Raw genomic sequence first — 55,991 nt, forward strand, 5'->3', positions numbered from 1 at the left:
GCGCTCATGTAACCGCGGGGCAGGCGGTGAAGCGGAACGGGACCGGGGCGCCTGCGCCCGGTCCCGGGAGGGGCTCAGCCCTTGGAGGCGGCCGAGGTTTCGATCCGGTTGAGGATCTCGTGCCGCTCTGCGGCCTCGGCAAGACTAGGTTCCATGCGCGATCCGGTGCGGATGTCCTGCGCCACCAGCGCGTACAGGTTGGCGATGTTCCGGGCGCCGGAAAAGTTAAGCTGGCCTTCGTAGACTGGCGCGCACGCAGGGCACATGTTCCGTCGGACAACGATATTGAATCCTCCGATGGAAACGGGTCGGATGGGCTCGCTCTACACGCGTCTCCCGCAATCATCAGAGGACAGGGTGCATGATCGGATTGGATGCGGATCGTTTGAAGTCGCTGATCCTGGGCATCTCGGCCGCGGGCCTGATTTCCGGGCTTACCCTGCACTTTGCGGGACTCCCGGGAGCGGCCGATTGGGTCTGGTTCGCAGGCGTCATCCCCGCGCTGCTGATGTTGATCATCGATATCGTGCGCAGCATCGGGCGGGGCGAGATCGGTCTCGATATCGTGGCAGCCCTCTCCATGACGGCTGCCCTGATCTTCGATGAAACTCTGGCGGCCGCCGTGGTTGCGGTGATGTATTCGGGCGGAACCTTTCTCGAGAGCTACGCCGAGGGAAGAGCCAGCCGCGAGATGCAGGCCCTCCTGTCCCACGTGCCGCGCACAGCGATCCGGCACCGCAATGGCGGGTTGGAAGAGGTCCCGTTGGATGAGATTGCACCCGACGACCGCTTGCTGATCCGGCAAGGTGACGTTGTTCCGGTCGATGGCACCATCGCCTCCAAAGCCGCCTTTCTCGACACCGCTGCCCTGACCGGTGAGTCCTTGCCGGCACGATTGTCCCTTGGTGATCAGGTGATGAGCGGCTCAACCAACGCGGGCGAGGCGTTCGACCTCACTGCGACACATGTCGCGGCGGAAAGCACCTATGCAGGCATCATCAGGCTGGTCGAGGAAGCGCAGCGCTCCAAGGCGCCGATGTCTCGGCTGGCCGACCGCTGGTCGCTCGGCTTTCTGCTTGTGACCCTTGCCATCGCGACGGGCGCCTGGTGGTTCACAGGCGATCCGGTCCGCGCGGTCGCGGTTCTGGTTGTGGCCACCCCATGCCCATTGATCCTCGCCGTGCCGGTCGCGCTTGTCGCGGGTATGTCGCGGGCGGCGCACTTCGGGGTGCTCGTCAAGGGGGCGAAGCCTCTCGAGACCATGGCTGGTGTCCGCACGCTGATCCTCGACAAGACGGGCACGCTGACGGACGGTCGGCCGCAAATCGTGTCCGTCGCGACCTATGGAGGCATGTCTGGGGAGGAGATCCTCCTGTTCGCCGCAGCACTCGATCAGGCCTCGAAGCACCCGGTCGCGCAGGCCCTCGTCGCGGCGGCGCAGGCGGATGGCGCTGTCCTGCCGCTGCCTGCTGAGGTCGAGGAGATCCCGGGGGAAGGGCTGGTCGGCAGCGTCGATGGTCACCGGGTTGTCGTCGGAGGCTATGCCTTCGTCGCCCGCCAGGCCGGCCATCCGGCGGAGAGGCACTCCGATCTGGATGCGGGCTCCGTTCTGGTTGCGGTTGCGATCGACGGAGCCATGGCCGGGCATCTCGTTATGTCCGATCCGTTGCGCGCGGGGGCGGCCGAGATGATCGAAAGGCTGCGCCACAACGGGGTCGCCCGGATTCTTCTTGCAACCGGGGACCGCAAGGAAGTCGCGGACCGCGTGACCCGTGGCCTCGGCCTCGACGCAGTCCATGCCGAGTTGTCGCCAAACGGCAAGGTGTCGCTGGTGGATGGCGAACGTAAGCATGGCCTCGTCATGATGGTCGGTGATGGCGTCAATGATGCGCCGGCGCTCGCTGTCGCCGACGTGGGCGTCGCGATGGGCGGCAGGGGGGCCGCAGCCTCTGCGGAAGCAGCGGATGCGATATTACTGGTCGACGAAATTGGCCACCTGGGGGCGGGGATCGAGATTGCCCGAGGCGCTCGCCGGATAGCCATGCAGAGCGTTATCGCGGGCATCGGACTTTCGGTGATCGGCATGATCGCTGCTGCGCTCGGTCTTCTGACGCCCGTGCAGGGGGCGGTCCTTCAGGAGGTCATTGATGTCGCGGTGATCCTCAATGCCCTCCGCGCCCTGCGCATCCGTCCTGCCTCGACCCCGGAACGCGAAACCCGATAAGGGCGGTCCGCTGCTGAACGTCGCGCCGGGCGCCGATGCGCCGCAGGCGGGGGCTCCCCCCTCCTGACGGGCAAGGGCGCTGTCTCCCCTCGAGGGATCACAAGGCGCTGACCGACCCGTAGCTGCGCTTGTACCAAAGCAGCGGTTTGCGGCGTGGGGTGCGGATGATGTCGCGCACCTGCCCGATGAAGAGCTGGTGGCCCCCGGCCTCGAACTGGCCGGTCACGGTGCAGTCCATCGAGGCCACGCTGTCCACCAGCCTGGGGTGGCCCGAAGGCCAGTCCAGCCAGTCGCCATCGAAAAACCGCTGCTCCGGCGGCAGCTTGCCGGCGAAGGCATCCGCCACGTCGTCCAGACCCTCGGACAGCATGGCGAAAGAGAAGCCACCCGTGGCGTGGATCACGCGGGCCAGCTCTGATGTCGCCGCGATGGAGACGAGGATCGTGGGGGGCGCAACGCCCAGAGACAGGGCGGCGGTCACGGTGCGGCCCAGGCAGCGATCCCCGTCGCGCGCGGTCACAACGCAAACGGTGGCGGCCAGCGTCGCCATGGCGTCGCGGAAATCCCGAGCGTCGGCGCTTTCGGGGTCCACCGGGGGCTTGGGCTGGGCCATCATGCGCCGTGCCCCGGATTGGGTGAGAAGTGGGTGGAGAGCTTGTCGGGCACCCCGTCCATCTCTGCGGCATCTGCGGGCGGTGTGCCGCGCGCCACGATGACGGGCCATTTCTCGGCCCATTCGCGGTTGAAGGCGACCCATCGGTCCATGTCGGGATCGGTGTCCGGGCGGATCGCCTCGGCGGGGCATTCCGGCTCGCAGACGCCGCAGTCGATGCATTCGTCGGGGTGGATCACCAGCGTATTCTCGCCCTCGTAGAAGCAGTCCACCGGGCAGACTTCGACGCAATCCATGTATTTGCAGGCGATGCAATTGTCGGTGACAACGTAGGTCATTTTGGCTCCATCGGCCGGATCGGACGCGCCCCGGGGCAGGCGGGGCGCATCCTGGCAGGTCAGGCGAGGTTGGCTTCGGCGAACTCGTAGTTCGCGAGGTTGTCGAGGAAGTTGCTCACGTAGTCGGGCCGCTTGTTGCGGAAATCGACGTAGTAACTGTGTTCCCAGACGTCGAGGCCGATCAGCGCGGTGCCTTCCCCGGTCGCGAGCGGGTTGACCCCGTTCGGCGTGTTGGTGACGCCGAGGGTGCCGTCGGCCTTCTGGATCAGCCAGGCCCAGCCGGAGCCGAACTGCCCGGTCGCGGCGGTCTTGAAGGCGGCCTTGAAGGCCTCGACCGAGCCGAAGCCCTCGACCAGCTTTGCCTCCAGCGTGCCGGGGATGCCGCCGCCCGTGGGCGAGAGCGCGTTCCAGAAATGGATGTGGTTCCAGTGCTGCCCGGCCTGGTTGAAGACGCCCGCACGCGCCGGATCGCCGTAGGTCAGCGCGATGATTTCTTCGAGGGTCTTGCCCTGAAGATCGGCGTTCTCCGAGACGAAGTTGTTCAGCGCGGTGACATAGGCGAGGTGGTGCCGGTCGTGGTGCAGGGCGAGGGTTTCTTCGCTCATGCCACGCGAGGCGAGGGCGGCGTGATCATAGGGCAGGGCGGGGAGTTCGAAGGCCATATGCGTTTCCTTTTGCGCCGAGGTGCGTGAGTCGCGCGCGCCTCGGAGAATTAAACAAGTAATTGCTTTGAAAAATATTGACGGCAATATGTCAAGTGATGACTTGGAATAAGGCTGGGCGGCCGCGGGCCGCGAAGGCGGTGCCACGCGGTCGGACGTTGCGAGAGGGGGACGGGGGAGGAGCGCACTGGAACTGGCCTTGCGCGGGGAGCGCCGCGCAGGCGTAGGGCGCCGTTGGGAGTGGTGGCGGCGCGAGGGGCCCGGACGCGGGCTGCGGCGCTACTGTGCGGCGTGGGGCACGCCGTAGTCCCCGCAGAGCGAGACGAGCATGTTGTGCATCTCGAAGATCAGGTTCTTGCGGGAGGAGGTCGTCCGCTCCACCAGCCCGATCTGGCGCGAGATTTGCGGATTGCCGAAGGGGATCCTGAGCAGGTTGCGGCCCTCGGGGGCGTTGAGGGCGGCATGAGGCGCGACCGACACGCCCAGGCCCTGATGCACGCAGGTGACGATGGAGCCGATGGTGTCGATCTGCGCCACGTCCTTCGTTACCACGCCAAGCCGGGAGAGTTCGGTGTCGATCAGGTTGGCCAGCGGCACCGCGCTCTGGAACCGCACGTAGGGCATCGTGTTCAGCAGGTCGATGGCGCTGCGCTCAGGGGTGCCCGGCGGGGCGATCAGCCAGAGCGGCTCCTTCAGGAAGGGCGACCACCGCAGCGCATTGGGGAAACCGACGTGTTCGGCGACCACCGCCGCGTCGAGACGGCCCGCTGCCACATCCGCGATCAGCGTCGTGGAGAGCGAGACCCGCAGGTTCACCTTCAGCTTGGGATGCTTCGTGCGCATCTGGACCACCGCCTGCGGCAGCAGGTTGAGCGCGCTGGAGCGGACCGAGCCAAGCATCAGCGTGCCGGCGATCTGATCGCCGCGCAGGCTGGCCTTCGCGTCTTCTTCCCGCTGGAGAATATCCCGCGCCATATCAAGTACCTGCATTCCATGGGGGGTCAGCTTGGGCGGGCGGGAGCTGCGGTCGAAAAGGGTGATCGCCAGCTCCTGCTCCAGCGCGTGGATCTGCTGGCTGACGGCCGAGGGCGTCAGCCCCACGATCCCCGCCGCCCGGGCAAAGGTGCCATGGGAGTGGATGGCGACAAGGGTCCTGAGCTGGCGGATGTCCATCGATTGATCCAGTTTTTCTAAATGTGTGAAGCAATATTAATCGCTGTCGTGCAGAGTTTCTATCCCCTACACATGTTGGACACGGAGGAGGTGTTCCGCGCCAAGCTGGGAGGCTGGTCGGGGATCCCTGAGAAACGACAACCGCTGCACGCGTCCCGTCTCGCGGGACGTCACTGGAGACCTGCGCGATGAGCAAGACCATCCTTGTAACCGGCCCTGACCTTGCCCCGGCGGCACGGCAACTGGCCGAAGACCATGGCTACGCACTGGTGCATACCCCTCCCTACGCCGATGCGGCGGTGATCGCGGAGTGCATGGTCTCCTCGGGCGCGGTCGGCATCGTGTCGCGGATGGGGCGGATCGACGCCTCGGTCATGGATGCGGCGCCGCAGCTCAAGGTGATCTCGAAACACGGGGTGGGCGTCGACAACATCGACACTGCGGCCGCTGCGGAGCGGGGCATCCCGGTGCTGGTCGCCACGGGTGCGAACGCGGTCTCGGTCGCGGAACATGCCATCGCGCTGCTGCTTGCTGCGGTGAAGCGCGTGCTTCCGCTGGATGCCGGCCTGCGCGCGGGCCGCTGGGACAAGCCGGGCTTTCAGGGCCGGGAACTGGCGGGCAGCACCATCGGCCTGATGGGCATCGGGGCGATTGCCCGGGCCACGGGCCAGATGGCGGCGGGTCTGGGGATGGCGCGTATCGCCTATGATCCCTTTGCCCCCGACAGCGCCTTCGAGGCCGCAGGCGCACGGCGCTGCGCCAGCTTCGAGGAGCTGCTGGAGGGCTCTGACGTGCTGTCGCTGCATTGCCCGCTGACCGATGCCACGCGCCAGATCCTGAACGCCGAGGCGCTCGCCCGGATGCCCGCAGGCTCCTACGTGGTTAACACCGCGCGCGGCGGCCTGATCGACGAGGCGGCCCTGGTCTCGGCGGTCGAAAGCGGCCATATCGCGGGCGCGGGGCTTGATACCTTTGCCAGCGAACCGCCTGAACCAGATCACATTTTCTTTGCGCAGCCCAATATCGTCATGACCCCGCATATCGGTGGTGTCACGGTGCAGGCGAATGCCCGGGTCGGCACCGAGGCGCTGCGTGGCATCTTCCAGATCCTCGCCGGCACACCGGTTCCGCCCGAGCGCATCGTGAACCGTACCCTCATGGCCGCCGCTACGGCCCCCCTCACTTCCGTGGAGAAATAACCCATGCCCGCAGGCTTCCGCATCCTCAACCGCACCCAAGTCGCCTCCAAGGAGCTGGTCGCGGCCTACGCCAAGCTGCCGGTCGCCAACGTCTCCGACAGCATGTCGCGCATGACCGCCGCCGGTCCGACCCTGCGCCCGATGCACGCCTCGGGCGGCATGGCGGGCGTCGCGCTGACCGTGAAGTCGCGCCCCGGCGACAACCTGATGCTGCACAAGGCCATCGACATGGCCGTGCCGGGCGACGTGATCGTGGTGGATGCGGGCGGCGACCTGACCAACGCGCTGATGGGCGAGCTGATGCTGGCCTACGCGGTGAAGAAGGGCGTTGCGGGCTTCGTGCTGAACTGCGCGATCCGCGACCTCGACGCCTTCGTCGAGACCAACCTGCCGACCTACGCCGCCGGCGTCACCCATCGCGGGCCGTACAAGCACGGCCCCGGCGAGATTAACGTGCCGATCAGCCTGGGCGGTATGGTCATCCACCCCGGTGACATCATGATCGGCGACAGCGACGGCGTGCACTGCGTGCCCCTGGCCGAGGCCGAGGCGGTGCTGAAGAGCACGCAGGCCAAGTCCGCGGCCGAGATCGGCCAGATGAAGGCCATCGCCGAGGGCACCAACGACCGCAGCTGGGTCGACGCCGCGCTGAAGGAGCTCGGCTGCGAATTCCCGGCGGATTGAGACAAGACCACGAACAGAGCTACGCATGAACAGGAGGAGTAACATGCTGAAACTGATCCAGAAGGGCGCCCTTGCCGGCGCGATGATCCTCGCGGCCGGTGCCGCACTGGCGGAGTACCCCGAGAAGCCGATCGAGGTGGTCGTGGGCTATTCCGCCGGCGGCGGCACCGATGTGATGGCCCGCACCGCGGCGCCCTTCATCGAGAAGTACCTTGGCGGCGGGGCCAGCCTCGTGGTCAAGAACGTGCCGGGCGCCTCGGGCCAGATTGGGGTGACCGAGGTCGCGGGCGCCAAGCCCGACGGCTACACCATCGGCACGTTCAACCTGCCCGGCATGATGGCCCGCACCATCGACCGCGAGGCCGGCTATGACCGCGACAGCTTCACCTACCTCGCCAACGTGGTGAACGATCCCAACGTGATCGTCACCTCCAAGGACAGCGGCCTCGACACGATGGAGAAGCTGATCGCCGCGGCCAAGGCGGACCCGGGTGCGATCACCGTGGGCATGTCGAGCCTCGGCGGCGACGACCACTTCGCGCTGATCAAGCTCGAAGGGCTGACCGAGACCGAGTTCACCATCGTGCCCTTCAAGGGGTCGGCGCCCGCGCGGACCGCGCTGATGGGCGGCCACGTGGCCATGGGCATCCTGAACATCTCGGAAGTGGCCAGTTTCCAGGACGAGTTGAACCTGCTGGGGGTCGCCACCGAGGAACGATCGGACTTTGCGCCTGACCTGCCGACCTTCCGCGAGCAGGGCATCGACCTGATCAATGGCTCCATGCGCGGCTTCGTGGCGCCCGCGGGCCTGCCCGAGGACGTCGTGGCCAAGCTGGACGGCGCCTTCGAGCAGATGGCCGGCGACCCGGAGTTCCTCAAGGCCATGGCCGATACGGCGAACCCGGTCGAAGTGGTCACGGGCGACGACTTCAAGCAGCTCACCTCGGACCTCTACGACCTTGCCAACAAGGTCTGGCAGGAAACCCCCTGGAACTGAGCCTGACCTCCCACCGGCGGGCCCTGTGCCTGCCGGTGGTCCCTGACGCTGGGACATGCCGCCGGGGTATGCCGCTGCCGCGCCGCTGGCCGGCGACCGGCCCCCGCGCGTCCCGCCCTCTCTCACGGAGCTGACCCATGACCGAAGCGCGCCGGAACCGCCTGCTGAGGCCCGAAACCCTGACCGCCATCGGCCTGATCGTGGCCGCCACCGGTTTCCTGATCCCGACCTTCGACCTGCGCCCGATCTCGGCGCTTCTGCCGGCCGCCATGCTGATCGGCCTGATCGTGCTCTCCGCGCTGCTGCTGGTCTCCGATCAGCGCAAGGCCGCGGCAGGGGAGGTGGCCAAGCCGGTCTCGACCGCGCCGGGCCGGGTGATCGGCGCCTTCGCCCTGATCGTCGGCTACGCCGTGGCGACCGACCTGCTGGGCTTCTATCCCAGCACCATCGTCATCATCCCGCTGGTCTCCGCGATCTTCGGCTACCGCAGCCCGCTGGGCCTCGTGATCGCGACCGCGATCGTGGTGGGCTCGATCTGGCTGATCTTCGACTTCGGCATGTCGCAGGACTTCCCTGCCGGCCGGCTCTGGCAGGACTGAGGCACCATGTATTCCGATCTTCTCAACGCCCTGCCTGAGGTCTTCGGCCTCGCCAACTTCCTTGCCGTGATCATCGGCGTGATCGCGGGCATCGTGGTGGGGGCGATGCCGGGCCTGTCGGCCACCATGGCGATCTCCGTCCTCGTGCCCTTCACCTTCGGGCTGGAGCCTCTTGTGGCGCTCGGCCTGATGGCGGGCATCTACAACGGCGCCATGTACGGCGGTGCGATCCCGGCGGTGCTGCTGCGCATCCCCGGCACGCCTGCCGCCGTCGCCACCACCTTCGACGGCTATCCCATGGCCCAGAGGGGCGAGGGCGGCTTTGCCCTGCAGGTGGCGGTGGTCTCCTCCTCCATCGGGGGCATCGCTTCGGCCTTTGCGCTGATGCTGCTGGCGCCGCCGCTCTCCAAGGTGACGCTGCTCTTCGGCCCGGCCGAGGTGTTCTGGGTCGCCGTCTTCGGCCTCGCCTCGATCATCTTCCTGCTGGGCGGCAGCCCGGTGAAGGGCCTGATCAGCGCCTGTTTCGGGGTCTTCGTCTCGGTCATCGGGTCCGATCCGATCTTCGGCAGCGACCGCTTCACCTTCAACCAGCTGGAGCTGCTGGACGGCATCAGCATCGTGATCCTGCTGGTCGGTCTCTACGCCCTGCCGCCGGTGATCGACCTGCTGGAAACCCCGCTCAAGACCGGCGTCTCCGAGGACAAGCTGGGGACCGAACCGATCTGGAAGGCGCTGCCGCGCATGAAAGGGTTCTGGAAGACCTGGATCCGCGGCTCGCTGATCGGGATCTGGATCGGCATCCTGCCCGGCGCGGGCGGCTCCATGGCGGCCTTCATGTCCTACAACGAGGCGCGCCGTGCCTCGAAGCACCCCGAACGCTGGGGCGAGGGCGAGCCCGAGGGCGTCGCCGCCGCCGAGACCGCCAACAACGCCGACACCGCCTCGGCGTTGATCCCCGCGCTGACACTGGGCATTCCGGGCACCGCTGTTGCGGCGGTCATGCTGGGCGGGCTGCTGGTACACGGGCTGCAACCGGGGCCGATGCTCTTCCGGGACAACCCGGATGTGGTCTTCGGTTTCATGTGGCAGTTCCTTTTCGGGGCGATCCTGCTGGTCCTGCTGGGCGGTTCGCTGGCCACCAACAGCTTTGCCCGGCTGCTGAACCTGCCGCGCCCGCTGCTGGGGTCGATCATCATCGTGCTGATGCTGATCGGGGTCTATTCGATCCATGGCCGGATGTTCGATGTCTACCTCATGCTCGGCTTCGGCGCCGTGGGCTGGGTGATGGACAAGCTGAAGTTCCCGCTGCCGCCGGTGGTGCTGGGCCTGATCCTCGGCGCCTTCGCAGAGGAGAACCTGCGACTTGCCCTGCGGATCGGCCGCGGCGACTGGGGTGTGCTGTTCCGCAACACGACGAGCCTCGTGCTGGTAGCGCTGACCATCGCCGTCATCGTGGGGCCGGGGCTGAAGAAACGCATCCTCGACGCCCGCAAGGCCCGCACGGCGGACTGAGGCCCGGGGCCATGAACCGGCGGGGGGGCGGCGCGGTGCCGCCCTCCGGCTCCCGCCACAGGGCGGGCCACAGCAGACCCCCGATCCCCGGGCCAGCGGCGCGGGGCGGGCGACCCAAGACACAGACGACACCGGAGGAGACTTCCCATGAAACACGTTGTTCTGGCCACGACGGTGGCCCTCACTGCAACCACGACCCTCGCCCACGCCGACGACTGGACCGCCTATACCTATTCCTCGGTCTCGACCACGGCGGCGGTGAAGGGCATGACCCGCATCGCGGACCGCGTCGCGACCGAAACCAATGGCGACCTGAACATCACGCTGCACCTCGGCAAGACGCTGCAGATCGCCTCGGCGGACATCACGCAGGCGGTCGGCGACGGGATCGTCGAATTCGCGGCGGACTTCTTCTTCTCGGGCAATGTGCCGATCGCGCGGATCCTGAACCTGCCGATGCTGATCGAGAACGACGCGCAGTGGGCCAAGGCCTATGCCGCGATCGAGCCGACGCTGGTCGAGGCCTTCGCGGATCAGAACGTCGTCCTGCTGGGGGGCTACCGCTACCCGGAGCAGACCATCTTCACCACCTTCCCGGTGACCAGCCTGAGCGATCTCGAAGGCCACAAGATCCGCGTGACCTCGCCCGAGCAGGGCAAGTTCATCGAGGAGTTCGGCGGCGCGCCGATCACGCTCTCGGGCAGTGAAGTGCCCACCTCGCTGGAGCGCGGCGTGATCGAGGGCGTGCTGACCGCGAGCGCGGGCGGGGCGAAGAACTGGCACGAGTTCCTGCCCTATGACTACCGCTTTGCCGTGAACTACGGCAACTCGATGATCATCGCGAACGCCGATGCCTTCGATGCGCTGTCGGCCGAGACGCAGGAGAAACTGCGCAGCATCGTCGCCGAGGAAGGCGCGGCCACCACTGCCGACTTTATCGAGGACGAGAAGGTCCAGATGGCCTCGCAGGAAAAGGCCGGCATGACGATCACCGCCTCCAACGCGACCGAGGTCGCCATGGCGACCGAGACGCTCGCGCCCTACTGGGAAAGCTGGGCCGAGCAGAACGGCCCGGAATACGTCGAGGCCCTGAAGGTGGTGCGCGATGCCATCGGCAAGTGACATGAACGCCCTGGGGCCGGTTTCCGCCGGCCCCGTCTTCGATCTGGCCGAGACGCTGACGCGTTTCCTGACCGGGCTGGTGCTGTGCTTCCTCGTGCTGCTGGTCTGCGCCGAGGCGCTGCTGCGCGGCGGGTTCAACTACTCGCTGGGCTTCGCCGAGGAGCTGACCGGCTACTGCGTGGTCCTGCTGACTTTCCTCGGCGCCGCGCTCGCGCTGCGCCACGGCTCGCTCTTCCGGGTGCACTTCCTCTTCGACGCGCTCTCCCCCGCGGCGAAGACATGGATCGCACGGATCTTCGTGCTGGTCGCCCTCGTCATCTGCCTGACGCTGGCGTGGAAGACCAAGGACCTGATGCTCTCCTCCTTCTCGCGTGGCAAGTTCGCCCCGACGGTCCTGCGCACACCGTTGTGGATACCGCAGATGGTCCTGCCGGCGGGGTTCCTCGTCATCGGCTTCTTCCTGGTCGAGCAGCTGCTGCTCACCTTCCGCTCTTCCAACGAAAGCAACTGACATGGACGCTATCCTTGCTTTCGGCCTGCTCATCGGCCTCATCCTCGGGGGCATGTGGGTGCAATTCGCCGTCGCGGGCGCGGGGCTGTTCTACCTCTGGCTGCTCAAGGGCTTCGCGGGCTGGAAGGCGCTCGGCCTCGTCAGCTGGGGCGCGGCCAACAGCTTCACCCTTGCCGCGATTCCGCTCTTCGTGCTGATGGCCGAGATCCTGCTGGGCTCGGGCCTCGCTTCGCGGCTCTACAACGGTGTGGCGCCCTTCATGCGGCGCCTGCCGGGCGGGTTGCTGCATACCAATATCGTAGGCTCGGGCATCTTTGCCGCGATCTCGGGCGGCAGCGCGCCGACCGCCGCGGCCATGTCCACCGTGTCGCTGCCCGAACTGGGCAAGCGCGGCTATGACCGCCGCCTCGTGGCAGGCTCCCTGGCCGCGGGCGGCACGCTGGGCATCCTGATCCCACCCTCGATCACGATGATCATCTACGCCACCTTCACCGAGACCTCGATCGCGCGGCTCTTTGCCGCCGGGCTGATCCCGGGCATCGTTCTGGCGCTGCTCTACATGGGGTTCATCATGCTGCGGGCGCTGCGCAATCCAGCGCTCGCCCCCAAGGTCGAGACCAAGGCCACGCCGGCCGATCTAGGGCGTGCGCTGCTCGACATCTTGCCGTTCCTCCTGCTCATCGTTCTCGTTCTGGGCAGCATCTACGGCGGCTTTGCCACGCCGACCGAGGCCGGGGCCGTGGGCACCGTGGGGGCGCTGCTGATCTCTGCCCTCTACCGGCGCCTGTCCCTCGACCTGATCCGCAAGGCCCTCGTTCGGACCGCGACCATGAGCGGCAACATCCTCTTCATCGTCTTCACCTCGATGATCTTCGCCTATGCCACCGCGCTGTCGGGGGTGGGCGAGGACCTCGTGGCCAAGCTGGAAAGCGCCGAAGTCTCCAAGGTCGCCTTTCTGCTGATCATCATGGTGGTCTTCGCGATCCTCGGCTGCTTTATGGAAGGTCTGGGTATGATCGCGATCATCGTGCCGGTGATCTTCCCGGCGCTTCTGGCGCTGAACGTGGACCCGATCTGGTTCGGCGTCTTCGTGGTGATCCTCGTGGAACTGGGGCAGCTGACCCCACCGTTGGGGGTGATCCTCTTCGTGGTGGCAAGCTCGTCCTCCGAGGTGACGGTCGAGGACGTGATCCTCGGGACCTTGCCCTTCTTCGCGATCATCCTTCTCTTCATGCTGCTGATGATCGCATTCCCGCAGATCGCGCTCTTCCTGCCGGAGGTCACTTTCGGATGACGACCCATACCTATCCCGCCCCCGAGCCGGTGATCCTCGACGCCGAGGTCTTCACCGAACTGCCGCCGCAGCTGCGCCGTCCCGGCGTTCCCTCCTACTGGGCCGAACGCAACCGGCGCGGGCAGGCGGTGGACAGCTTCGTCGAGGGGCCGTCCTTCGACCGGGCGGGCAACCTCTACTTCGTCGACATCCCCTTTGGCCGGGTGTTCCGCGCCAGCCCCGGGGGCGAGGTCACGCAGGTGGCGGAATACGAGGGCCAGCCGAACGGGCTGAAGATCCACCGCGACGGGCGGATTTTCCTCGCCGACTACCAGAACGGCATCATGCTGCTGGACCCCGAGACGGGCGCGGTGACGCCCGCGCTTGCCGATTGCGACACCGAGGGCTTCAAGGGCTGCAACGATCTGCACTTCGGTCGTGACGGGACGCTGTTCTTCACCGACCAGGGCCAAACCGGGCTGCATGACCCCACGGGACGCGTCTATCGCTGGACGCCCGACAGCGGGCGGCTCGACTGCCTGATCAACACCGCTCCCAGCCCCAACGGGCTGGTGCTGGACCTGGCCGAACATGTGCTCTTCCTCGCGGTGACGCGGGCCAACGCGGTCTGGCGGCTGATGCTCTCGCCCTCGGGGCGGGTCAACAAGGCGGGGCTGTTCATCCAGTTCACGGGCGGGCGTGCCGGGCCTGACGGGCTGGCGCTGACGACGCAGGGCGGGGTGGTCGTCTGCCAGACGGGCATGGGGCTTGTCTGGGTGCACAATGCCCTCGGTCAACCGATCGCAGTGGTGCGCTCTCTGCGGGGGCTTGGGACGACGAACTGCGCCTTCGGTGGGCCTGAGGGGCGCAGCCTCTTCATAACCGAGAGCGATAGCGGCAGCATCCTCAAGGTCGATTTCCCCGAGGAACTGGGAATTTCCGGGGCGCCGATGTTCGCCCACGCAGACTGACCGGCGCGGGGGACGCCCGGGAATCCCGTCGCCAGTCATGGCTCCGGCGGCCCGCATGTCCCGCCCCTGGGCTTTTCGATCCATCACTGGCCGTGCAGGGGACGCTGCGCGGCCAGTATGCGTTTCGGCGCAGCACCTTGCGATCCGGGAGCGCCTCAGCTAATTTTATCAAGTATCTGCTTTGAAAATATGGGGCAAGGATGTCGTCTCGGGAGACGGAAACGCAAAGGTGGTCGCCGCGTGCCCCGGCCGAGCGTCTGTTGATGACGCTCAAGATGCACAGCGCACAGACTTCGGCCGAGGTGGGCCGCCGACATGGCATCACCGGCGAGGCGGCGCGTCAGCAACTCCAGCGCCTGCTCGAGGACGGGCTCGTGACCGAGGAGCGCCGCGCCGCGGGCCGGGGGCGGCCCGCAGTCTACTGGCAGCTTAGCGACAAGGGGCAGGCGCGCTTCCCCGATACTCACGCGGCGCTGACGGTCGAGATCCTGAGCAGCATCTCGGAGGTGCTGGGGCCCGACGCGCTCGACCGGATCATCGCGGAGCGCGAGACGGCGACGCTGGCGCGCTACCAAACCGCCATGGCAGACTGTCCCGACACCCGCGCCCGGCTCGAGAAGCTGGCGGAACTGCGAAGCGCCGAAGGCTATATGGCCTCGGTCGAGGAGGGGGAGGACGGCAGCTTGCGGCTGGTCGAGAACCATTGCCCGATCTGCGCCGCAGCGAGCTTATGCCAGGGGTTCTGCCGGGCCGAGAAGGCGGTGTTCCAGTCCGCCCTCGGCACGGGGACCCGGATCGAGCGCGACGAACATATCGTCAGCGGCGGCCGCCGCTGCACCTATGTCATCCGGGAGGCTGCGGAGTGAGCATGGTCGCGCGTTCCCCCGTGCGGTAGGGGCGGGATCAGGCCGCCGCCCGCATCGATACACTGCGCTCGCCCTTCACGGCATCCAGCGCCACATGAACACGCGCCAGCGACGCGCTGACGCAGTCTCCTCCTTGTCCGTCATCAGGCACTTGGGGACCCGGAATGCTCTGACGGGCAGGAGGGTCTGACCCACTCAGGTCGAGCCGCGCTGCCTGCCGTCACGCCTCTGCCCTCACGCAGGCGGTACTGGCAGCGATCAGGCCGAATTGCTCCGGATTTGGTGACAGCGATCCCAAGTCACTTTAGGCTGACCGAAGCATAACCATCCAGCGCAGCCATGTCCCTCCTTCGCACCCCAAACCTGCACGCGCAGGACATCCGTCATCTTCAGGTCTTCGTGGCCGTCGCCTCTTCCGGGGGGATGACTGCGGCGCAACCGGCGCTGAACATGACCCTGTCGAGCATCTCGACCAGCATCTCGACCTTCGAGAAACGCTTCGGGATTACCGTCTGCCACCGGGGCCGCGGCGGGTTCGAACTGACCGACGAGGGGCGCATCGTCTATGACATCGCCCGCGACCTGCTGAACCGCGTCAGCTCCGCCGCGAGCGAGATCGCCCTGCTGGGCGGCGTGCTGAGCGGCGAGTTGACCATCGCCGGCCATGGCGGCGACTACACCCACCCGGAATACCTGATCCCCGAGGCGGTGGACCGCTTCCTGTCGCGCCCCGACAACAGCGTGGCGCTCCGGATGGAGATCGGCTCCCAGACCTTCATCATCCAGGGCGTGCTGCGGGGCGATATCGACGTGGGCATCGGCAGCTTCCCCCTCGCCCGCGAGGGGGTGCGCCGGACACCGCTCTACGAAGAGAAGGCCAGCCTCTACTGCGGCAGCCGCCATCCTCTCTTCGGGGCGCAGACGGCCGATATGCCGCCCGAGGCCTTCTCGGACTATGACTTCGTCCTGCGGACCGAAACCGCGCCGATCCGCGACGTGGTGCCTGGCATGCGGGTGCGGGCCGTGGCTCCGACGCAGGAGGCGCGGGCGATGTTCATCCTCTCGGGCCAGATCATCGGCTTCCTGCCGGACCACGTGGCCCATCGCTGGGTCGCCCGGGGCCAGATGAAGCGGATCGGCGGGGCCGAGATGCGCTATGCCAGCCAGATGGAGCTGATCACCAAGGAGGACAGTCGCCGCAACCCGGTGGTGGAGGCCTTCGTGGCGGATTATGCCGCCGCCGTGCTGACGGCGACGGGCCGGGCGCTGCAATCGGCGGGCGCTCAGTAGCCGAGGTCGGCGGAAAGATAGGGCGGCGTGCCGCCCGTGGCCACCGCGCTCAGCCCCTCTGCCAGCCGGGGCCAGAGCGCCTCTTCCAAATCCAACCCGGACCAAGCGACATGGGGCGTGACCAGCACCTTAGGATGCGCCAGCAACGGATGGCCCTTGGGCAGGGGCTCTGGCACGGTCACGTCGAGCGTGGCATAGGAAAGCGTCCCGGTCTCCAGCGCGCCGATCAGCGCCTCCTGGTCCAGCAACTCCCCCCGCGCGATATTCACGAGGTGCAGCCCGGGCCGGCAGGCCATCAGCCGGGCGCGGCTGAGCAGGCCCCGGGTCGCCGCCGTCAGGGGCGCGGCGAGGACGAGGTGATCGGCCCAGCCGGTCAGCGCCTCGATCTCGGTGACGAAGGAGACCCCCGCCTCGGGCGCGGCCTCCCGCCGCCGCAGCACGCGGATCTCCATGCCGAAGGCCCGCGCCCGCGCGGCGATCTGGCCGCCGATGGCGCCATATCCCACCAGCCCCAGACGCGTGCCCGTCAGCGTGCCCAGCCGGTGCTGCCCCTCGTCGCCCCGGCGCAGTGCCACCGCGTCCAGCGGCTTGGCCCGGCGCAGCAGCGCGGCGATGACGTAGTCCGCGATCTGATGTGCCGTCAGACCACGCCCGGTGGAGACCGGACAGGCCCGCAGCAGCCAGTCGGGATAGAAGTCGAGCCCGGCGGACATGACTTGTATCCACTTCAGCCCGGCAAAGGCGGCGGGCGCTGCCTCCGGCGCCCTGGCCCAGGCGGGATTGCCCCGGGTGACCAGCACCTCCGTGCCCTCGGGCAGCTCCCACGGCGCTTCCGGCTCGGTCCGGGTGATGACGCGAGGGTGCGCGGGATGCGCCTCCAGCCGGGCGCCGGTGGCGGCGCTCAGCTGGTTGCAGACGAGAAGCCCCGCCGTGCTCATGCCGCTTGCCCAGCGAGGTCACGGGCCCGCCCGGGGATCGCCTCGATAAGCGAGCGGGTATAGGCCTGCTCCGGGGCGCTGAAGATCTGGTGTGCCGGGCCGATTTCGATGCAGGCGCCCTGTTGCATCACCATCACCCGGTCGCAGATCTGCGCCGCGACCCGCAGGTCGTGGGTGATGAAGATCAGCGACAGCCCGAGGTCACGCTTGATCTCGTCCAGCAGCTCCAGCACCTGCGCCTGAATGGACACGTCGAGCGCCGAGACCGCCTCGTCCGCCACGATCACCTCCGGCTCCAGCGCGAGCGCCCGGGCAATGCCGATCCGCTGCCGCTGTCCGCCCGAAAACTCGTGGGGGTAGCGGGTGGCGGCGGCGGCGTTGAGCCCCACCCGTTCCAGCAGGGCACGCGCCCGGTCCATGGCCTCCGCCCGGCTCATCCCGAAGGCGATCGGCCCGTCGGCAATGGTGCGCCCCACGGTGATCCGGGGGTTCAACGAGGAGAAGGGATCCTGAAAGATCATCTGCACCCGCCTGTGGAGCTGGCGCAGGTCCTCGCCCTTGAGGTCGAGGATTTCCCGCCCCTCCATGGTCACGCTGCCCGCATCCGCCGGTTGCAGCCGCACGAGGCAGCGCCCGAGGGACGACTTGCCCGAGCCGCTTTCGCCCACGATCCCCAATGTCTCGCCTTTGCCGAGGGTGAAGGACACGTCGCGCACCGCATCGACCCGGCGCACGGGGCGGAAGAGACCCCCGCCCGAGACGTAGGTGCGGCGGATGTCGCGGACCTCCAGCAGCGGGGCGAAGTCGGGCATCGCGCGCGGCGCCAGTGTCAGCCGCGGGATCGCCGCCAGCAGGCGCTGCGTATAGTCGTGCTGCGGCGCGTCCAGCACCGCGCGGGCCGGGCCCTGTTCGACGATCTGGCCGCATTGCATGACGACGACGTCATCGGCGATCTCGGCCACGACGCCGAAGTCGTGGGTGATGAACATCACCGCCATGCCGCGTTCGACCTGCAGCTTGCGGATCAGCGCGAGGATCTGGGCCTGCGTGGTGACATCGAGCGCGGTGGTCGGCTCATCCGCGATCAGCACCTCCGGCTCCAGCGCGAGCGCCATGGCGATGACCACGCGCTGCCGTTGCCCGCCGGAGAGCTGGAACGGATAGGCCCGCGCGGCCCGCTTGGGATCGGGCAACCCGACCTCGGTCAGCAGCTCCACCGCGCGGGCCTGCCGCTCGGCGGGCGTCAGCAGGCCATGGGCCTCGAAGACCTCGGCGATCTGGTCCGCCACCCGCATCAGCGGGTTCAGCGCCGACATCGGCTCCTGGAAGATCATGCCGATCCGGCGGCCCCGGATGTCGCGCATCTTCTCTTCGCTGAAGGCGAGGAGGTTTTCATCGCCCAGCAGGATGCGGCCCTTCACGGCGCGCACCCCCTCGGGCAGCAGGCCCATCATGGCGTTGGCGGACATGGATTTGCCCGAACCACTCTCGCCCACGACGCAGAGGATGCGGCCCGCGTACATGTCGATGGAGGTGTGATCCACGGCATAGGGGCGGTCCGCCCCCTCGGGCAGCGCAACGGACAGGCCCTCGATGCGGACGATGGGGATGGCGGCCGAGGGGGCGGCGGGCGTATCGGTGTGATGGGTCATGGCTCAGCCCCTCTTGCGCAGGCGCGGGTTCAGGGCGTCATTCAGCCCCTCGCCGATCAGGTTGAAGGCCAGCACCGTCAGCAGGATGGCGAGGCCCGGGAAGAAGCTGATCCACCACGCCTGCCGGATCACGGTCCGCCCGGCGCCGACCATGTAGCCCCAGCTCATGATCTCGGGATCGCCGAGGCCCATGAACGAGAGCGCGCTTTCGGTCAGGATGGCGGTGGCGATCATCATCGAGGACATGACGACGACCGGCGACAGCGTGTTGGGCATGATCTGGCGCAGGATGATCGTCGTGGAGGATTGCCCGGACAGCTGCGCCGCCTCGATGAACTCACGCGATTTCAGCGCCAGCACCTCGCCGCGCAGCAGGCGCGCGACCGGCGGCCAGCTGACCAGCGCGATGGCGGTGATGATCGAGGTCAGCGAGGGTTGCAGGATCGCCACCAGCACCACAGCGAAGGCGAAGGTGGGGATCACCTGGAAGAACTCGGTCACCCGCATCAGGATGTCGTCCACCCAGCCGCCGAAATAGCCCGCGCAGGCCCCCAGCGGAATGCCGATGGCCAGCGACACAAGGGTCGAGATCAGCCCGATCAGCAGCGAGATATAGGCGCCATGCGCGAGGCCGGAGGCCACGTTGCGCCCCAGCGTGTCGGTGCCCATCAGGTAGCCTTCGGTGGTGAAGGGTTCGAGGAAGGGGCGCTGCGCGATGGCCCAGGGGCTCTGCGGGTAGAGCATGGGCGAGAAGATCGCCAGCAGCAGGGTGACGACCAGCAGAAGCGCACCGATCACGGCGCCGCGGTTGCCGGCGAAGCGTTTGAGGAAATCGAGCATCAGGTCGTCCGGATACGGGGGTCCACCAGCCGGTAGGCAAGGTCGGTGACCAGGTTGAACATCAGGACCATCGCGGCGGAGACCACGAAGACCCCCAGCAGCACGTTGTAATCCCGTTGGGCGAGCGCCTCGAACATCAGCCGCCCGATGCCGGGCCAGGCAAAGACCGTCTCGATCAGCACGGCCCCACCGACGAGTTGCCCCGCCTGCAGACCCGCCAGCGTCACCACCGGGAGGATCGCGTTGCGCAGCACATGGCGGCGCTGGATCAGCGCGGGGCGCAGGCCCTTGGCGCGGGCCGTGCGGACGTAGTCATGCTTGTTCACCTCCAGCATCGAGGCGCGGGTCATGCGCACGTAGACCGCCATCAGGAACAGCCCCAGCGTGAAGGCAGGCATCACGAGGTGCGCCGCGATGTCGAGGACCCGTTCCATCCCGGTATAGCCCGAGCGGATCGTCTCGAAGCCATAGCCCGGCAGCCAGTCCAGCTTGACCGAGAAGAGCAGCACGGCCATCAGCGCGAACCAGAAGAGCGGCGTGGCGTAGAACAGCAGAGCGATGGTCGAGATCAGCGTATCGGCGGGCTTACCCTGCCGCGACGCCGCGATGGTGCCTGCCAGCACGCCGAGGCCCAGCGAGATCACGAAGGCGCTGAGCGACAGCAGAAGCGTCGCGGGCAGCCGCTGCAGGATCAGGTCCAGTACCGGCAGGTTCTGGCGGTAGGAATAGCCAAGGTCGAGCTGCGCGACGGAGCTGACATAGCTCCAGAGCTGGACATACAGCGGCCGGTCGAGGCCGAACTGCGCTCGCAGCTGCGCGATGAATTCGGGATCGGCCTCGCCGGCTTCACCGGCCATGACCATGGCCGGGTCGCCCGGGGCAAGGTGGATCAGGAGGAAGTTCAGCACCGTGATGCAGAGCAGCACGACGGCTGCCTTCCCCACACGGGTCAGGAGGAAGCCGAGCATGGTCAGGCCTTTCGGTCGGTCGATCTGTCGGAAGGTCGGGCGGGCTGAAGGGGGGAGGGATCGGCCCCGGCCCGCGCGGAAGGGCGGTCAGGCGCGGAGCCTGACCGCCGATGGGTTTACTGCTCTTTCCAGGTGTCGCGCAGCGAATTGCCCGCGCCGTTGGCCGTGGTGATCAGGTTGTGCACCCCGCAGTCGTAGACGGTGGGGAAGCTCAGCTCCTGCAGCCAGGCGATCGGCACGTCTTCCTGCAGGATCTGCTGCACCTCGGTGTAGAGCGCCTGCCGCTCCTCGGTGCTCACCGCGACGGCGGCCTTGGCAAAGAGCTCGTCCACCTTGGGGTTGGAATAGCCCTCGACGTTGTTGAACGGGTTGCCCTTGGCGATCTGGCTGGAAATGTAGTTCCGCGCCACGCCCAGTTCCGGGTCGCCGTTCTGCGCCACGAAGGTGAAGGCGAGGTCATAGTCCCACTGCGAGGTCTTCTGGTTCCAGCCCGCCACGTCGGTGGCCTCGGTCTGGAGGGTGATGCCGACCTGTGCGAGGTTCTGGCGGACCACCTCGGCCCAGCGTTGCCAGGTCTCGCCGTAGGGCAGAGGCAGCATCCGCAGCGGCGTGCCGTCATAGCCGATCTCGGCCAGCAGTTCCTTGGCCTTCTCGGGGTTGTGCTCGTAGAGCGGGCCGGTCTCGTCGAAGAAGGGCGTGGTCGAGGCGATGGGCCCCTTTGCAACCCTGCCGAAGCCGTTCCAGACCACCTGCAGCGCCAGCTCGCGGTCTAGCGCATACATGATCGCCTGCCGCATTTTGGGATTGTCGAGCGGCGCGTTGCGGTTGTTCAGCCACATCCACGCCATGGGCGAGGAATACTGCCAGCCGCCCTCGTCGACGCAGGTGCCTTCGTTCTTCTGCAGGCGGACGATGTCGAAGTTCTCGATCGTCCCGCCGGGCAGCACGTCCAGGTCGCCGGTCTCGTAGGCATTGGCGCGCGAGGCGGCGTCCGGGATGATGTGGTAGATCACCTCGTCGAGGTAGGGACGGCCCTCCATCCAGTAGTCCTCGTTCTTCACGAGGCCGATGTAGGCGCCACGCTGCCATTCATCCAGCTTGAACGGGCCGGTGCCGATCGGGGTGGCATTGGCCTCGTTGGCGCGGAAATCCGTGCCCTCGTAGATATGCGCGGGCACGATGGGCGCGGTCTTGTAGGCGAAGATCCGGATGAAGGGGCCAAAGGCCTGTTTCAGCGTGAAGACCACGGTCAGCTCGTCGGGCGCCTCGACCGAGGCGACGCGGTTCATGATGTTGCGGTGACGCGGCTGGGTCTCGGTCAGGAACTCGGTGAAGGTGAAGACAACGTCATGGGCCGTCATCGGTTCGCCGTCATGCCATTTTACGCCCTCCTGCAGGTGGAAGGTGTAGGTCAGCCCGTCCTCGGAAATCTCCCAGCTCTTGGCGAGCGAGGGTTCCGGCGTCAGGTCCTGATCATAGCGCAGCAGGCCCTCGTAGATGCCGCCCGACACAAGGTTGGTGGCGGCGTTGGTGGTGATGCCCAACATCAGTCCCGAGGGTTCGGGCTGCACGAGCAGGTTGAGGCGTCCCCCGGCGACGGGGTCTTGGGCAAAGGCGGGCAGTGCCGCGCAGACGGTCCCCAGGAGGGCCGCGGAAAGCGTCTTCTTGAACATGGTCATTCCCTGTTGATGTGTTTTCTTGTTGTTCCGGACCGCCGCCGGGAGGGGGCGGCGGCCCGCGTCGTGTCGTGTCCCGGGTCCGCCTCAGCAGATCCCGGGCAGCCTGTCCCGCCACGGGCGGGCAATCTCGAGCTGTCGGGCGAGGCGCAGCAGCAGGCCGTCCTGCCCCTGCGCGGCAAAGAAGTGACTGCCGAGCGGCAGGCCGCTGCGGCTCCAGCCGAGGGGCACGGACATGCCGGGCGCCCCCATGTGGTTCATCAGCGGCGTGTAGCTGAAGTAATCGCGCTGCCGGATGTGCACGGTTTCGGGGTCGTCGGTCTCGGCGTTGAGCCAGCCAAGGCGCGGCGGCGCCCCTGCGGCCATGGGCGAGAGCAGCACTTCGAGGCCCTGCGCCTCCTGCCACTGTGCCACCTGCCCGCAGGTGACCTGCAGCCGGTTCAGGTTGGCGAGGTAATCGGGTGCGGTGACGGCGCGGGATTTCTCCCACAGCAGCTGCACGTAGCGGCCCGCATCTGCAATCGCCCCGGGCACGCCGCGGCGCTGGTCGATGCGGTGGATGGCGGTGCCGATGCTGACGGCCCAGTGCAGCCAGATCCGCTCCAGCGTGGCGGCATGGTCGATGGGCAGTTCCACCTCGACGACATGATGGCCCAGCTCCTCGCAGAGCGCGGCGGTCTCCTCGACGGCGGCGATCACTTCCGGGTCGGGCTCAATCTCGGCCAAGGGTCGGCGGATCAGGCCGATCTTCAGCCCCTTCGGCGCCTCTTCCAGCTGTGCCAGCAGGCTGACGCCCTGGTTCACCGCCGGGTAGAGTGCGCCCGTCATCGGGGCCGAGACCGCATCCAGCATCGCGGCGTTGTCGCGCACGGAGATCGAGGTGAAACCCGAGGTCGTCGTGCCGCCGGGGCTTTCCAGCGGGTCCGGCCCCATGGGCACGAGGCCCCGGCTCGGCTTCAGCCCGAAGACCCCGCAGAAGCCCGCCGGCACCCGGATCGAGCCCGCGCCGTCGCCGGCATGGCCCGCCAGCACCATGCGCGCGGCCACCGCGGCGGAGGCCCCGCCGGACGACCCGCCCGAGGAATGGTCGGGGTTCCACGGGTTGCGGGTGGCGCCATAGCGGGCGGTATCGGTCTCGAACATCGAGCCGAATTCGGCACTGGAGGAGCGCGCGAGGATCGTCATGCCCGCGGCCTTCATCCGGGCCACCAGCGGGGCGTCGGCCGCCGCCACGTTGCCCTTCATCACGTTGGAACCCTGGGTCATCTCCTGCCCCTTGATCGGGGTCTGGGCGTCCTTCACCATCACCGGCACACCGGCGAAGGGACCGTCCGGCAGCGGGCCATCGGCCTCGGCCATCGCCGCCTCGAAGAAGCGGATCGGAACGGCATTGAGCGTCTCGTCCAGCGTCTCGACCCGGCGGATCGTCTCTTCCAGCAGCTCCCGGCGCGAGATCGAACTGCTGCGCAGCATCTCGGCCAGATGCAGGCAGTCGTCGGCCCCGAAGAGGATGGTCGTGTCGGTCATGGTCAGAAGGCCTTCTTCTTGCAGATGTCGTCGAAGACGGAGAGGAAATACGCGATCTCCTCCGGTCCGTGCGCGACGGAAAGGGAGCGGCGGCCATTGGGCATCACGAAGATGCCGTTGGTCAGCAAAGCACGGTCCAGCGCGCGGGCGCGCTCGAGGTCCATGCCAAGGTTGTCCTCGTAGGTCGTGGGCTCATGATCGCCGAAGGTGACATGCCAGAAGCTCGCCTCGCCGCCCACCACGGCGGCGATACCGTTCTGATCGAGGATCGCTTGCATCTCGTGACGCAGCGCGGCGCCCTTCTCCGCCAGCCCCTCGTAGAGACCCGGCGTGCACAGCCGCTCAACCGTGGCGAGCCCGGCGGTGCAGGCCAGCACGTTGGCATTGAAGGTGCCCGAGGTCGCCACGGCGGTGCCCGCTTCACGGCTCCGCGCATCGGCCATGTCCATGATCTCCGCAGGCCCCACCACCGCGCCGAGTGGCAGGCCACCCCCGATGATCTTGCCATAGGCCGCGATGTCGGGCGTCACGTTCCAGAGCGCCTGCGCGCCGCCCAGCGACAGCCGGAACCCGGTCACCACCTCGTCGAAGACCAGCAGCACGCCGTATTGATCGCAGAGCGCGCGCAGCCCGGTCAGGAAGGCGGGATCGGGTTTCAGCCAGCGTTGCAGCGGGTCGATCAGGACGCAGGCGATCCGATCGCCCTCCAGCCGCAGCAGCGTTTCCACCCGGGCCAGATCGTCGCGCGCCACGGCGAAGACATTGCCGAGGCCCGCCGGGTCGATCCCGCCTGCATCGGCCTGCCCGGCGTTGCGCCCCTGCGGCGAGGACATGCCGACCAGAGCCACGTCGTTGGTCCCGTGATAGGCGCCGGTGAACTTCAGCACCCCCGGCCGCCCGGTCTTGGCCCGCGCCAGGCGCACCGCCTGCTGCACCGCATCGCTGCCGGTGGAGGTATAGATCAGCTTCTCGGCCACCGGGATCGTCTCGACCAGCTTGGCGGCAAAGCGCAGCGCGGGTTCGTGGAGGATCTGGTAATAATGGGTGCCGCGCCCGACCTGTTCGGCCACGGCGGCGGCCACATGGGCATCGCCATGGCCGAGGATCAGCGCGCTGCCGCCCATGACGAAGTCCAGCAGCTTTTCGCCCTCGGAGGTGTGCAGCCACGGCCCCTCGGCACGGTGGATCATCGCCGGGTAGAGCGTGCGCAGCGTGGCGTCGCTCGGGCCGATCCCGCCGCCGGGAAAGAGAGCCGCGGCCTCGGCCACGAAGTCAGGCTGCGGGGCGTCCGTCAGGGGGGCGGTCTGGGTCGTGAGGGTCATTGTCTACTCGGGCTATGCTGCGTTAGGCCCAGTAGAGCGCGGGATGTTGCTTCAACAAAGTCAATATATCGAAAGCTTACTTTCCGAAAATGAGAAGTAACGGGCGCGATTATCTGAGGCGTCGATCCCAACGGTTTAGGCAGGCGGCCAACGGCCTCCCTGGGCGCAATGCCACAGACGTACGCACCCGGTGCGGACTATTTGCTTGCTGCAGACTCTTTGGGGAGCAGGTCACACCCCACCACGGTATGCGGCAAGACTCAGCCCTTAGCTGCCGGGCGAGACAGGCGCAGCTAAGGGTTGCGTCCCAGACTTTAGCGGAACTTACAGCCCGGTTGCTGCATGGCGATCTGGTCGAGAGTAAAGGGCGGGAAGCGGGCATTCGCTGCGTTGCGGACGGTTGTCGGCGATACCGAAGCAGCTGACTTTCGGTCTACGGACCATATCGCGGAACATAGTACGCCCGGCGTGATTTTAGCGACCAGGGGCTAGATGACAGATGAACCAGTCTCGATCACTAGTGGCAAAGCTCGGTCAGACACCGATCAACGCCAGGTTCAAATGACTGGATCGTTCGCCCTGCCGACACCCAGGATCGGACCTGTTGGAAGGTTCGTGGGCGAGCCGCCTGCAGGTTCCAGCGTTATCTCGTAGAGCTGCCGAGCGGTCGGGGCGGTGAGCCCGCGGATGGTCAGTGTCTCCGAGGTTCCGTCGGCGAGCAACCCCAGAGAGACTGGCGGGCCTGCGTCGTCGGGCTTTGTCCAGACCTGCATGACCTGGCCACTTGGAACGGCAGGCTGCTCCAGCAGGGTGATGCGGGTGGTGTTGTCCGGTGCGCTCTCCACCAAAGCGACGGCGCCGCCGCTTGCATCCAGAAGGACCGTTACCACCAGTGGCGGCGTGGGCGTCAACAGGGACCATCCCGCGAGGAAGGCCAGCAGCACCGTTGCCGCAACAGCGCCGTAGGTCGCCCGGCGCCAGCGCGCAAGGCGGGCCCGCACATCGTCAAGCTCCACGATCTCCGCCGGTGCGGCGGGACCGTCGGGGACGTCGAGCCGGTCGGTGAGGCGGTTCCAGAAACCCTCAGGCAGGGGCTGTGGCGCTGCTGTGTCATCAAGCGGCGCAAAGCGCAGGCGGGCGCGCTCCAGCAGGGCTGCGACAGCTGGGTCTTCGGCTGCCATTCGGTCCAGCTTCGCGCAGTCCGCGTCAGAGGCCAGGCCCAGAACGACCTCGTCGATCATTACTTCAAGAGAATACTCTGTCATGACAGACACTCCCTCAGCTTGAGCAATCCGCGCCGCATCCGGGCCTTGATCGTACCCAGCGGGCTATCGAGGCGCCCGGCGATCTCACCGTGGCTATACCCCAGCACATAGGACGCGAGGATGGCGTCACGGGTCGGGCCGTCCAGACGGTCAAGACATTGGCGCAGTCCGGTGGCATCGTCCAGACCGCCATAGGCGCTGGCCAAGACTTCGGGTACCGGGGTAACGTCGACATCCGCCGCATCGCTGGTGACCTCACGTTCTTCGCTGCGCAGCATGGTCAGGCAACGGTTCCGCAAGATCGTATAGAGCCAGCCCTTGGCACTGCCGCGGGCGGGATCGAACTGCCCCGCACGACGCCAGACAAGAACAAGAGCATCCTGCACCGCATCTTCCGCCAGATCGGAGCGGCGCAGCATGCGTCGGGCCACGCCCAGCATACGCCCGCCCTCGGCATCGACAATGGCCTTCAGGGCCGAGCGGTCGCCTGATGCGCAGGCGATGAGCAGCGCGGAATGGTCCGTTTCGATGACTTTCTCTCCCCTCCCGCCGGGGCGCGCCCCTTCAGTGGATACAGGGCTAGTCAACGATGGGTCGGCTGTCAAACCAGATGACGGGACCCGAGGCCGCCGTCCCTCGATCGGGACGGCGGGTGATATCGCGCAGTCGCTCACATCTCGTCTGCGGTCATGAAGGTGATGTCGCGGATCACGTTGTCACCGGCTCCCTTGATGTCCCAGCTTTCCGTGATCGCACCATCTTCGAGCGACACGGTGTGCAGCTGACCGGCGGCCACCAGCCAGGCGGTGTTGGTGCCCTCTGCATCGGTGGCGATGTCGAAAGCGTAGCTGTCGGAGGCGTCGATGCCCAGCTTGCCCACAGCGGCCAGCGTACCGTCATTGGGCGAGGTCTGCTGGATCAGCGCCACGATGGTGCTGTCGATGTCGTACATCGCGGTGCCTTCGGGCTTGCCGTAGCTGTTGATGTAGGCGGCAGCGACGATGGCGGGTGCTTCGCCCGCGTGCATGTCCTTCTCCTCGAAGGCAAGCGAGCCGTCCACGGTCACGGCACCGCTTTCGATGTCGACGCGGTGGTTGGTGGTGCCGGACATGAAGCGCAGCTTGTCCGCCATCGGGTTGAAGTCGACGATCACCGGTGCCCCCTCCATGACCGGCAGTTCAGTATCCATGGTGGAGATCACGGTGGCCGCACCGGTCATCGGGTCGATCTCGACGATGTCGAACGTATCGGTGACGCCGATCAGCTGGCCGTTGGAGGGGCGCAGATCGATGCCCAGAAGGCGGTCGACGCCGGTCACTTCCATGCTTTCGCCCACGGTGGCCGTGCCCGCGTCGATCATGTGCAGCATCTTGTCACCGCTCAGGGCAACGGCCTTGAGGCCGTGGTCATCCGCCTGGGCGACGGTTGCGGTCAGGGCCAGCAGGCCGAGGGTCGCAGTTGCAGTCTTCATCATCTTCAATCTCCTCAATGGGCTTCGGCGCGGGGTATTCCGCAGCCTCGCTACCCCCATGACTCCCAGCGGATGCGGTTTGGATGCATGGCAGAAAAATTTTTCTGATTTTCTTGCGAGGAGATGAGTAGGACGGGGTGGAAGGCAGACTGGTACAAACCGCCCTGTCTCTGGATCAACCTGCCGCGGCGCGCCTGCGGCCAAGTGAAGGCGCTATCTCGACGGCTGCGAGGATCAGCGTCGACAGCCCGACGGTCGGACCGAAGACCCCCACCGCCACGGCCGTCACAACCTGGGTGTGCGGGATACGCCAGCCCACTGGATGCTCGGCACGCCCATCGTGCCCTTCGTTGCGCCTTGGGCGGGCGTCAACAAAGTGCAGCCAGTGGACATGAGGTAAGCGCATCTCATCAAAGCAAAGTTTCCGACCACAGCTTCGGCACCTGCTCTCTCAGGTCGCCTCACCCGATACAGATTGACCGGCTCAAGAATGGCCGGTGTTTCAATGCCATCGCGAACGCTGGCGCAGGGCCCACGGCTTGCCGGCCTTGCGCCGCGGCGATGGCCATCTTCTTCGCTGGGCTTGACATTGGGCGTGTTTGGCATGCGTCCTGACCTCTCAAGAGGGGGACCCATGACCGAGGAACCGCTGGCTGAGATCCTCTTGCGCATGGCGCAAGGGGAGCGCGCCGCACTGCGCAACCTCTATTCCGAAGCCGGCCCGAAACTTTTCGGGGTCTGCATTCGTATGCTCAAGGACAGGGCCGAAGCAGAAGACGCGCTACAAGAGATCTTGGTAAAGCTGTGGAGCAAGGCACATCAGTTCGACCCCAGGCGCGGCCGATCAACGGCCTGGGCCGTGACCATCGCGCGCAACCATTGCCTCGATCGCCTGCGCGCGCGCAAGGCTGCATTGCAACGTGAAGCCACCGGATCGAATGAGCGGGCCATGTTGGAGGTAGCCGACACCGGGCCGGGACCGGAAACTCTTGTCGAGATGAAGGACGAGGCGCGGCGCATCTCCGACTGCCTCGCAACGCTCGAAGCCGACCGTGCCACCGCGATCCGGAGCGCCTATCTTGACGGGCACAGCTATGATGCCATTGCGCGCGCCCTCGGGATCCCGGTCAACACCCTGCGCAGCTGGCTGCACCGTGGCCTGCGCAAACTCAAGGAGTGCATGGACGCATGACCGAAGACGAGACCCCCGATCTCGCGGCCGACTACGTACTGGGGCTTGCCTCAGCCGAGGAGCGCGCGCGGGCCGAGGACAGGATCGCCCGCGATCCGGTCTTTGCGCAGGAGGTCGAGAGCTGGCAGGCGCGTCTTTCGCAGCTGAACACCGAATTCGACGCCGTGACGCCCCCCGCCGCTGTGCTGGACCGGGCCGAGCGCAGCCTGTTCGGAACACCCCAACGGCGGCGCGGTGGCGTGCTGGGCTGGCTGCGCAGGGCCGGCGCAGGTCGCGGTACGACCGAGACCACCGTCCGGGGCGTGCCGCGCCCGCGGTTTGCGATCTTGCTGGGGCTGGCCGCAGTAACGACCGTGGCGCTCATGGCGTTCTGGGATATGCCTCTCTACCGCTCCGGCCCGCCGCTGGCAGACCTGAGCGCGCCGGATCTGCACATCACCATCCACGGCGACACCCAGCGGCTGATATTCCGCCGCGTCTCAGCGGCCCCCGACCCCGAGGGGCAATCTTACGAGCTGTGGCTGATCCGCGATGGGCAGGTCGCGTCCCTCGGGCTGCTCGCCCCGGAGACGACCGAGGTCCGCGCAGAGGTGCGCGCGGGCGATGTCCTGGCGGTCAGTCTGGAACCCTCGGGGGGCTCGCCCCTCGCCGGCCCCAGCGGGCCGGTGCTGGCAACAGCGCAGATCCCCAGCCTTTAGCGCCGAGATTTTTCTGTATCCATGTGCAACGCGGGCGAGCGCGCCTTCGTATCCCCTGTAGCCCCGGACGAAACCGGCGCTTTCAGGAGGAAACATCATGACCAACATCAAGTTCACCCCCGCCCTGGCACTCGGCCTCGTCGCGGCCCTTGGCACAGCGGCCCCGGCCCTTGCCGCAAACCCGATGGTCGGCGGCGCCGCGATGTACGAGACCAAGAACATCGTCGAGAATGCCGTCAACTCGGCCGATCACACGACGCTGGTTGCCGCGGTCAAGGCGGCCGGCCTGGTCGAGACCCTTCAGGGCCCCGGGCCGTTCACGGTCTTCGCGCCCACCAACGCGGCCTTCGAGATGCTTCCGGCCGGTACGGTCGAAACACTGCTGAAGCCGGAAAACAAGGCGATGCTGACCAAGGTTCTGACGGCGCATGTGGTGGCCGGCGACTGGACCGCGGCGAAGATCGCGCAGAAGGCCCGGGCGAGTTCGGACGGACTGGCAAACTTCACGACCGTTTCGGGCGACGCCCTTTCGGCGAAAGTGCGCAACGGGATGCTTTACGTCTATGACGAAAGCGGTACGGTTGGCCGCGTGACGATCGCCGATGTCGATCAGTCGAATGGCGTGATCCACGTGGTCGACCACGTCCTGGTGCCCAAGTAAGCGTTCTATCGATTGATGTGCCCGCGACGCCAAGCGTGTCGCGGGGGCAGTCCTTCACTCCCGATCCAGGCTGCTCTCCTGCTCAAGTTGCCGTTTCCGGAGAAGCTGACCTTCGCCCCAAGCCCGTTGCGGGTTCTCCCAGCGGGCCTTTGGTTGCAACGGCATATGGCACGATGTTCTGGATGACCGCTTCGGGGAAGCTGCAATGCGGCGAGGTCCAATCTGATGAATGTCCGGAGAGGGCCGCAGGCGGTCATGCATCACCCTAATCGGTAGAAACAGCTGGGGATCGACAGCCTAGTTGTTCAGTCCCGGCATCTGGTGGATCGGATTGACGATGAATCTGTCGGGCTCTGAAGTCCAGACCCTGCAGATGTATTCGTAAGGCGTGAGGCCGGTGAGGGTCTTCAGGCGTCGCGCGAAGTTGTAGGCTGCCATGAAGTCCGCGAGATGTGTCCGGAGTTGTTCGTGGCTGTCGTAGTGGAAGCGTTTGACGGTGGCGTCCTTGATCGTGCGGTTCATGCGCTCGACCTGGCCGTTGGTCCATGGGTGGTTCGGTTTGGTCAGTCGGTGCTCGATTCCGTTGGCCTCGCAGATCATGTCGAAGCGCATCTGCCGGGAATAGGCGGTGTTACGGTTGCGCGGCTGTTCGGCGAACTGGATGCCGTTGTCGGTCAGGATCGTGTGGATGCGGTAGGGGACAGCCTCCAGCAGATGCTCCAGGAACTCCCAGGCGGTGCGCCTGTCGGCCTTGCCAACCAACTGGGTGACCGCGAATTTGCTGGTTCGGTCAATAGCCACAAAGAGGTAGAGCTTGCCCTCAGCGGTCTGCACTTCGGCGATATCCATATGGAAGAAACCAATGGGGTAGCGTTTGAACCTTTGGCGCTTGGGCTTGTCTCCTTCGATATCCGGTAGCCGCGAAATCCCATGCCGCTGAAGACAGCGATGCAGAGCTGATCGGGTCAGGTGCGGGATCGACGGCTGAAGGGCATAGAGGCAATCATCGAGCGGCAGCAGTGTGTGCCGCCGGAAGGCAACGACCATTGCTTCCTCAGCTTCGCTGAGAACGGATGAACGCGGTTCCTTCGGACCGGTTTTGCAGTCCTCGACCGTCTGGCGCTTTCGCCACTTCGCCACGGTCTTCGGGTTAATGCCGAGTTCCCGGCTCAACGCCGCGGTCGAAGCCTGCGATCGCTGTATTGCTGCTCTGACGGCGTGCGTGGTCGTGGCGCAGCCGTGACGAACCTGTCCCATAGTGCTTCCTTCCATTCCCTCGAATGGATCGCACCATCAAACCGTGGGATCAAACACCTAGTGCCCCCCCCCCTGGTTGGGCGGCTTCGGCACAGACGTGCTCAAGGGCGTCGTGGCAGGGATGCCCACCAGCAGAGACGATCAGGTGTTGTCCAAGTTAACCGAAGTGTAACCAAAGCGACCCCAGAGTTATTCGTGGAGGCATCTATGACCGACAATATGAAGCATGAATACTTGGACCTGGTGAGCCAACTGGTAGTGACGTACCGGTCCCTCCTTTCGAAAGAAATGAACGGGCCTTGGCTGAACTCTGATCCGATCGTCCAAGGAATTCGTGCTGTTGGGGAAGCACTCAACCAACAGGGAGGCTGCGAGGCCATGGCCGCAGCAGTTGTCGAAATCTATCAGCGGACTGGTGAACGATACTCCACGGATCCCCATTTCAACACTTTGTGGGATGGCATAGGAGCATGGCGGGCTTAGCCAGCGACAAATCCCAACATTACCGCCTGAAGATATTCTCGCGATGGAACTCTAAATATGGAAGTTGTTCGAGCCGGAATGAACCGTAGTTTCCTTCGGAATCGATCCCCCAGCCTATCAACGTATCGACATCGAGATGCTGCGACACCAGTAGGTCACCGTTATCGGTAAAGCTTAGGAAACCCTGATCAAACAAGTGATCAATATGCGGGCTCAACAGAAGCCCGTTGTTGCCATCGAGCTTCTCAAATGTCGTTGAGATGCGCCACGGTTTGATGTGGCTCGCGCGAAGATGTCGCCGCTCCTTCACACCGGTGATCCGGCATGCTTTCTCGAAACCTTCAAGATTCTGCCGGTAGATGCCCTGTCCCCGCCGGGATTTCACAAGTTGTAATCTTTCGGTTTCATCGAGATCAGTGCGGTTGAGCAATGCGCGCTCAACCTCCTTCTCAGAGGACTCTATGGCTTCGGTTTGACGTGTCGGCTCAATGGTGGCGGCTCGGTCGAGCTCAGCCCATCGAGCGCCAAGGAGATTGATAACAACCTGCGCCATATCGAAGGGTACGGCAGCGAGGTAGGCTCCCTGATTACCGTTCCCATTGGACTGAAGCGGGGAGTATTTTTCTGGCAGCGTCGTCGCCAGAACGCTTATATGATCCTTTGGTCTCAAAGGTTGGCTCAAACGGATGAATTCCACTGGAAGCCGCCATCCTTCGTTGCCCCAGGCTTCACCAGCTGAACCGAACTCTCCGGGCTTTGGAGCTAAGATGGCTGGCGCAGAGCAGACGCCAATCGCCCTTATTTCACCCCCAGCGAAGGCAAACACAACGTCCCCAGGGCGCACGCGCTTCATGTTCTCGTAGAACTCGTTCCTTCCACCATTGCTCTTTTCCGTAGGTGACCAGAGGTAGTTTCCGCCAATTTCGTGAGCATAGGTCTGCTTATTATTCACCCACCAAAACGCGAAGCCTTCGGGCGAGACGTTGCTGGCTGCGGCAACGGTGTTTGGGATTGCAGGAGTCTGAACTTCGAAGTCGAGATCGCGCAATGTCCGTGCGACGGTTGCCTCGCCACCGCTGAAATCAGATGCTTCTAGCGGACGCCGACCGGCCCCTGTGTACCCATGCGCGACACCAATTATCGCCTTCGAATCGTAGAGCTTGCCGCCGTATTGCAGATGATACGATCGCGATCTACCAAAACCATGCTTCTGCAGGAAAGCGTCCCGGCCGAGCCGGTCAAATTCTTCAGTAGCTCGAAGAACCGCCACCCGATCGATATCTGAAAGTCCCAAACCAACCTCCTTGCGACGCGAGTAAAGGGCGTCTTGCTTTGAGTAGCCCAACACCTACACATAGTTCTGCCACACACTGTTAAGCAACGGTCTGAAACGGTTCAGGGGGAGGGTGGCTACCTCTAGCTGAAGTTCCAGTTGCCGGCTGAACGAGGGCATATTGAGAATGTCCGCTTCGACGCTCTTCAAGGACGCATGACTAGGGTCGTCTGGACGGCAGCTCTGGGCCTCGTTGCGCCTTCATGCGCGCTATCTGGGCTTGGCTGATCGCGGCACTTACAGCAAATTGCGAAACATAAGTCGTGAAACAGGAGCAGCCGAGAGGCACTTGGGAGGGCCACACAAGTTGGAAGTCACTATATATGCCACTGAATATCCAGCAATGTCAGAGGATGACAGGGAAAGCTTCGCAACGCTCGTTGCGGAAGGAGGCGCGGTGAAGATTGACCGGGTGCGCGAGGGCATTCAGCATCATGGGGTAAAGCTGGTCGTCGCCAAAATAGATGGAAAAATGATTGGCTGTGCTGCTTTGAAATCGCCTGCGGATGAGTATCGTGCGGCGTTTCAGACAGGAAAAGCTCGGTATTACCTTCCCAAAGATGTTTATCCGCATGAAGTGGGGTATGTTGCAGTCCATCCGGACCACGAAGGTCAAGGCTGGGGCACAAGGCTATGCGAAATGGCGATGTTTCTCGCGGCGGACGATGGTGTCTTTGCTACAACGGGCACAGCATCCATGCTCACGAGGGTTCTTCCTCGCCTCGGCTTCAAATGGGTTGGAGTGGTGTGGAAGGGGCTGCCGAACCATAACGACAAGAAAACGCCGGACCTTCATCTACTTGTTCGACCGCGTATCGGCGGCGCCGACAATTTCGCTGCACATCGGCCGAGCGGCAGCTTCGGGAAAGAATAGCTTTCGGAAAATTTCTAGCGTGAACGGCGGGTATGGGCCGAATGCGGTTCTTCGGCGCCATGTCGTGCATGGCCTATTCGTTCGCACGGACTGGCCGCCGTCGAACGGGTCCCGCTATTTTTGCCACTCATACACCTTTTTAGGCAGCGACGGGGCGGGGCGTGCGAGCCGCCGACAGGGCGGCAGAACTGCCCGACAGGACCAGCAGCACGACGCTTGCGCTGAAGGCCGGGACATGCCCGCCCGCGTTATAGAGCAGGCCACCCAGTGTCGCGCCCAGCGTGATCGACAGTTGGATGATCGCCACCATCAACCCTCCCCCGGCCTCTGCGTCGTCGGGCAGGGTGCGCGCCAGCCACGTCCAATAGCCGACGGGAGCAGAGGTGGCGAGGAAGCCCCATCCGATCATCAGCGCACCGGTCCCGATGAGTGAATGACCGAAGGTGATCAGCCCTAGCCCCACGACCGCGAGCAGCAGAGGCCAGAGGATGAGCACAGGGTAGAGCGCACGCTCCAGCGGCTTGCCGATCAATGCGGTGCCGACAAATCCCGCAAGCCCCAGCATCAGAAGCATGGCCGTAAGATTGGTAACGGCGACACCCGTGACCGTTTCGAGGAAGGGGCGCAGGTAGGTGAAGAGTGTAAACTGTCCCATGAAGAACAGTGCCGTGGCCATCATCCCGAGGCTGACCACCGGCGATTTCAGAAGGGCGAAGAGGCTGCCCCCCTGTTTTCGCGGGGCAGGGGCCATGCGCGGTAGGCTGGCCCAGAGCCAGAGAAGGGCAATGGCCGCGACGGGCACAAGGCAGAGGAAGGCCATGCGCCAGCCGAACAGCCCTCCCAGCAGGCTGCCCATCGGCGCGGCGACCACCGTCGCCAGGGCATTGCCGCCGTTGAAGATGGCCAGCGCCCGCGGAACGGAGGGGGGCGGCACCAGCCGCATGGCGACGGCGGCGGACATGGACCAGAAGCCGCCGATGGCCACGCCGATGAGCGCCCGGCCCACCAGGAAAAGGCTGAAGTTCGGCGCCAAGGCTGCGAACGCGCCCGAACCCAGCATGAGCAGGATGAGGCCCAACAGAACGGTCCTGCGGTCAATGCGGCGGGTGAGCGTTGTGAGGGTCAGGCTGGTAAGCACCGCGAAGGCGCCTGAGACGGAGATCGCCTGTCCTGCCAGTCCTTCGCTGATGGCGAGGTCCGAGGCGATCGGGGTCAGGAGGCTGACTGGCATGAACTCCGAGGCGACGAGCGCGAAGGCGCCGAGGGACAGGGCGACGACGGCGCTCCAGTTGGCCGGGGCATCGGCGGAGGGCGAGGCGGTCGAGGGGATGGCGGATGTCATGGGCTCTCCAAGCGTGGAAGCCCCGCGGCAGGGGGCTGTCGCGAGGAAAGACGCCCCACTGGTGGGGACAGCTCCCCCCTAACGGCCCAGCGCTCCGCCCGGCAGAGCGCTAATCGGCATTGCCTCCATGAACGACGCTCATCCTCGGTAGCGGAGCCGGTCGATCAGCACCCGCAGGGCGGAGCTGACATTGCGCCGCCCGGAATAACACAGGTGATACCCCTCGAAGGGGGGGCACCAGTCCGCCAAAAGGCGGCGGAGACGTCCTGCGGCCACCGCCTCCTCGATCTCCGGGGCGGTTAGGAAGCCGATTCCATGTCCCTCCAGTGCGGCCTGAAGGACCATGCCGGAATCGTTGAGGATGAAGGGACCGTCGAGCTTGATCACGCGCTCTTCCCCATCCTTTTCGAACTCCCAGTCATAGGTGCCGCCGTCGACCCTGTGCCGCATGACGATGCAGTTGTGACCGATCAAGTCCTCCGGGTGCTCGGGTAGGGGGTGGTCCTTCAGATAGTCCGGGCTGGCGAAGGCCGCCATCTCCAGCGGGGGCCCGACCGGCACGGCGATCATGTCGGGGCCGAGGTGTTCGCTCAGCCGTATGGCGCAGTCGAACCGGTCCTCTGCCAGATCTGAGAGACGTCCGTCGGTGCTGATCTCGATCGTGACCTCCGGGAAGTCCCGGACCAGCTGCGAGGCCACGGGCCAGAGGATGCGTTGAGCTGCGGGCTTGCTGACCGTCACCCGGATCAGCCCTGAGGGGCGTTCTCCGAGGGTGCGGACCTCCTCGATCCGGTCGCTGACCTGCCGGAAGCTCGGGCGCAGGGTGGCGATCAAGCGCTCGCCCGCATCGGTGAGAGTCACGCTGCGGGAATTCCGGTTCAGCAACTTGACTCCGATGCGGTCTTCGAGCCGACGGATCGTATGGCTGACCGCGGATTGCGAGACGCCGAGGCGATGTCCTGCACGGGTGAAATTGCCCTCGTCCGCCACAGCCAGAAGGATGGAGAGATCTCCGATCATGTCTCGGTCCATTCGGGCCTCCTGTTCGCCTGGGTACAGGGGCAGATCGCGGCGCTGCCATGGGCTGCCCCCTGCATGATGAATCAAACTCATGGCTGCGATCAGCTTTTGCCGTCTTACGCGGGGAACGGGCAAGCCCCAGTTTTATGGCAAGCGCAACCAACAGAGGATATGAACATGACAGACCAGACCCTTTCCGAAACACCCGACAGCCCCGAGCGTCGCACGCTTCTTGTCACCGGCGGCGCCGGGGTTGCGGCATTTGGCATCGCGACGCTGTCTGGTCAGGCCCTGCTGGCGCAGGCGACGGCAGAATGGGACAAAACCTTCCCCAAGAGCGACGCGGTGGAGCACAGCAAGGTGAGCTTCACCAACCGCTATGGCATCACGCTGGTGGGTGACCTCTACATCCCCGCCGACCGTCCCGAGGACCCGATGCCGGCCCTTGCCGTGGCCGGACCCTTCGGCGCGGTGAAGGAGCAAGCGTCGGGTCTCTACGCCCAGACCATGGCCGAGCGCGGTTTCATCACGCTGGCCTTCGACGGCTCCTACACGGGCGAAAGCGGCGGCGAGCCCCGGTTTGTCGCCTCGCCCGACATCAACAGTGAAGACTTCATGGCGGCGGTCGATTTCCTTGGCCTGCACGAAGCCGTGGACCGTGAGCGGATCGGCGTGATCGGCGTTTGCGGCTGGGGCGGCCTGGCGCTGAACGCGGTCGCGGCGGACAAGCGGGTGAAGGCCGTGGCCGTCACCAGCATGTACGACATGTCGCGGGTGATGGCGCGGGGCTACTACGACGCGATGACCGACGCGCAGCGCAACGACCAGTTGGCCCGCCTGAGCGCGCAACGCTGGGAAGACGCGTCCTCCGACGCCGCACCTGTGCGGGATGGCGGCCTGCCAGATACGCTGGATGGCATCGATGATCCGGTCATCACGATGTACTGGAACTACTACAAGACCGATCGCGGCTATCACCCCCGTTCGGCGAATTCGAACGGCGGCTGGAACGTCACCTCTGCCATGTCCTTCATGAACATGCCGCAGCTGACCTATATCAACGAGATCTCGCCCCGTCCGGCCCTGATCATCGCGGGGTCGGAAGCCCACTCCCGCTACTTCAGCGAGGATGCCTATGCGGCCGCAGCCGAGCCGAAGGAACTGGTGATCATCGAGGGGGCGGATCACGTTGATCTCTACGATCAGGTGGACATCATTCCCTTCGACCGCATTCAGGCCTTTTTCGAGGGTCATCTGGCCTGAGGGAACATGCTCCTTCGAGTGGACGGGGGCGCCCGTCCACTCAACTCACCTTTGGTTCGTGTGTTCTGGCATGCAGTCAGCATGCGGGGATTCATTGCCCGAGCGCACCGCAAGAGAGGACACCTTTCGCAACAGTGCGTGCGGCACGTCATCGACAGCGTCGCAAGTTCTCGACGCGGGGTAGAAGTGGGGTGCCTGAGGGCACCAAATTTGATCATTCAAATTCAACGTTTTAATTGGCCGTTGCGAAGCCGCCCCGGCTACGCACAGCCTTCACGCGGAGGGTGCCCGGGATAGATGAATGCCCCTTGCAACTGCCAGTTCCGGTGCCCATCGGGACAACCGGCGACGCCCTCTCCGCACTAGGGCAGCAATCGGCATGGTGACGCCGGGCTTTCATGAGGTCCTCTCATGAGCGTGTCCCGAACCGCCGGCATTAATCACCAGTCCGGGACCACTATCTCATTCGGGCAGGCAGGGGATCGACCCTGCTGCAGGCCCTGTGGCCGCCTCACGCACAATGGAGACGACCTGATGAAAACAATCCTTGCAGCCCTCGCCCTTACGCTGGCCGGAGCTCCCGCTGCCTTCGCGCAGGAGATGACACAGACCACGACGCTGGAACGCGGCGGCCAGATCGGCAGCGAAGATACCTTCACCGGCACGGTGTTCGTCGCTCCGGTCTTTGGGCCGAACATGAACGATGTCAGCGCTGGCGAGGTGACCTTCATGCCGGGAGCGCGCTCGGCCTGGCACACGCACCCGATCGGCCAATACCTTGTGGTTACGAAGGGGACGGGCTGGTATCAGGAAGCGGGCCAGGAAAAGCAGATCATGCGTACCGGTGACGTGGTCTTTGCCCCGGCGGGCGTGAACCATTGGCATGGCGCGACTGACGGCACCTCGGTCACCCACTATGCGATCCAAGCCGCCGAAAACGGTTCGGCTGTGACCTGGGGTGCGCTGGTGACGGACGAAGAATATGGCAGCTAAGACTGCCATCTGGCGCGGCCTGCTGATGGCCGCGCTTTTCCCGCTGGCGGCACAGGCGCAGGAAGCGGTGCTTGAGGGCCTCGATTACCCTTGGGACATCGAGGCACAGGGCGAGGTGATCTACGTCACCGAGAAGCGCGGAACGATCGGCATCTTCGACGGCGAGACCTTCGCCCGGCTGCCCGTAGAGACCAGCGCGCCGATCCTGGATGACCGGGGGGGCGGGCTGCTTGGCCTCGCGCTTCGGCCCGACTTTGCGCGGAGCCGCCGCGCGGTTGTCTATCAGCACATGGGCACGCCTGAGGACCGCAGCAACCGCGTCATCGAGATCGAACTGGACGGCTCTGCCTGGATCGAGACGCGCGTGCTGCTCGACGGCATCCCCGGCCATCCGCTTTACAATGGCGGGCGCGTGGCCTTCGGGCCGGATGGCATGCTGTATGTCACGACGGGCTGGACCGAGAACCGCGCGCGTCCGCAGGACCTGGGAAGCCTCGCCGGCAAGATCTTGCGGCTGACACCGGATGGCGCGATCCCCGAGGACAATCCCTTCGGCGGCTCGCCGGTCTGGTCGCTGGGGCATCGCAACCCGCAGGGGATCGTCTGGGATGCCGACGGGCAGCTCTACGCCGCAGAGCACGGTCAGTCCGGCCATGACGAGGTGAACCGGATCGAGCGGGGGGCCAACTACGGCTGGCCGCTTATCCAGGGCGACGAAACGCGAGGCGGGATGCAGGCGCCACTGGCCCATTCCGGGCGCAGCACCTGGGCGCCGTCGGGCCTTGCCTGGGAGGGCGAGCGCCTGCTGCTGGCCAGCCTGCGGACGGGTTCTGTTATCTCGGTCGGTACCGATGGTGCGGTGTCCGAAGCCCTGAGCCTCGGAGATCGGGTGCGCGACGTGCTGGTGACCGAGGCGTATATCTACGCGATCACCAGCAACCGCTCGCCGCGGCGAGACGGTGCGTCCGATGATCGAATGATCCGCGTTTCCCGGTGACGGGATAATCATTGGACGTCATGAGCCCCGCACATATATCGTGAGGGGGACCCGTTGTGACCCTCGAACACCAGATCAAGGCCTCCCTTATGCTTCGTGAAAACATAAACGATCTCATAGCCTTGGCGGCAGTTGCCGAGGAACGGAGCTTCACCCGCGCGGCGGCCCGGCTCAACGTGTCGCAATCGGCCCTGAGCCATACGATCAAGGGGCTCGAGCAGCGGCTCGGTCTGCGCCTGCTGACCCGGACCACGCGCTCTGTGGCACCGACGTTGGAGGGCGAGGACCTCCTGACGACGCTCAATCCCTGTTTCGAGATGATTGAGGCGCGGCTCAAGGCGCTGAATGACGCGCGCGATCAGCCCACCGGTACGGTGCGGATCGTCGCGGTGGAATACGCCATCGACGCGCTCCTCTGGCCCAAGCTCTCGCCGGTGCTGAAGCAATACCCTGCGGTGAACGTCGAGTTCGTCATGGACTACGGCTATACTGATCTAGCGAGTTCGCAATGCGATGCCGGGGTGCGCTACGGCGAACAGGTGAGCGAGGGCATGATTTCGATGCGCATCGGCCCGGAAGAGCGGATGATCTGCGTCGGTGCCCCCGAGTATTTCGAGGCGGCGGGCGCCCCGCAGGTGCCACACGACCTGGCCGAGCATCGCTGTATAAATTTGCGGTTGTCGACCCATGGCGCGCTTTATGCTTGGGAATTCGAGGACAAGGACGGCAACGAGATCCGCGTGAAGGTTTCGGGCCAGACTTGTTTCAACACGATCAGCCCGGTGATGCGCGCGGCGGTAGACGGCCACGGGCTCGCGCTGATCCCGGAACGGCTGGCGGCGGAGCACTTGGCCTCTGGGGCTTTGCAGACCTGCCTTGAGGATTATTGCCCTTACTTCCCGGGTTTCCACCTCTACTACCCGAGCCGGCAGCGTCCGTCTTCGGCCTTCGAGGTGGTGCTGGATGCTTTGCGAGAGCGGGGCTGAGGCAATCATGAGGTGCTGTCATGAGTGGGTTGGCACATCCGGGCATTAAGGTTCCGCAACGCCGGACCACATGAAGGGGGTAACCGGAACCAGCCCGACAGGAGCTCCTATGAAGACCTACGTTGCCGCTTCGGCTCTCGCCCTCATGACCACTGGCGCCACCGCGCAGGAGGTGTCCAGAACCCTGCCATCCGCCGTCGGCGCCGTCGCGCCCGCGCTCGAGGCCTATTCCACCAACGATCTTTTCGGCTCTGTCTGGGCGGGTGAAGAGCTGTCCATGCGCGACCGCGCGCTTGTCACCTTCGCGGCGCTGATGACGCGCCATGAGACGGAGAACCTCGGCAGCTACGTCGAACTGGCCCTCGACGCAGGCGTGACCCCGGCCGAGCTGTCGGAGACGATCACCCATCTCGCCTTCTACACGGGCTGGGGCAATGCCACCGCCGCTGCCGAGGCGATGGCACCGGTCTATGAGGCGCGCGGTGTCGCGGCAGAAGACCTGCCGGCGGTCGAGCCCGAACTTCTGCCGATCAATGAGGAAGCCGAGGCGGCGCGGGAAGAAACCGTGCGTGGCAACTTCGCCAATGTCAGCATGGGTGTCGTCGATACCACGCGCGAGATGCTGTTCAACGATTTGTGGCTGCGCCCGGCACTCGCGCCCCGCGACCGCAGCATGGTTACCGTCGCCGCGCTGATCGCCGCCGGTCAGCCCGAGCAGATGACCTTCCACCTCAACCGCGCAATGGACAACGGGCTGACGCAGGAAGAGGCAGGCGCCATGCTCTCGCATCTCGCTTTCTACGCCGGCTGGCCCAAGGTTTTCTCGGCGCTGCCGGTGGCCAAGCAGGTCTTCGAGGCGCGAGCGAACTAAGTCTTTGGGCCGCGGGGCTTCGGCCCCGCTGCCGCAATTCAGGAGGACAGCATGAAGATCGGCATTCTCGGATCGGGTCTGATGGGCGGCAAGCTCGGCGCGCTCTGGGCGGCCTCTGGCCATGAGGTCACCTTTGCCTATGCGCGCAGCGCGGCGAAGCTCGAGCGTCTTGCGCGGGAGAGCAACGGGCACGCGGGAACCATTGCCGACACAGTGGACGAGGCCGACGCACTGCTACTGGCCGTGCATTGGTCGAGGGTCGGCGACGTGCTGGAGCAGGCGGGTGATCTGGCTGGAAAGGTGGTGCTGAACTGCTGTGTGCCGCTCGACGAAGCCAACCGGGACCTCGTCGTCGGTACCACCTCATCCGGCGGCGAGGAACTGGCCCGGATGCGTCCGAAGGCGCGCTGGGTGTCGTGCTTCAATACAACGCCCTCAGAGAGTTTCGCGCCGGTTTTCGCCCGTAAGGGGCAGGAGCCCGCGCCGCAGGTCTTCACCTATGGAAACGACGCAGATGCCAAGGAAATCGCCGGCCAGCTCATCCGCGACATCGGCTTCGAGCCGCTAGACACCGGCGGTTTGCGCAACGGCCGCTATGTCGAGCCCTTCGCCATGGCCACAGTCGAACTGGCTTACGCCCAACCGGGCGGGCCAGCGCTTACCTACAGATTCACCAAGCTGCGCCGCTGACCGCGCAGCGAAACAGAAGGAGAAAGATAATGAAAATCATCCGCGCAGGCAGCATTCCTTCCGGCCCCGGTCCCGCGGACTATTTCACCGGCACCGTTCGCATCGACCCGATGTTCCAGGCCGACGCGCCCGGCCGCACAAGCGGCGCGCATGTCACCTTCGAGCCCGGTGCGCGCACCGCGTGGCACACCCATCCGGCTGGCCAGACCATCATCATCACCTTCGGCAAAGGGCGCGTGCAGCGCGAAGGCGGGCCGGTCGAGGAGGTCACTGCCGGTGACATCGTCTTCTTTCCGGCCGAGGAAAAGCACTGGCACGGCGCCGCGCCGGAAAACGCCATGTCTCACATCGCCATACAGGAAAGCATAAACGGCTCGCCGGTGACTTGGATGGAGAAGGTGGCCGACGAGGACTACAACGGCTGACGCGGTCAACCGCCGTTCTTGAGGACCGGGTGCGTTCCAGCGACCGGTCCTTTCATGTTCCGGCGTCAACGGCAGGGGCCTTGAGTGATAGATGAGCGGAGCTCATCTCTGCAAGGCAGAGATCGGGCATACACGCGAGCTATACGCGCCGCGTATCAAAGGGCAGCCCGCCTCGCGACTGCGAGGCCTCCAGTCCGCAACCGAACGAGCCGATCCATGACCCGCCCCCACATCATCTGCCACATGATCACGACCATCGACGGCCGGTTGCTTGCCGACCGCTGGCCTTGCGAGGAGAAAGAGCTGCTCGAGATCTATGACGCCGCCGCTGCCCGGCTGGACGCGGATGGATGGATCGTCGGACGTGCGACGATGGAGGCGCATTACCTTGAGGCCGCCGATCCAGCGCCACCAGAAGGGATCGGCCCGCGGGATGATCGCATCGCGGCGGATCACGATGCGCGCTCGGATATCGGCATCTGCATCGACCGGACGGGCCGGCTCCGCCCTGAGAGCGGAGAGATCGACGACGCGCATTTGGTAATGGTACTTGGCGAGACCGTCCCGCGCGCCCATGTCGAGATGCTGGTCGAGCGCGGCGTTTCGGTGGTTTTCCTCGGCTCGGGCGAGGGGGCGCTGGCCGATGCGCTGACGCGGATCGCGCGTGCCTTCGGCGCAAGGCGGCTGATCCTCGAAGGCGGTGGCGAGATCAATGGCGCTTTCCTGGCAGAGGGGCTGATCGACGAGACCAGCACGCTCATCTACCCGTTGGTGGACGGGCAGGGCGGTATCCCCGCCATCTACGAGCACCGCGGCGCGACCGAGGTGCGCAGCCTCGAGTTGATCGCCGTAGAGACCCTCGACAAGGGCTGTGTTTGGATGCGCCACCGGGTGCTCGCCGGTGACCCGGCTGCACAATAGGTCGCGGACTGAGCCCCCGTGCCGCATCGGGGACCTTGGCACAGAACCGGCCGCCGGTCATCGTCGCAGTGGCAACGCAGCCGGTCCTTGCGGTCATTGCCGCGCCTCTGACCGGGACGGGCCCCATGACCTCTGTGCTTTCTCGGCCCGGCCGGGCCGGTCTGAGCGCGCGCGGGGTGCTTCTTCTGTCTCGCGGCGATGGCGCAGCTCACCTGACAGTCGAACCATTCATGAGGCGGGCTCATCGGCGCTATCGGGTTTCGCCCATAGCATCGAGGCGGTCGGCATAGGACACTTGCAGGGCAGAGACCCCTTTTCGACATGGCGCCAGCGCCCGCTCTTCTGGCGGTGCCTCGCCATCGCCGCGACAGACCCATCGAACCGACAGGTATGACAATGCAGCTGAACATCAACGGTGCGACGCATGACGTCGACGTGGAACCCGATACCCCGCTCCTGTGGGTGATCCGTGAGGAACTCGGCCTGACCGGCACGAAATACGGCTGCGGCATCGCGCAATGCGGTGCCTGCACCGTGCTGATCGACGGTGTTGCGACACGCTCCTGCGTGACCCCGGCCGACAGCGTCGAGGGCCTCGAAATCCGGACCATCGAGACGGTCGAGGACACCGAGATCGGCCGCCGCGTGGTCGAAGCATGGGTCGAAAACGAGGTCGCGCAATGCGGCTACTGCCAGTCGGGCCAGGTGCTGGCGGCGACGGCGTTGCTGAGCGATATTCCGAACCCGACGGACGAGGACATCGACGGTGCGATGACCAACCTCTGCCGTTGCGGCACCTACAACAAGATCCGCGCCGCCGTGCGCAGCGTGTCGGAGGCCTGAGCCATGAGCGTGATTGACCAACTCACGCGCCGCCTCGGGCAGGCGCCGGTGAACGTGTCGCGGCGCGGCTTCCTTGCCGGGTCCGGGGCGTTGGTGCTGGCCACTGCGCTGCCGCTGCGCCCGCTGCGGGGGCAAGAGGCCGCTGCCGAGGGGCCTGCCGTCACCGCTTTCCTGGAACTGCGCTCGGATGGCACGGCGCTGCTGCGCAGCCCGTTCATCGAAGGCGGGCAGGGCATTTTCACGGCCATGGCGCAGATCGTCGGCGAGGAGCTTGACCTCGCGCCCGAGAACTTCTCGGTCGAGATCGCCCCGGCGGGTGGTCCCTTCGCCATCATGGGGGGCTACCGGTTGACGGGCGGCAGCATGTCGACCCGCACCGGCTATCCGGTGATGCGCCAGCTTGGCGCTGCCGCACGGGCGATGCTGGTCGAGGCGGCGGCGCAGGACTGGGGTGTCGATGCCTCGGAACTGGTAACTGAGCCGGGCATCGTTGTGCATGAGGGCTCCGGCCGTCGCGTGGCCTATGGCGATCTCGCCGCCGCCGCGATGGACCTGCCGGTGCCCGCCGAGCCGACGCTCAAGGATCCGGCCGACTTCCGCTGGATCGGTACGGCCCTGCCGCGCATGGATGTGCGGGCGAAATCCACCGGGCGCCAGACCTACGCCATCGATGTCGAGGTCGAGGGTATGCTTCTGGCGGCCCTTCGCCACGCGCCGCGCTTGGGCCTGACGCCCGCGGCGGTGACCAACCAGGCAGAGATCGAGGCGATGCGCGGTGTGCATTCCGTGCAGATGCTCGACGGGGCCGTGGCCGTGGTGGCAGAGAAATTCTGGCAAGCCCGCCGCGCCATTGACGCGGCCGAGATTGACTGGACCGAGGGGGAGGCGCGCTGGCCGATGCCCGCCGACTTCTCCTCTGTCGGATTCCGCGACACGTTGGCCGGTGCCACGGGCGAGGTGGTCGAAGTCGAAGCCTCGGGCGATGCCGCGGGCGTGCTGGAGGCCGCCGAGACGATGATCGAGGCCACCTACGATGCGCCATACGTGGCACATGGTCAGCTCGAGCCGCCGTCTGCCACCGCGCGGTTCAACGAGGACGGCACCCTCGATCTTTGGATGCCCTGCCAGGCGCCTGAAATGTTCGTCGGTGCGGCGGCAGCAGCGGCCGGGCTGGACGCGAGCCAGATCAACCTGCACCAGCAGGTGCTGGGTGGCTTCTTCGGCCGGCACTTCCTCTATGCGACCGCCAACCCCTTCCCGCAGGCGATCGCGTTGGCCAAGGCCGTGGGCCGTCCGGTCAAGCTGATCTGGACCCGCGAGGAGGACTTCCTGCGCGATGCGCCGCGTCCGCTGGGCCTCGCCCGGTTCCGCGGCGCGGTCGGCCCGGATGGCCCGACCGCGCTGCAGGTCGAGGTGGTGGGCGAGGGGCCGACCCAGCGCTGGTACCAGGCGCCTCCGGGGCAGGACCCTTCGGCGACCGAGGGCATCTCAGGCAAGACCTATGCGATTGCCAACAAGCACATCGGCCAGATCTACCACGCCAACCCGGCGGTCATCGGCTACTGGCGGGCCGTGGGCCACTCGATGCATGACTTCATGTACGAGAGTTTTCTCGACGAGCTTGCGCAGGCGGGCGGCCTCGATCCCTTCGAGATGCGCCTGTCGCTGCTCTCGAGCTCGGAGCGTCACCGCAAGCTGCTCGAACGCGTCGGCGAGCTATCGGGGGGCTGGCGCCCCGGTCCCTTCGAGGCCGAGGAAGGCACCACCCGCGCGCGCGGCGTGGCGATGGCCTCGCCATTCGGTTCAGAGGCAGCGGTGATCGCCGAGGTGTCGGTGGATGGCGGTGAAGTGCGCGTGCATCAGGTCTGGGTCGCGCTCGATCCGGGGCAGGTGGTGAACCCGAGCACCGTGGAGGCGCAGGTCCAGTCGGCGGTCGCGCTCGGCACGTCGCAGACCCTGGTCGAGGAACTGGTCTACGAAAACGGTGAGCCGACGGCGCGCAACTTCGACATGTATCCGATCCTGCGCCCCGACCAGATGCCGCAGGTGCATACGGCGATCGTCGAAAGTGGTGCCCCCATGGGCGGCGTCGGCGAGCCCGGTCTTCCAGCGGTCGGTCCGGCCATCGTCAACGCGGTGGCAACGCTCACCGGGCAGCGCATCCGCAGCCTGCCCCTGTCGAAACACGACTTCGGATAAGTGATGCAGAAAATTGGTACTCTTGTTCTCCTCGGCCTTCTTGCCGCGGAGCCCCTACTGGCGCAGGACGCCGCCGAAGGCGAAACCGTGTTCCAGCGGCGCTGCTCGGCCTGCCACACGATTGACGGGGCCAATCGCGTCGGCCCCAGCCTGCAGGGCGTTGTCGGTCGCGATGCTGGGACCTTCGACGGTTTCCGCTATTCGGGTGCGATGGAAGAGAGTGGGCTGATGTGGGATGCCGAGACGCTCATGAAATACCTCGAAAATCCGCGCGACATGGTTCCCGGCACGCGCATGGTGTTGCGCCTGCCCGATGAAGAAGATCGCCGCAACGTGGTGGAATTCCTGGCTACCCGGTGATCTCTGCGCAAGGCGCGAGGCATATCTATTCAAGAGAGGCGGCTTCGGCCGCCTCTTCGCATTCTAGGTGCCGGGGAGCCCAGGGGGGCCTTCACACGTGAGCGGCGGTCGGAAGGTCAGGAACCCGCGCGGCTACAGTGCGATGTTCGTTCGGACGGCTTCGGCCACCGGCTGCGAGCAAGGAACAGCGCACGGCGCGCTCGGGGCGTCGCTCGGTGATGGGGGCCGGAAAATAGCGAGCCAGCGGCGAATTGCCTGCTCCCGCGACTTCAGCGAGGATGCCTATGCTGCGGCGGCTGAGCCGAAGGAACCGATGATCATGGTTGGGGCGGATCACGTCGATCTGTATGATCAGGTGGACACCATTCCCTTCGACCGCATACAGGACTTCTTCGAAGGCCAGCTGGTCTGAAGGAACATGCTCTCTTAAGTGGACGGGCGGGCGCCCGCACACTCACCTCGCCTTTGGCCCGTGTGTTCTGGCATGTTGTCCAAATACGGGGCCTGAATACCTTCGCTCAGCGAAAGTGAAGACAGCTTGCGCAATATTGCGTGCGGCAAGTCATCGAACCCAGGGCAAATTTTCGACGCGGGGTACAAGTGGGGGTACGTGAGGATGGCAAATTGATTTAAGTATTTAAATTCAATATCTTGCTGGGTCATTGCGAAGCCGCCCCTGCACCATCATCTTCGGTAAGTTATTGGTTTTGCTTCAGCTTCTCGCAGCTGCTTGGAGCCGTAGACCATGTCGGAGACCATTTGCCCCTCGTTCACCTTCGTGAAATCCGGGATCTTCTACTTCAGCCGTCGCATCCCGACCGAGTTGAAGTGCCACTACACCTCGCCCCGCATCGCCTTTTCGCTGCGCACGAGATCGCCCCGACACCTTCCACCGTGCCGCCGAGAGGGCTTCCAGCTATGTCATCGACGCTTGTGGAGATAAGCCGCTCGACGCCTGCACACGGGCCGACGCCAATACCTTCCGGAGGAGGCGCGGGACCGCCCGAGAGGGGATCGGCGGCGATGCGCGCGGGCGGGGTGGCCGCCCCCGCCCCGTGTAGGGCAACAGCCGAAATATCGGTCGAAAGGGGCTGAAAAGTCAGGAAGAATTGCGGGCAGGGCGGCGGTGGCCGCCTTGCCCCTTGCGGTTGGCGGGTTCAGGGGACAAGCCGATGCGGCGTGAGGCTGCACAAAGGAAGACAGAATGACCCTTGGTTTCGATCCAGACCGCATGGCCGAGGCCATCGCCCTTGCGGAGGCAAGCGAGTCCCCCTGGCCGCGGACGATGTACTATGACGACGGCAGCTATGTCGGGAACGTCGAATGGAACGAAAGCGGCCCCTGGACCGACATCGTCGGCCCGGTGACACCGCGGGGCGGCACCGCCGGTCTGATCCTGCGCGGCGGCACGGAAATCGGCCGCTGGGGCGATGTCGAGCGCCCGGACATGACCTTCTCGATCGCCAAGAGCTATCTCGCGACGCTTGCCGGGCTGGCCCATGGCGACGGGCTGCTGCCCGATCTGGATGAACCCGTCTGCGCGCGGGTGCCGGAGCCGGTCTTCGAGGGGCCGCACAATGGTCAGATCACCTGGCGCCACTTCCTGAACATGAACAGCGAGTGGAGCGGCGAACTGTTCGGCAAGGCCGATCAGGTGGACCACTACCGCGAGATCGGCCTGGGCGCGGACAACAGCCGCAAGGGTGAGAAGCGCGAGATGCGCACCCCCGGCACGTTCTACGAATACAACGACGTGCGCGTGAATGCCCTGTCCTTCGCGCTGATGTCGCTCTTCCGCCGGCCCCTGCCCGAGGTGCTGCGCGAGCGGATCATGGACCCGATCGGCGCCTCGCAGGACTGGCGGTGGGATGGCTATGAAACCTCCTGGGTCGAGATCGACGGCCGCCAGATGCAATCGGTGCCGGGCGGCGGGCATTGGGGTGGGGGGCTCGTCATCTCGGCTGCCGACCATGCGCGCTTTGGCCAGCTGATCCTGCGCGACGGCGTGCACGACGGGCAGCGCCTGCTGCCCGAAGGCTGGATGGCGCAGGCGGTGACGCCCTCGGCCACGCTGCCGAACTACGGGTTCCTGTGGTGGCTCAACAAGGGGCCCGCGGCCAATCCCGCGCTGCCCTCCAGCGCCTTTGCCGCGCAGGGGGCGGGGGGCAACCATATCTGGATCGACCCGGAGCATGATGTCGTGGCGGTTCTGCGGTGGGTTGCCGGGGACCGCACCCAGAAGGTGCTGGAAGCCATCGTGCGTGCGCTCTGAGACGTCAGCCGGGCCGCGTACGAAACGCGCGGCCCGGCTGGGGCACTTTGGCTGCTACCCGCGCTGCCCGGTCGATGATCAGACCGGGCTGTCGAATTCCGAGTAGTCCACCCCGTGGGCCACGGCGAATTCATGCACGGCGCGCCCATGGGCCGAGGCGCTGACGAGGTTGCGCGACACCTTGCGCAGCATGTCCGTGGCGACCTTGGTGTCGTTCTCGATCACCGACATGAATTCCTCTGCCCCGATCCGCAGGAAGATCGAATCCTCCTCGGCGTAGAAGTCCATCGTGCGTTTCATGCCGAGGATGATGTTCAGATCGCCGATCAGGCGGCCCGGTTCCACATCGGTGATCGGCTGGGCCTTGCCGTGGTCGCCCGGCCAGTAGACGGCGGCGCGGCCCGCGAGGCAGAGATAAGCAGCGTCCGCCTCCTGTCCGGCGTGGAAGATGCGCTGACCGGCCTTGACCTTGAACCAGACCGAGCTGAAGGCGAGCAGCTTGCGCTGTTTCAGCTCCAGCTCTCCGAAGAGGGCGGTCTTGGACAGGATGCGCAGCTTGCGTTCGAGGCTTTCGCGTTCGCGCGGATCGGTCGGCGCCTCCTCGACCAGCTGCCCGTCGATGCGCCCGTCGACGATCTCGAGGAAGAGGTCGTATTGCTCGGGGCGGTAGAACTTGCGCTCGATGAAGATCTTGGTCGATTGCGGCAGCAGTTCGCTGATCCGGTTGCGGCTCTTCTCGCGTTCGTCCCGGGAATGGCTGGCCAGCACGTTGCGCAGGATCAGGATATCGGGCTTCTTGATCCCGGCCCGGGTGAAGGCCACGCGCTCGCGGTTCACCGCCCTGAGGCTTTCGCCGCCCGCGCTGACTTCCACGTCGAGGATCGCCTGGGCGACGCTGCGGCGCAGGTGGTGTTCCTTCAGCACCTCGATCACCACGTCGAGCACTTCTGTCTCGCGCGCGCCGGCGGTCTTGGAGACCCGCCCGAAGATCGCGTTGCCCAGCAGGCTCATGACCGGGAAGTAGCGGTCGGGCGAGATCGGCACGAAGAGCCCGTCCATCTGGGCGACCATGCTTTCGGCGTCGCGCTTGCGGATGTCGAGGATCTTCTGGCGCAGGGTGTCGTCGAAGCCGGAGCCCATGTCCTCGGCCGAGAAGGCGAAGGGCACGGTCAGCATCAGGGCGAAATCCTCCGAGGGCAGGGCCTCGGTGCCTTCGGCCTTCCAGCGGGCCGCGATATCGGTCAGCCGCAGGTAGAGGTCCGTGTCGAGGTTCAGGCGGCGGAATAGCGGGTGTTCCGTTGCATCCACCCCGAAGGTCGCGCGCAGTTCAAGGAGCACGTTGGCCGAGATCTCGGCAAGGTCGTCCATGATGCCCTGATCCCGCAGCACGCGCAGGAAGTTCGCGCTCCGCGACAGGGAGAGCTGCGAGAGCATCTGGCGCGGCAGCGCATAGAGCAGGTTGCTGGCCAGCGGCGCGACCGGGTTGAACAGCTCGGGGTCGAACCGGTGCACCACGTCGTCGAGGCCACGGGCCCGGATCCGCGCGGCGATCTCGGGGCGCAGGCGCACCAGCGCCTCGGCCAGAGCAGGCATCTGCGCAGGGTCGATCCGGCGCAGGAGCGCGCGGCGGACCAGCATGTCGTCGAGGTCCATCGCCTGCACCAGCTGGAACCACCAGTCATGCACCGCGTCGAGGGTCTCGAACCCGCCGATATGGGGATCGACCCAATCAAGTTCGGGCGGTTCGATGCTGTTGCCGCTGCGGGTGGCCTCGATCTGCCACTTGCGCTGTTCGGGCGACAGGTCCTTGACCCGGGGCGTGCCGTTGCGGAACGGCATGAGCATGTTTTCCCGCAGCGTGCCCTGGAAGAAATGCGGGTTGGAGTTGGCATAGCCGATCCGCGTGGCGATCACGTCCTGATGCAGTTCGTTCAGGTCCATGCCGTCGATCAGCACTCGCCCGCTGTAGGGCGTCACCTCCCGGGCCAGCAGTTCGGCAAAGGCGATGGCCGCGTTGTCGGAGTTGCTCTTGATCGCGATACGGGCCCCGCCCGGGATGACGCAGCTGATATCCTCCAGCACCGGGCGGCCGTCCTCGTCGATGACGGTGACATTGCGCAGCTCGATGTCGCCGTTCAGGCGCGGGATGCGCGCGGCGCGTCCTTCGAACAGGCCCTCATGGACCAGCGGGCTGGTCTGGAACCGCTCGGTCAGCACCTCCCAGCGGACGGCCATGTCCTGCGTCTGGTTGTAGTAGGTGAGGAGTTCCTTCCACGGGGAGGCAATGTCCTTGTAGGCCGCGAGTGCGGCGACGAGGGCGCCCACCGTGATCTCGCCCTGAATGGCGAGGTAACCGCCGACCGAGTAGAAGAAGAAGGGCGTCAGCTGGTTCAGCAGGTTGTTGAGAAACTTCATGAAGTACTTCTTCTTGAAGATCTCGAGGCGGATCTGGAACAGGACCCCCAGCCGCTGGGAATATTGCGCCAGCTTGTGCCGCGTGCCGCCGTTGACCCGCAGGTCGCCGACACCGCCTGCCGCCTCGCCGATGTCGGTAGCGAAATGGCGGATTTCCTGGATGCGGGCCTTGTTCAGCAGGTTGATGCGCCGTTGCAGCATCGGGATCAGCAGCGCCTGCACCGGGATCAGGGCCACGGATGCCAGCCCGAACCAGAAGCTCTGCGCGAAGAGGAAGGTCAGGATGGTGAGCATCTGACCGGCCTGGAACACAGGCTGGGACAGGAAATCCCCCATCAGCCCGCTCATCGGTTCCACCTCTGAGGTGATCATCGACACCAGTTCGCCCTGGCTCGTCCGGCGGAAATAGGGCTGCGGGAAGCGCAGCAACCGGGTGAGCATCTGGTAGCGCACCCGCCGCAGAAGACGCTCTGCCACCACGCCCCGCATGGTGTTCAGCACCATCTTGATCAGCCCGCTGGTGATCACCGCGATCAGGAAGGTAAAGCACAGCAGCATCAGGAATTCGATCTGCGTGAACCGCAGGCCAAGCACGACAACATCCTCGCCGGTGCCGCCGATGGCGTCGTTGATGATGCGCTTGGGCAGTTCCAGCGACACGTACATCACCGGGAAGGCGATCAGCGTCACCAGCAGCAGCTTGACCTGATCGTACTTCGAGTACTTCCAGATGTAGCTAAAGATCGATTTTTCCATGGCGGGGCGCCACCTTGATTGTTCGGGCGGGTCTCGGGGCTGGGACCGACCCTAGCTTAGACGTAAACTGTTGGCAGCTGTCTTGGACGATCTCCGCACGCACAGCGGGCGTGCATGGGAGCAGGCCGACCGCAGCGTGACGGACAGGAAAGACGGCGCCGCCTGTGCGGGGCACATTCACTACCAATGTTGGAGCGTGTCGCGCAAGGGACCGCCGTGGCGGGAATGGTGCGCCTGCGCGCAGCCTTCTGCGTCATGGTGCGCCTGGCGCGGTGTCAGAGGCTCTGCGCCACGATCCACAGGCCCCAGCCGACCAGCGCCGCCCCCGCGACCCGGGCAAAGAGCGCGCCGAAGGGGGCCAGTTTCTCCACCGCGACAAAGGCGGTCAGGCCGACGATCCAATAGAGGTTCATGATGCCGCCCGCGAAGAGCAGCGCCATCAGGACCCAACAGCATCCGAGGCAAAAGGCGCCGTGATCCAGCCCCATGACGAAGGCGCCCGACAGGCCCGGGCGGCGCCGCTCCGACAGGAAGCGGGCCGGGGCGCGGCATTGGGCGAGGCAGGCGGCCTTCAGGGGCGTGAACTGAAAGACCCCGGCGGCGATCAGCAGCAGGCCGCCTGCCCGGGTGTCGATCAGCGTCATCATGGTGGAGGAGACGATCCCGCGCGCCTCCAGCACCCATTGCAGCGTCGCGGCGGCGAGGCTGAACCCGGCCCAGACGAAGAGATATCCGGCAAGGAAGGCGGCAGAGGCCGCCCGGACCGTCGGCGCCCCATCAGACCGCGACCTCGCGGAATGGCGCAGCAGTGCCGCGTGGAGGAGCACCGTGGGGGCCACGCTGGGCAGCATCATCGCGATCATCATCACCCACCACATGAGAAAGACGAGAAGCGCATAGCTCGCCGTCCACGCCCCGGGGGGGACGGGGCCGGGCATGTCGCGCATGTCCCGCATCGCGGTCATCTGGAGGGCGGTCATCCGCATGCCGACGCCCGTGACGGTGTAGATCCCGGCAAGGGCGAACAGCGCGCCGATCAGCACGACCAGCATCAGCCGGTCGTGCCTCAGGACGCGCTCCATCAGGGGGGCGTCAGACATGTCGGTCGTCCTTGCGGCGGATCAGGCGGCTTCGAGCACGCCTTCGTTGTTCATGTGAATCTCGCAGAAATGGGCGTGGCTGCCCTGGTTCTGGGTGATCGGGATCGCGCCGGTGGTGGTCGTCGTCGCCTTGGCTACCTCGGCGATGCGGTACTCGAACCCATGGGGCAGGTTGATCCGCGCCCGGTGTTCGACGCCCGTGATCGGGTTGGTCAGGGGCTCGAACAGGGTCTCGAAGACCTCGGAGACCTTGGCTGATCCGCTGCGCCCGTCAAAGTCGAGGTCGATGGCGATCGGCTTGAAGAGCGTGTCGAGCTTGTTCGGGCTCATGGCCGAGTAGACCCACCAGAAGGTGGCCATGTCCTCGGTGTCCTGACCGGTGACGATCTTTTCGAGCGCGGCGCGCTGTTCGGGCGTGGCGCTTTCGTCGATGACCGTCTGCATGGTGCCGTTGCCTTGATGGACCGCGCCGGGCCATTTGAACACCTGCGCCACCTTGGTGCCGGACAGGTCGACGTCGCCGTAATGGCCCTTGTCGATCAGGTAGGCGACCGCGGCCTCGCAGTGGCCCTTGGTCGGCAGCGACATGAACTGGCAGGGGCAGCCCGTATCGCAGTTGCAGTTCGCCAGTTCGAAGCCGTGAATTTCCCAGGGTGTCATCTCACTCTCCGTATGATCGTTAAAAATCGCCTCCCTTAAGGGTAACATAATTATTCACGAATCGTGAATATTTATGCCGTCACGTGAGGGTTGCTGCCCCGGGCGGAGAGAGTCGCGGGGACTCTGCAAGCGTCCAGCTGTGAGCCAGAGAGACACGCGGATAGTGGCGGCGACTCCCCGGTTCGCAGACAGGGGGCAGACAGGGGGCAGACAGGGCACTGACGAAAATCCGTGCGGCGGCGCGCGGTCGGCGGAGGTGTCCCGCCCGTGCAGGGTCGGTGCGGGGCCGGTGGGCTTGCAGAGCTTCGCGGGGGCTTCTACAGCTTGGCCAGCCCAATGACGGGCCTTTGGAAGGCTGTAGAGATGACCCAGAAAACCCTGCTTCTGACCGGCGCAAGCCGCGGCATCGGCCATGCCACCGTGAAGGTCTTTCAGGCGGCGGGCTGGCGCGTTCTGACGGTCTCCCGCACGGCCTTCGACGCGCGCTGCCCCTGGCACGCGGGCTCGACCGATCACTTCGTGGGCGATCTGGCCGATGCCTCGGCGCGGGCGGACCTCGTGGCGCGGGTGCGCGATTGCCTCGGGGCGGAGGGGCTTCATGCCATCGTCAACAATGCCGGCATCTCTCCCAAGGGGGAGGGCGGTGCGCGGCTCGGCGTGGCGGACAGCAGCGACGAGGTCTGGTCGCAGGTGCTGGGCGTAAACCTTCTGGGTCCGGCGGCGCTGATGCGTGACCTGCTGCCAGAACTGGAGCGCGCCAAGGGCTCCGTGGTCAACGTGGGCTCGATCGTGGGCAAGCGCGTCCATCCCTTCGCGGGCGTGGCCTATGCCTGTTCCAAGGCGGCGCTGGAGGCCCTGACCCGCGAGGCGGCGGGCGAACTGGGCCCCCGCGGCGTGCGTGTGAACATGGTGACCCCCGGCGAGATCGAGACCGAGATCCTCTCGCCCGGGACCGAGAAGATGACCGACGTGATCCCCCTGCGCCGTCTGGGCAAGCCCGACGAAGTGGCGCGTGTCGTCCTCTTCCTGTGTTCCGAGCAGGCGTCCTACGTCAACGGCGCCTCCGTCGACGTGAACGGCGGGCAGCACGTCTGAGGACACGGCTGCCGTGCTGTGCGGAAGCAGCAGGCGTGCGATACCCGGGGCAGGGCATCGATGGGGCCCCCCTGTGACAGCGGCCGAGCGCGGCGCAAGTCTCAAATGGTTGATTTGAAACGCAGGTTTCCTGCGTAGCCGTGGCCCGGTACGGGCGGGCCCCTTGGCGCCTCCCGGGCGCGGGGCCCCTGCGACATTCTGCCCGCGCTCAGTTCGCGCCCCGTTGATAGTCGTCAATGCTGGCCTCCGGAGGCGGACGCAGGGTTTCGGCATATACCGAGTTCCCGGTCCTTTTCAGAGGCTTGTTTCCCATGACTTTGTACAACTCCTACGTTCGTTCCCTGACGGGCGAATTGATTGTCGCCGATACCGATGCCTCCATCAGCACGGCCTTCTCGGACGGTCAGAACCTCGCCACGCTCGACAATGGGAACTGGGTGGCGGTCTGGCACGACAGCGACGGGGCGGGCACGATCCTGGCGCAGATCATGTCGCCCTCCGGCGTACCGGTCGGGGATGCCATCACGATCAGCCTGCCGCGCCTGACGCCCGGCGGGGCGGAGTTGTACCAGGGGGATCCGACGATTGCCCC

At 65.8% G+C, this 55,991-nt stretch carries 54 protein-coding genes (1 of these 54 only partly in view); 32 read left to right on the forward strand and 22 right to left on the reverse strand.

What is annotated here, in order from left to right:
• Positions 1–74: 74 nt before the first annotated feature.
• Positions 75–266, reverse strand: coding sequence for a hypothetical protein (locus tag LCM32_RS02640; protein ID WP_224819498.1), 192 nt, complete (start codon positions 264–266; stop codon positions 75–77).
• 95 nt (positions 267–361) lie between these two features.
• Here LCM32_RS02640 and LCM32_RS02645 point away from each other — a divergent pair, with 95 nt between their 5' ends.
• Complete coding sequence (locus tag LCM32_RS02645; RefSeq protein WP_224819499.1) at positions 362–2,224, forward strand: heavy metal translocating P-type ATPase; 1,863 nt, start codon at positions 362–364, stop codon at positions 2,222–2,224.
• A 97-nt stretch (positions 2,225–2,321) separates the two neighbouring features.
• Here LCM32_RS02645 and LCM32_RS02650 read toward each other — a convergent pair whose 3' ends face one another.
• The 4 genes from LCM32_RS02650 to LCM32_RS02665 form a co-directional block, all read right to left on the reverse strand.
• Entirely contained in the window at positions 2,322–2,840 is a 519-nt protein-coding gene (locus LCM32_RS02650) for a flavin reductase family protein (RefSeq protein ID WP_224819500.1), read from the reverse strand.
• Positions 2,837–3,175, reverse strand: a complete 339-nt coding sequence (gene fdxA / locus LCM32_RS02655; RefSeq protein WP_222493106.1) for a ferredoxin FdxA — start codon at positions 3,173–3,175, stop codon at positions 2,837–2,839. Before fdxA ends, LCM32_RS02650 begins: the two co-directional genes overlap by 4 nt.
• A gap of 59 nt (positions 3,176–3,234) precedes the next feature.
• A complete protein-coding gene (locus tag LCM32_RS02660) occupies positions 3,235–3,837 on the reverse strand; it encodes a superoxide dismutase (protein WP_224819501.1) in 603 nt (200 codons plus the stop codon).
• A gap of 279 nt (positions 3,838–4,116) precedes the next feature.
• The gene (locus LCM32_RS02665) at positions 4,117–5,010 is read right to left on the reverse strand and encodes a LysR family transcriptional regulator (protein ID WP_224819502.1); all 894 of its coding nucleotides are present in this window, start codon (positions 5,008–5,010) and stop codon (positions 4,117–4,119) included.
• A 188-nt stretch (positions 5,011–5,198) separates the two neighbouring features.
• Here LCM32_RS02665 and LCM32_RS02670 point away from each other — a divergent pair, with 188 nt between their 5' ends.
• From LCM32_RS02670 to LCM32_RS02720, 11 genes are all read left to right on the forward strand, one after another.
• Positions 5,199–6,209 carry a hydroxyacid dehydrogenase gene (locus LCM32_RS02670; RefSeq protein ID WP_224819503.1) on the forward strand — a complete coding sequence of 337 codons (1,011 nt, stop codon included), beginning with the start codon at positions 5,199–5,201 and terminating at the stop codon, positions 6,207–6,209.
• A gap of 3 nt (positions 6,210–6,212) precedes the next feature.
• A complete protein-coding gene (locus LCM32_RS02675) occupies positions 6,213–6,893 on the forward strand; it encodes an RraA family protein (protein ID WP_224819504.1) in 681 nt (226 codons plus the stop codon).
• A 43-nt stretch (positions 6,894–6,936) separates the two neighbouring features.
• On the forward strand, positions 6,937–7,890 hold the full coding sequence (locus LCM32_RS02680) for a Bug family tripartite tricarboxylate transporter substrate binding protein (protein ID WP_224819505.1): 954 nt from the start codon (positions 6,937–6,939) through the stop codon (positions 7,888–7,890).
• 137 nt (positions 7,891–8,027) lie between these two features.
• Complete coding sequence (locus LCM32_RS02685; protein WP_224819506.1) at positions 8,028–8,489, forward strand: tripartite tricarboxylate transporter TctB family protein; 462 nt, start codon at positions 8,028–8,030, stop codon at positions 8,487–8,489.
• 6 nt (positions 8,490–8,495) lie between these two features.
• A complete protein-coding gene (locus LCM32_RS02690) occupies positions 8,496–10,001 on the forward strand; it encodes a tripartite tricarboxylate transporter permease (RefSeq protein ID WP_224819507.1) in 1,506 nt (501 codons plus the stop codon).
• Between the two features lie 147 nt (positions 10,002–10,148).
• Positions 10,149–11,123 carry a TRAP transporter substrate-binding protein DctP gene (gene dctP, locus LCM32_RS02695; protein ID WP_224819508.1) on the forward strand — a complete coding sequence of 325 codons (975 nt, stop codon included), beginning with the start codon at positions 10,149–10,151 and terminating at the stop codon, positions 11,121–11,123.
• Between the two features lies 1 nt (position 11,124).
• On the forward strand, positions 11,125–11,634 hold the full coding sequence (locus LCM32_RS02700) for a TRAP transporter small permease (protein WP_224819509.1): 510 nt from the start codon (positions 11,125–11,127) through the stop codon (positions 11,632–11,634).
• Between the two features lies 1 nt (position 11,635).
• Complete coding sequence (locus tag LCM32_RS02705; RefSeq protein ID WP_224819510.1) at positions 11,636–12,928, forward strand: TRAP transporter large permease; 1,293 nt, start codon at positions 11,636–11,638, stop codon at positions 12,926–12,928.
• Positions 12,925–13,878, forward strand: coding sequence for an SMP-30/gluconolactonase/LRE family protein (locus tag LCM32_RS02710; RefSeq protein ID WP_224819511.1), 954 nt, complete (start codon positions 12,925–12,927; stop codon positions 13,876–13,878). The genes LCM32_RS02705 and LCM32_RS02710 overlap by 4 nt, the downstream gene beginning before the upstream one ends.
• Before the next feature lie 275 nt (positions 13,879–14,153).
• A complete protein-coding gene (locus LCM32_RS02715) occupies positions 14,154–14,744 on the forward strand; it encodes a helix-turn-helix transcriptional regulator (RefSeq protein WP_224819512.1) in 591 nt (196 codons plus the stop codon).
• A gap of 339 nt (positions 14,745–15,083) precedes the next feature.
• Entirely contained in the window at positions 15,084–16,034 is a 951-nt protein-coding gene (locus LCM32_RS02720) for a LysR family transcriptional regulator (protein WP_224819513.1), read from the forward strand.
• On the opposite strand, the gene LCM32_RS02725 is transcribed toward LCM32_RS02720, so the two are convergent.
• The 10 genes from LCM32_RS02725 to LCM32_RS02770 all read right to left on the reverse strand — a co-directional run bounded on the left by LCM32_RS02725 (position 16,028) and on the right by LCM32_RS02770 (position 27,696).
• Entirely contained in the window at positions 16,028–16,972 is a 945-nt protein-coding gene (locus tag LCM32_RS02725) for an NAD(P)-dependent oxidoreductase (protein WP_224819514.1), read from the reverse strand. The two genes, LCM32_RS02720 and LCM32_RS02725, sit on opposite strands and share 7 nt — an antisense overlap.
• Positions 16,969–18,624: an ABC transporter ATP-binding protein gene (locus tag LCM32_RS02730; protein WP_224819515.1), complete on the reverse strand. Its 1,656-nt coding sequence runs from the start codon at positions 18,622–18,624 to the stop codon at positions 16,969–16,971. Before LCM32_RS02730 ends, LCM32_RS02725 begins: the two co-directional genes overlap by 4 nt.
• Positions 18,625–18,627: 3 nt before the next feature.
• On the reverse strand, positions 18,628–19,464 hold the full coding sequence (locus LCM32_RS02735; RefSeq protein ID WP_224819516.1) for an ABC transporter permease: 837 nt from the start codon (positions 19,462–19,464) through the stop codon (positions 18,628–18,630).
• A complete protein-coding gene (locus LCM32_RS02740; protein WP_224819517.1) occupies positions 19,464–20,432 on the reverse strand; it encodes an ABC transporter permease in 969 nt (322 codons plus the stop codon). The genes LCM32_RS02735 and LCM32_RS02740 overlap by 1 nt, the downstream gene beginning before the upstream one ends.
• A 116-nt stretch (positions 20,433–20,548) precedes the next feature.
• Positions 20,549–22,111 carry an ABC transporter substrate-binding protein gene (locus tag LCM32_RS02745; protein WP_318246166.1) on the reverse strand — a complete coding sequence of 521 codons (1,563 nt, stop codon included), beginning with the start codon at positions 22,109–22,111 and terminating at the stop codon, positions 20,549–20,551.
• 84 nt (positions 22,112–22,195) lie between these two features.
• Positions 22,196–23,635: an amidase gene (locus LCM32_RS02750; protein ID WP_224819518.1), complete on the reverse strand. Its 1,440-nt coding sequence runs from the start codon at positions 23,633–23,635 to the stop codon at positions 22,196–22,198.
• Positions 23,636–23,637: 2 nt separating this feature from the next.
• Positions 23,638–24,957: an aspartate aminotransferase family protein gene (locus tag LCM32_RS02755; protein WP_224819519.1), complete on the reverse strand. Its 1,320-nt coding sequence runs from the start codon at positions 24,955–24,957 to the stop codon at positions 23,638–23,640.
• A 557-nt stretch (positions 24,958–25,514) separates the two neighbouring features.
• Positions 25,515–26,198 carry an anti-sigma factor domain-containing protein gene (locus LCM32_RS02760; protein ID WP_224819520.1) on the reverse strand — a complete coding sequence of 228 codons (684 nt, stop codon included), beginning with the start codon at positions 26,196–26,198 and terminating at the stop codon, positions 25,515–25,517.
• A gap of 20 nt (positions 26,199–26,218) precedes the next feature.
• Positions 26,219–26,809, reverse strand: coding sequence for a sigma-70 family RNA polymerase sigma factor (locus LCM32_RS02765; protein ID WP_224819521.1), 591 nt, complete (start codon positions 26,807–26,809; stop codon positions 26,219–26,221).
• An 83-nt stretch (positions 26,810–26,892) separates the two neighbouring features.
• Positions 26,893–27,696, reverse strand: a complete 804-nt coding sequence (locus tag LCM32_RS02770; RefSeq protein ID WP_224819522.1) for a DUF4394 domain-containing protein — start codon at positions 27,694–27,696, stop codon at positions 26,893–26,895.
• Positions 27,697–28,327: 631 nt separating this feature from the next.
• Between LCM32_RS02770 and LCM32_RS02775 the strand changes: the two genes are divergently transcribed.
• From LCM32_RS02775 to LCM32_RS02785, 3 genes are all read left to right on the forward strand, one after another.
• Positions 28,328–28,885 (forward strand): sigma-70 family RNA polymerase sigma factor, encoded by a 558-nt coding sequence (locus LCM32_RS02775; protein WP_224819523.1) that lies wholly within the window; start codon positions 28,328–28,330, stop codon positions 28,883–28,885.
• A complete protein-coding gene (locus LCM32_RS02780; RefSeq protein WP_224819524.1) occupies positions 28,882–29,583 on the forward strand; it encodes an anti-sigma factor domain-containing protein in 702 nt (233 codons plus the stop codon). The genes LCM32_RS02775 and LCM32_RS02780 overlap by 4 nt, the downstream gene beginning before the upstream one ends.
• A 97-nt stretch (positions 29,584–29,680) precedes the next feature.
• Positions 29,681–30,244: a fasciclin domain-containing protein gene (locus LCM32_RS02785; RefSeq protein WP_224819525.1), complete on the forward strand. Its 564-nt coding sequence runs from the start codon at positions 29,681–29,683 to the stop codon at positions 30,242–30,244.
• A gap of 297 nt (positions 30,245–30,541) precedes the next feature.
• Here the strand turns inward: LCM32_RS02785 and LCM32_RS02790 are convergent, their stop codons facing one another.
• Complete coding sequence (locus LCM32_RS02790) at positions 30,542–31,501, reverse strand: IS481 family transposase (RefSeq protein WP_224819526.1); 960 nt, start codon at positions 31,499–31,501, stop codon at positions 30,542–30,544.
• Positions 31,502–32,003: 502 nt separating this feature from the next.
• Positions 32,004–33,278 (reverse strand): HNH endonuclease, encoded by a 1,275-nt coding sequence (locus LCM32_RS02795; RefSeq protein ID WP_224819527.1) that lies wholly within the window; start codon positions 33,276–33,278, stop codon positions 32,004–32,006.
• Between the two features lie 382 nt (positions 33,279–33,660).
• On the opposite strand from LCM32_RS02795, the gene LCM32_RS02800 reads away from it, so the two are divergent.
• Entirely contained in the window at positions 33,661–34,191 is a 531-nt protein-coding gene (locus tag LCM32_RS02800) for a GNAT family N-acetyltransferase (protein ID WP_224819528.1), read from the forward strand.
• Positions 34,192–34,330: 139 nt separating this feature from the next.
• On the opposite strand, the gene LCM32_RS02805 is transcribed toward LCM32_RS02800, so the two are convergent.
• Positions 34,331–35,533, reverse strand: a complete 1,203-nt coding sequence (locus LCM32_RS02805; protein WP_224819529.1) for an MFS transporter — start codon at positions 35,531–35,533, stop codon at positions 34,331–34,333.
• A gap of 138 nt (positions 35,534–35,671) precedes the next feature.
• Positions 35,672–36,565 carry a LysR family transcriptional regulator gene (locus LCM32_RS02810; RefSeq protein ID WP_224819530.1) on the reverse strand — a complete coding sequence of 298 codons (894 nt, stop codon included), beginning with the start codon at positions 36,563–36,565 and terminating at the stop codon, positions 35,672–35,674.
• Between the two features lie 165 nt (positions 36,566–36,730).
• On the opposite strand from LCM32_RS02810, the gene LCM32_RS02815 reads away from it, so the two are divergent.
• The 14 genes from LCM32_RS02815 (at position 36,731) to LCM32_RS02875 (ending at position 49,373) form a co-directional block, all read left to right on the forward strand.
• Entirely contained in the window at positions 36,731–37,816 is a 1,086-nt protein-coding gene (locus LCM32_RS02815) for an alpha/beta hydrolase (protein ID WP_224819531.1), read from the forward strand.
• A gap of 534 nt (positions 37,817–38,350) precedes the next feature.
• Positions 38,351–38,809 carry a cupin domain-containing protein gene (locus LCM32_RS02820; protein ID WP_224819532.1) on the forward strand — a complete coding sequence of 153 codons (459 nt, stop codon included), beginning with the start codon at positions 38,351–38,353 and terminating at the stop codon, positions 38,807–38,809.
• A complete protein-coding gene (locus tag LCM32_RS02825; RefSeq protein ID WP_224819533.1) occupies positions 38,799–39,806 on the forward strand; it encodes a PQQ-dependent sugar dehydrogenase in 1,008 nt (335 codons plus the stop codon). Before LCM32_RS02820 ends, LCM32_RS02825 begins: the two co-directional genes overlap by 11 nt.
• 89 nt (positions 39,807–39,895) lie before the next feature.
• On the forward strand, positions 39,896–40,792 hold the full coding sequence (locus LCM32_RS02830) for a LysR family transcriptional regulator (protein WP_224819881.1): 897 nt from the start codon (positions 39,896–39,898) through the stop codon (positions 40,790–40,792).
• A gap of 109 nt (positions 40,793–40,901) precedes the next feature.
• Positions 40,902–41,663, forward strand: a complete 762-nt coding sequence (locus LCM32_RS02835; protein WP_224819534.1) for a carboxymuconolactone decarboxylase family protein — start codon at positions 40,902–40,904, stop codon at positions 41,661–41,663.
• Between the two features lie 36 nt (positions 41,664–41,699).
• Entirely contained in the window at positions 41,700–42,353 is a 654-nt protein-coding gene (locus LCM32_RS02840) for an NADPH-dependent F420 reductase (protein ID WP_412070658.1), read from the forward strand.
• A 29-nt stretch (positions 42,354–42,382) separates the two neighbouring features.
• On the forward strand, positions 42,383–42,778 hold the full coding sequence (locus LCM32_RS02845) for a cupin domain-containing protein (RefSeq protein WP_224819536.1): 396 nt from the start codon (positions 42,383–42,385) through the stop codon (positions 42,776–42,778).
• Positions 42,779–42,994: 216 nt separating this feature from the next.
• On the forward strand, positions 42,995–43,699 hold the full coding sequence (locus tag LCM32_RS02850; protein ID WP_224819537.1) for a dihydrofolate reductase family protein: 705 nt from the start codon (positions 42,995–42,997) through the stop codon (positions 43,697–43,699).
• Between the two features lie 396 nt (positions 43,700–44,095).
• Positions 44,096–44,542: a (2Fe-2S)-binding protein gene (locus tag LCM32_RS02855; protein WP_224819882.1), complete on the forward strand. Its 447-nt coding sequence runs from the start codon at positions 44,096–44,098 to the stop codon at positions 44,540–44,542.
• 3 nt (positions 44,543–44,545) lie between these two features.
• Positions 44,546–46,741 (forward strand): xanthine dehydrogenase family protein molybdopterin-binding subunit, encoded by a 2,196-nt coding sequence (locus LCM32_RS02860; protein ID WP_224819538.1) that lies wholly within the window; start codon positions 44,546–44,548, stop codon positions 46,739–46,741.
• A gap of 3 nt (positions 46,742–46,744) precedes the next feature.
• A complete protein-coding gene (locus LCM32_RS02865; protein ID WP_224819539.1) occupies positions 46,745–47,101 on the forward strand; it encodes a c-type cytochrome in 357 nt (118 codons plus the stop codon).
• Between the two features lie 142 nt (positions 47,102–47,243).
• Entirely contained in the window at positions 47,244–47,513 is a 270-nt protein-coding gene (locus tag LCM32_RS02870) for an alpha/beta hydrolase (RefSeq protein WP_224819540.1), read from the forward strand.
• Positions 47,514–47,846: 333 nt separating this feature from the next.
• Entirely contained in the window at positions 47,847–48,044 is a 198-nt protein-coding gene (locus LCM32_RS22075; protein WP_318246167.1) for a DUF6538 domain-containing protein, read from the forward strand.
• A gap of 261 nt (positions 48,045–48,305) precedes the next feature.
• Complete coding sequence (locus LCM32_RS02875; RefSeq protein ID WP_224819541.1) at positions 48,306–49,373, forward strand: serine hydrolase domain-containing protein; 1,068 nt, start codon at positions 48,306–48,308, stop codon at positions 49,371–49,373.
• Positions 49,374–49,451: 78 nt separating this feature from the next.
• Here the strand turns inward: LCM32_RS02875 and LCM32_RS02880 are convergent, their stop codons facing one another.
• From LCM32_RS02880 to LCM32_RS02890, 3 genes are all read right to left on the reverse strand, one after another.
• Positions 49,452–52,544 carry an ABC transporter transmembrane domain-containing protein gene (locus LCM32_RS02880; RefSeq protein WP_224819542.1) on the reverse strand — a complete coding sequence of 1,031 codons (3,093 nt, stop codon included), beginning with the start codon at positions 52,542–52,544 and terminating at the stop codon, positions 49,452–49,454.
• A gap of 275 nt (positions 52,545–52,819) precedes the next feature.
• Entirely contained in the window at positions 52,820–53,644 is an 825-nt protein-coding gene (locus LCM32_RS02885; protein WP_224819543.1) for a DUF2182 domain-containing protein, read from the reverse strand.
• Between the two features lie 21 nt (positions 53,645–53,665).
• Positions 53,666–54,304 (reverse strand): DUF1326 domain-containing protein, encoded by a 639-nt coding sequence (locus tag LCM32_RS02890; protein WP_224819544.1) that lies wholly within the window; start codon positions 54,302–54,304, stop codon positions 53,666–53,668.
• A gap of 363 nt (positions 54,305–54,667) precedes the next feature.
• On the opposite strand from LCM32_RS02890, the gene LCM32_RS02895 reads away from it, so the two are divergent.
• Both LCM32_RS02895 and LCM32_RS02900 read left to right on the forward strand, forming a co-directional pair.
• Positions 54,668–55,399 (forward strand): SDR family NAD(P)-dependent oxidoreductase, encoded by a 732-nt coding sequence (locus LCM32_RS02895; protein WP_224819545.1) that lies wholly within the window; start codon positions 54,668–54,670, stop codon positions 55,397–55,399.
• Positions 55,400–55,710: 311 nt separating this feature from the next.
• Positions 55,711–55,991: the 5' portion of a calcium-binding protein gene (locus LCM32_RS02900; protein WP_224819546.1), read on the forward strand. It continues 2,623 nt past the right edge of the window; 281 of the gene's 2,904 nt are visible here — the first part of the coding sequence; it begins with the start codon at positions 55,711–55,713; its stop codon lies beyond the right edge, outside the window.

It is taken from the genome of Pseudooceanicola nanhaiensis (assembly GCF_020171315.1).
Lineage (GTDB): Bacteria > Pseudomonadota > Alphaproteobacteria > Rhodobacterales > Rhodobacteraceae > Pseudooceanicola > Pseudooceanicola nanhaiensis_A.

What these genes read in the sequence shown, in the direction of transcription:
- LCM32_RS02845 (WP_224819536.1), top strand. Translation starts at nt 42,383, where the DNA reads ATGAAAATCATCCGCGCAGGCAGCATTCCTTCCGGCCCCGGTCCCGCG.
- LCM32_RS02710 (WP_224819511.1), top strand. Translation starts at nt 12,925, where the DNA reads ATGACGACCCATACCTATCCCGCCCCCGAGCCGGTGATCCTCGACGCC.
- LCM32_RS02880 (WP_224819542.1), bottom strand. Translation starts at nt 52,544, where the DNA reads ATGGAAAAATCGATCTTTAGCTACATCTGGAAGTACTCGAAGTACGAT.
- LCM32_RS02670 (WP_224819503.1), top strand. Translation starts at nt 5,199, where the DNA reads ATGAGCAAGACCATCCTTGTAACCGGCCCTGACCTTGCCCCGGCGGCA.
- LCM32_RS02705 (WP_224819510.1), top strand. Translation starts at nt 11,636, where the DNA reads ATGGACGCTATCCTTGCTTTCGGCCTGCTCATCGGCCTCATCCTCGGG.
- LCM32_RS02770 (WP_224819522.1), bottom strand. Translation starts at nt 27,696, where the DNA reads ATGATGAAGACTGCAACTGCGACCCTCGGCCTGCTGGCCCTGACCGCA.
- LCM32_RS02815 (WP_224819531.1), top strand. Translation starts at nt 36,731, where the DNA reads ATGACAGACCAGACCCTTTCCGAAACACCCGACAGCCCCGAGCGTCGC.
- LCM32_RS02730 (WP_224819515.1), bottom strand. Translation starts at nt 18,624, where the DNA reads ATGACCCATCACACCGATACGCCCGCCGCCCCCTCGGCCGCCATCCCC.
- LCM32_RS02825 (WP_224819533.1), top strand. Translation starts at nt 38,799, where the DNA reads ATGGCAGCTAAGACTGCCATCTGGCGCGGCCTGCTGATGGCCGCGCTT.
- LCM32_RS02805 (WP_224819529.1), bottom strand. Translation starts at nt 35,533, where the DNA reads ATGACATCCGCCATCCCCTCGACCGCCTCGCCCTCCGCCGATGCCCCG.
- LCM32_RS02865 (WP_224819539.1), top strand. Translation starts at nt 46,745, where the DNA reads ATGCAGAAAATTGGTACTCTTGTTCTCCTCGGCCTTCTTGCCGCGGAG.
- LCM32_RS02835 (WP_224819534.1), top strand. Translation starts at nt 40,902, where the DNA reads ATGAAGACCTACGTTGCCGCTTCGGCTCTCGCCCTCATGACCACTGGC.
- LCM32_RS02720 (WP_224819513.1), top strand. Translation starts at nt 15,084, where the DNA reads ATGTCCCTCCTTCGCACCCCAAACCTGCACGCGCAGGACATCCGTCAT.
- LCM32_RS02870 (WP_224819540.1), top strand. Translation starts at nt 47,244, where the DNA reads ATGTTCGTTCGGACGGCTTCGGCCACCGGCTGCGAGCAAGGAACAGCG.
- LCM32_RS02755 (WP_224819519.1), bottom strand. Translation starts at nt 24,957, where the DNA reads ATGACCCTCACGACCCAGACCGCCCCCCTGACGGACGCCCCGCAGCCT.
- LCM32_RS02735 (WP_224819516.1), bottom strand. Translation starts at nt 19,464, where the DNA reads ATGCTCGATTTCCTCAAACGCTTCGCCGGCAACCGCGGCGCCGTGATC.
- LCM32_RS02780 (WP_224819524.1), top strand. Translation starts at nt 28,882, where the DNA reads ATGACCGAAGACGAGACCCCCGATCTCGCGGCCGACTACGTACTGGGG.
- LCM32_RS02895 (WP_224819545.1), top strand. Translation starts at nt 54,668, where the DNA reads ATGACCCAGAAAACCCTGCTTCTGACCGGCGCAAGCCGCGGCATCGGC.
- LCM32_RS02675 (WP_224819504.1), top strand. Translation starts at nt 6,213, where the DNA reads ATGCCCGCAGGCTTCCGCATCCTCAACCGCACCCAAGTCGCCTCCAAG.
- LCM32_RS02850 (WP_224819537.1), top strand. Translation starts at nt 42,995, where the DNA reads ATGACCCGCCCCCACATCATCTGCCACATGATCACGACCATCGACGGC.
- LCM32_RS02855 (WP_224819882.1), top strand. Translation starts at nt 44,096, where the DNA reads ATGCAGCTGAACATCAACGGTGCGACGCATGACGTCGACGTGGAACCC.
- LCM32_RS02745 (WP_318246166.1), bottom strand. Translation starts at nt 22,111, where the DNA reads ATGACCATGTTCAAGAAGACGCTTTCCGCGGCCCTCCTGGGGACCGTC.
- LCM32_RS02875 (WP_224819541.1), top strand. Translation starts at nt 48,306, where the DNA reads ATGACCCTTGGTTTCGATCCAGACCGCATGGCCGAGGCCATCGCCCTT.
- LCM32_RS02760 (WP_224819520.1), bottom strand. Translation starts at nt 26,198, where the DNA reads ATGATCGACGAGGTCGTTCTGGGCCTGGCCTCTGACGCGGACTGCGCG.
- LCM32_RS02650 (WP_224819500.1), bottom strand. Translation starts at nt 2,840, where the DNA reads ATGATGGCCCAGCCCAAGCCCCCGGTGGACCCCGAAAGCGCCGACGCT.
- LCM32_RS02715 (WP_224819512.1), top strand. Translation starts at nt 14,154, where the DNA reads ATGCACAGCGCACAGACTTCGGCCGAGGTGGGCCGCCGACATGGCATC.
- LCM32_RS02830 (WP_224819881.1), top strand. Translation starts at nt 39,896, where the DNA reads ATGCTTCGTGAAAACATAAACGATCTCATAGCCTTGGCGGCAGTTGCC.
- LCM32_RS02690 (WP_224819507.1), top strand. Translation starts at nt 8,496, where the DNA reads ATGTATTCCGATCTTCTCAACGCCCTGCCTGAGGTCTTCGGCCTCGCC.
- LCM32_RS02660 (WP_224819501.1), bottom strand. Translation starts at nt 3,837, where the DNA reads ATGGCCTTCGAACTCCCCGCCCTGCCCTATGATCACGCCGCCCTCGCC.
- LCM32_RS02645 (WP_224819499.1), top strand. Translation starts at nt 362, where the DNA reads ATGATCGGATTGGATGCGGATCGTTTGAAGTCGCTGATCCTGGGCATC.
- LCM32_RS02680 (WP_224819505.1), top strand. Translation starts at nt 6,937, where the DNA reads ATGCTGAAACTGATCCAGAAGGGCGCCCTTGCCGGCGCGATGATCCTC.
- LCM32_RS02700 (WP_224819509.1), top strand. Translation starts at nt 11,125, where the DNA reads ATGAACGCCCTGGGGCCGGTTTCCGCCGGCCCCGTCTTCGATCTGGCC.
- LCM32_RS02740 (WP_224819517.1), bottom strand. Translation starts at nt 20,432, where the DNA reads ATGCTCGGCTTCCTCCTGACCCGTGTGGGGAAGGCAGCCGTCGTGCTG.
- LCM32_RS02810 (WP_224819530.1), bottom strand. Translation starts at nt 36,565, where the DNA reads ATGGACCGAGACATGATCGGAGATCTCTCCATCCTTCTGGCTGTGGCG.
- LCM32_RS02750 (WP_224819518.1), bottom strand. Translation starts at nt 23,635, where the DNA reads ATGACCGACACGACCATCCTCTTCGGGGCCGACGACTGCCTGCATCTG.
- LCM32_RS02685 (WP_224819506.1), top strand. Translation starts at nt 8,028, where the DNA reads ATGACCGAAGCGCGCCGGAACCGCCTGCTGAGGCCCGAAACCCTGACC.
- LCM32_RS02790 (WP_224819526.1), bottom strand. Translation starts at nt 31,501, where the DNA reads ATGGGACAGGTTCGTCACGGCTGCGCCACGACCACGCACGCCGTCAGA.
- LCM32_RS02885 (WP_224819543.1), bottom strand. Translation starts at nt 53,644, where the DNA reads ATGTCTGACGCCCCCCTGATGGAGCGCGTCCTGAGGCACGACCGGCTG.
- LCM32_RS02665 (WP_224819502.1), bottom strand. Translation starts at nt 5,010, where the DNA reads ATGGACATCCGCCAGCTCAGGACCCTTGTCGCCATCCACTCCCATGGC.
- LCM32_RS22075 (WP_318246167.1), top strand. Translation starts at nt 47,847, where the DNA reads ATGTCGGAGACCATTTGCCCCTCGTTCACCTTCGTGAAATCCGGGATC.
- dctP (WP_224819508.1), top strand. Translation starts at nt 10,149, where the DNA reads ATGAAACACGTTGTTCTGGCCACGACGGTGGCCCTCACTGCAACCACG.
- LCM32_RS02860 (WP_224819538.1), top strand. Translation starts at nt 44,546, where the DNA reads ATGAGCGTGATTGACCAACTCACGCGCCGCCTCGGGCAGGCGCCGGTG.
- LCM32_RS02820 (WP_224819532.1), top strand. Translation starts at nt 38,351, where the DNA reads ATGAAAACAATCCTTGCAGCCCTCGCCCTTACGCTGGCCGGAGCTCCC.
- LCM32_RS02785 (WP_224819525.1), top strand. Translation starts at nt 29,681, where the DNA reads ATGACCAACATCAAGTTCACCCCCGCCCTGGCACTCGGCCTCGTCGCG.
- LCM32_RS02890 (WP_224819544.1), bottom strand. Translation starts at nt 54,304, where the DNA reads ATGACACCCTGGGAAATTCACGGCTTCGAACTGGCGAACTGCAACTGC.
- fdxA (WP_222493106.1), bottom strand. Translation starts at nt 3,175, where the DNA reads ATGACCTACGTTGTCACCGACAATTGCATCGCCTGCAAATACATGGAT.
- LCM32_RS02725 (WP_224819514.1), bottom strand. Translation starts at nt 16,972, where the DNA reads ATGAGCACGGCGGGGCTTCTCGTCTGCAACCAGCTGAGCGCCGCCACC.
- LCM32_RS02800 (WP_224819528.1), top strand. Translation starts at nt 33,661, where the DNA reads ATGTCAGAGGATGACAGGGAAAGCTTCGCAACGCTCGTTGCGGAAGGA.
- LCM32_RS02775 (WP_224819523.1), top strand. Translation starts at nt 28,328, where the DNA reads ATGACCGAGGAACCGCTGGCTGAGATCCTCTTGCGCATGGCGCAAGGG.
- LCM32_RS02640 (WP_224819498.1), bottom strand. Translation starts at nt 266, where the DNA reads ATGTGCCCTGCGTGCGCGCCAGTCTACGAAGGCCAGCTTAACTTTTCC.